A 57,671-nucleotide genomic window follows, 5' to 3' on the forward strand; every position below is an offset into this window, starting at 1 on the left:
CCCGCCCTCGACCAGTCCGTCGCGCACCGCCGCCACATGGTCATGCAGGCTTTTCTGCGCGATGAAGACGGCGGCGATCACGGCGATGCCGATCTCGCCGAAGGGCAGGACGCGCAGGATCGCCTCAAGCAGGACGCCGACCAGAACGGAGATCGCGATGAGGCAGGCAAGGAAGATGGCGCCGTAGATCCTGCGGTTCGCCTCGGAGGCTTCGGGCGCGTTGAAATCCTGGTCGGCGATCTCGACCACCTTGCCGATCAGCGTCACCGGATGCGGTATGTGCCGCCACAGCCCCGGCGGATCGCCGATCAGCGCATCGAGCGCCAGCGCCACGAGCAGCAGGAAGGCGGCATCCGAAAACAGCAGCATCGCCTCAGGTCCCGGCCATCGCGCTTTCGAGCGCCGCCTCGAGCCGGGCAAGGTTCGCCGCTCCCGGCAGGCCGATGCGGATCCAGTTCGGCGCGTAGTCGAAGACCCGCGTCCAGACCTTCTGCCGTGCCAGTGCCTCGTGCAGCCCGGCCGCGTTGCGGGCGCCGGCAAGCACGAACAGCGGCGTGCCGCCGAACACCGAAAGTCCCTGCATCTGCAGGCTGAAGGTCAGGTCCGCCGCCTCGTCGGCGAGCCGGGCGAGCATCGCCTTGCGCCAGGCCTCGTCGGAAAGCGCGCGCGCGCCGACTTCCAGCGCGGGACCCGAAACGGCCCAGCTTTCCAGTCGTGCCTCGAGCCCGGCAACGAGCGGCTTCGGCCCTGCGGCGAACCCCAGGCGCAGGCCGGCAAGCCCGTAGAACTTGCCGAAGGAACGCAGCACCAGCGCCGGCGCGCCGGCAAGATGCGGCAGCACGCTGGCGCCCGGCACGCAGTCGGCGAAGGCCTCGTCGATGACGAGGAGCCCGCCGCGCGCGGCCATGGTTCGAGCCATGTATTGCAGGCTTTTCGGGTCAACCAGCCGGCCGTCCGGATTGTTCGGGTTGACGATGACGAGCACCCGCACCGAAGGGTCCGGCTCGGCATGCGGGGAGGTCAGTTCGGTGACATTGCGCCCGGCTCTTTTCCAGGTGTCGGCATGGCTGCCATAGGTCGGCCCGACAATGGCGACGTCGCCCGGCGGGGCGATGTCCGGCAAGAGCGCGATCAGTGCCTGGGTGCCCGGTGCGGCGACCAGCGCACTTGTCTCGGGAACCTCATAGGCCTTGCGCGCGGCGGCGAGGAGCCGTTCCAGTGCGGCCCGAGAGGGAAGCTGCGTCCAGGCGCGAGCGGGAAGCGGCTCGGCAAGCGGGTAGGCGTACGGGTTGATGCCGGTGGACAGGTCGAGCCAGTCGCCCGCAATCCCGCCATGCCGGGCGATCGCCGCGCCAAGATCGCCGCCATGCTTCATCCCCAAACCTCCGTTCGTTGCGTCCGGAACGGACCCTAGAACAAGAGGCGTGGGGCTGGAAACGCTTTTCGGTCCCCTGTCGCGGGCCCGGCGTTTCAGGACGCCGGTTCGGCGACGGGCGCGCTTTGGGCACGGGGCGCCGGCCGTCCGAGCAGGTAGCCTTGCGCCTGGCCGCAGCCCGCCTTTCGCACCAGTGCCAGTTGCGCCTGCGTTTCCACCCCTTCCGCCGTGCAACGCATGCCGAGGCTGCTGGCAAGCCCGGCGATGGCCGAGACGATCGCCGCCGAGGTTGCGTCCTCCTCCATGCGCAGGATGAAGGTCCGGTCGATCTTCAGCCCGTGGAAACGGTAGCGGTGCAGGCGACTCAGCGACGAATAGCCCATGCCGAAATCGTCGAGCACGAGGCCGACGCCGAGCCGGGTGAGGGCGTCCAGTTCCTCGATGACCTCCGGCCCGCCTTCGATGAGCAGGTTTTCTGTGATTTCCAGGTCGACCCTGGCCGGTTCGACACCGTGTCGTTGAAGCGCGGCGGCGACGGTCGGCACCAGGACACCCTTGCCGAACTGGCGCGGCGAGGTGTTCAGCGACAGGTGTGTCCCCGGTGGCCACGTGCGCATGGCTTCGAGGCCGCGTTCAAGCGCCAGGAGGCCGATTCGGTCGACAAGCCCGGTTTCCTCGGCAACCGGTATGAATTCGTCGGGCGGTATGAAGCCGCCCTCCGGCTGCGGCCAGCGGGCGAGCGCCTCGTAGGCGCACACACGGTTGTCGGTCAGGTCGGTGACCGGCTGGAACCAGATTTCCAGCGCGTTCCCGGTGATCGCCTCGGCAAGCCCGGTCTCGATCCGCCGCCGGGTCAGCAGCGCCTGGCGAACCTCCGCATCGAAGACACGGTAGCCGGTGTTGCGCTCGGACTTCGCCCTGTAGAGCGCGGCATCTGCGTAGTTGAGGAGCGTTTCGGGATCGGCCGCCGTCTTGTCGATGGAGACGATGCCGATGCTGACGCCCGGCTGCACGGCCGTGCCTTCCAGTGTGTGCGGGCGTGCTATCTGCTCCACCAGCCGTTCCGCCAGCGCCTTTGCCTGCGCGATGGTTCCCTGCTTCACGATGATGGCGAACTCGTCGCCGCCTAGCCGCGCCACGATATCGTCCGTGCCGGCCGCCCGGCTCAGGATCCGCGCCACCGCGACCAGCAGCCGGTCGCCCGTGATATGCCCGAACCGGTCGTTGATCGTCTTGAACCGGTCGAGATCGACGAACAGCAGGACGGCGTTGCCCCCGTCCTTGCGGGCGGCGGCGAGGCACTCCTCCAGCGCGCGCGAGAACACCGCCCGGTTGGAAAGGCCGGTGAGCACATCCGTCTCGGCGGCGGCGCGCACGCGCTCGCTCGCCTCCTCCAGGTCGGTGATGTCCTCATGCGTCTCGATCCATCCGTCGCCGGGAATGGGCGACAGCGTGGTGGCGATGATCGTGCCGTTCTCCTTGCGCGACTTGAGCCGGCAGATCCCGCCGTCGCCCAGCGTGGCGCGCAGCGTGCGCGGGCTGGGCAGGGTCGAGGCGAGCCGCCCGTCGGCGGCGATCTGTGCCTCGACGACGGCCTCGTGCGGCATGCCGGCGCGCAGGATGTTGTCCTTCAGGCCGAACAGCTGCAGGGCCTGCGCGTTCCAGATCTGCAGCCGGTCGTCGGCATCGAACAGCATCACCCCCTGCCGCATCGAGGCGAGCAGGCTCTCCAGTTCGCCCGTGCGTTCCCGTGCCTCGGCCTCCTTGGCGCGGAGGTTGTATTCCAGCAGCTTGTGCTCGCTGACGTCCCAGTTGAGGCCGATCGCCTCGAAGGGCTTTCCGGTGGCATCGAAGCTGCACTGGGCATAGGCCTGGATCCAGCGAATGCTGCCGTCCCGGCAGCGGATGCGGAAACGCGAGCTGAAGCGGCCGCCCGCATCGCGCGCGCCTTCGAACTCGGCGATCGCGCGGGCAAGGTCGTCGGGGTGGACGCAGGCCGTCCAGTCGGCGAAATGGCCACCGTAATGTGCCGCATCGACATCGTAGAGGTCGAACATGGCCGCGTCCCACACAAGGCGGTCCTGGGCGAAATCGTAGTGCCACACGGCGATCTTTGCCGAGTGGCGGGCGAGATCGAGCATCGTCAGGCTGCGCTCCGTCTCGTCATGCGACAGAAGCGAGCGGCGCACGCTTTCCGACAGAATTCCGAGGATCGTGACGCCCGCGACATTGCCGATGAGCAGAAGGTACCAGGCGTTGGACAGGATCGTCAGGCCGGTGGCGAAGCCGCGATCGACGAAGAAGCACGGCAGGACGAAGAGCGTGCCGGCAAGCGCGATCAGCACGAAATCCGGCAGGTTCGGCCTGCGTCGCATGTGCCTGAACACGACCAGGCCCGCCGCGACGCCGACGGCCGCGTAGACGAGCGGGCTCAGCGTTCCCCCGATCACCGCCGGGCCGCCGACCCAGAAGCGGGCGGCGGCGGCGATCAGGCCGCAGGTCACTCCGGCGACGGGGCCGCCGAAGAAGCCGGCAAGCATGGCCGGTCCCGCGCGCGTGTCGAAGGTGGCTCCGAGCGGGATCGTCACCGGGAAATTGACCACCAGGACTGCAATGAGGCCGAAGGAGATGCCGATCAGCAGCTCCTGTGCCCTTGTTGGCAGCCGAAGCCCGAACCGCTCCCGCAGGAAGAAAATGGCAAGCGCGCCAAGGCTCAGCAGGCCGATATTGGCGATGCCACTCAGCAGCATGGGGACCTCGTGTGACCACAGTATCATTGTCATGGATGGCTTTTGCGCATCCTTGAGGTCATGTATAGCCAGTTGTCGTGGGATTTTCATCAATTTAAGTTTGAGGGACGCGTGAATTGAACCAATTGATAATGAAAAAATATCATATGAACGCGTTATATATGTGTATTTACTGATAAACGCATAGGTTTAATATTTCGAAGTCTCATCTATGGGGTGTTTCACGCCTGATATGCGCCGACGTCGCTGATTGCGGGCGGTCTCGCCGTGCTCCTGATCCTGCTACCTTTGCGTCAGGTGCGCGGTTGCCGAAGGAGAGGGCTGCACGAGGGCCGCGACGCCGCGCCGCGAGCGCGGAGGAGCCGGTGCCCGAGAGGCGGGATAAACTGGTTTGAAGAGGGGGCTGGAGGCCTCGCCCGGAATCGAACCGGGGTGCACGGATTTGCAATCCGCTGCGTCACCACTCCGCCACGAGGCCTTGCCGCGTCTTTTCAGCGAGTTGCGCCACGCTGTCAAGCGGCGTGTGTGAATCGCCGCGATGCCATGTGCAAATCTCGGCGTGTTCGGGAAGAAGCGGTGGTGGCCAAGCCGGCAGGTGCCGTCAAGGGTCGGATGCAACACGTTGCAGGCCGGGCCGGGCGATCTTCATGGGGCGTATCTGCACGCCGCTCTCGCGAACCGGGATCGCGGCAAGCGCCCGGGCCGGCACGCTCAGGCCTCCCGTTCGCATCAGCTCTCCGATCAGTTGCAGGACCTGCTCCAGGTCGCCCTCGAACAGGCAGCGGTTGATCTGCGTCGACAGGGTGATCGTCCTGTTGGCGTTCTGCATCATGGATGTCCTCTGCAGTCCTGGCCTGCGGGCAATGACAGGCCGCGTGCCCCTGGTTATCGATAAAGGAGCGCAACGAAAGCGTGTAGGTGTCGATTTGACAATCTGCTTGCGGATTGCAAACTCGATACCGTCTCTGACCAAGCGACGGAGGATGCTGTGACCGACAGGCCTTGTGACAAATTGCCGGATGCGGTCGTGTCGCCGCTGGACCGGGAGTTGATTCGGTTGCTGTCCGAGGACGCACGCCGCTCCAACACCGAGCTTGCCGGGCTTCTCAAGGTGTCGCGCACCACGGTCAAGAATCGCATTGTCCGGCTGGTCGAGCTCGGCATCATCGAGCGTTTTACCGTCAAGCTCGCCGGCAAGGACCGCGGCAGGGACGCCGGAGAAGCCGCCTTTTTCCACATGAAGCTGAAGCGGCCGTTCTGCAGAACGGTCTATGAATCCGTTCGCAGTTGGCCCGAACTGACCGGGGCATGGTCCATCGCCGGTGGTACTGACATGACCTTGCTCGTGCAGTGCACGGGACTGGACCGTCTTGAGGATCTGCGCGAGCGCCTGGTCCGTCATCCGGAAGTCGAGGTCGTGTGGACCGCGATGGTGCTGCGGCAATGGTCGCTGAAGTCGTCGCTGAACCCGGATCACGAACCCGGCGACGGACCCGACCGCCTCGACTTGCGCCTTGAGGAAATCGCGGCCGGGAATCGCCGGCAAGACATCAGCGACGGACTTGTGCAGGCGCGCTGAGACCGGCCGGATCGCTCCGCCCGGTCCTTTGTTGTCCCGCTCCGCTCAGCCCTTGTGATGCACCTGTTGCAGCCCGTAGACGGGCGTCGGGATGCCTTCCATCCGCGCCTTCAGCTGCAGCGACAGGAACTGCGAGTAGTGGCGCGACTGGTGCAGGTTGCCGCCATGGAACCACAGCGCCTCCTGCTGTGTCGGTTTCCACATGTTGCGCTGCTCGCCTTCCCAGGGACCGGGGTCCTTGGGTGTGTCGGAGCCGAGGCCCCAGACCTTGCCGACCTTGTCGGCGGTCTCCTGGTCGATCAGGTCGGCGACCCAGCCGTTCATCGAGCCGTAGCCGGTGGCGTAGACGATCACGTCGGCCGGCACCTCGACGCCCGTGTCGAGCTTGACCGAGTTTTCGGTGATCTCCTCCACCTGGCCGCCGACCAGCTTGATCTTGCCGTCGATGATCAGTTGCGAGGCGCCGATGTCGATATAGTAGCCCGAGCCGCGCCGCAGGTACTTCATGAAAAGGCCCGACCCGTCCGCGCCGAAGTCGAGCTGGAAGCCGGCCTTCTCGAGCGCCGCGTAGAAGTCGGCGTCGATCTCGCGGATCTTGTCGTAAACCGGCTTCTGGAACTCGTGCAGGATGCGGTAGGGCAGGGAGGCGAAGATCAGGTCCGCCTTCGCCGTGGTCACGCCGTTTTCCACCGCCTGCTCGGAATAGAGCGCCCCCAGCCCGTGTTCCATCAGGGGCTCGGAGCGCACGATATGCGTTGTCGAGCGCTGCACCATGGTGACGTCGACGCCCGCCTCGTAAAGCGCCGCGCAGATGTCGTGGGCGGAGTTGTTGGAGCCGATGACGACGACCTTCTTTCCCTTGTAGCCGTCGGGGCCGGGATGCTTCGACGAGTGGTGCTGTTCGCCCTTGAAGCGCTCAGTGCCCTTGAAGGCGGGGATGTTGGCCTTGCCCGACATGCCGGTGGCGAACACCAGCTGTTTGGGCCGCAGCACCACCGTCTCGCCGTCCCGTTCGACCGTGACGACCCATTCCTTCGCCGCCTCGTCCCATTTCGCCGAACTGACGGTGGAGCGGGTCCAGTAGTTGAGCTCCATCACCTTGGTGTACATTTCCAGCCAGTCGCCGATCTTGTCCTTCGGCGCGAAGACGGGCCAGTTCTTCGGGAAATCGATATAGGGCAGGTGGTCGTACCAGACCGGATCGTGCAGGCAGAGCGACTTGTAGCGCTTGCGCCAGCTGTCGCCCGGGCGCTCGTTCCTCTCCACGATGATCGTCGGCACGCCGAGCTGGCGCAATCTGGCGCCGAGTGCGATGCCGCCCTGGCCGCCGCCGATGATCACGGTATACGGCTGGACCGTGTAGCCGAGCGTCGCGGCCTCCTCCTCGCGCTCTTCCTTCCATGTCCTGGCGCCGGGATTGGAGCCGTGCCTGGCGCCCAGAGGGCGGGTGAAGCCGGCCTTTTCCTCGTGCCCCTTCAGCTCGGCCATGGTGGTCAGCAGCGTCCAAATCTGCCCGTGCCGCAGCCGGATCAGTCCGTAGCCGCGCGCCGCGCCGGTCTCGAAGGTGATCCACGCCTCGGTGATGCCGTCCGCCTCGCTCGCCTCCTCGCCGGGCGCCACCTTCCAGTTCGCCGGACGGGTCTGCGACAGTTGCGATTGCAGCATGTCGCGCACCTCTTCGCGGCCCTCCACGGTCTTGATGTTCCAGGTGAAGGTGACCAGATCGCGCCAGTAGCAATCCTCGGCGAACATGCCGGTCGCCTCGTCGATCCGGCCCGCTTCAAGGGCGGCGCCAAACGTATCGAGAAAGGCCTGCATGCGGGCCGTGGGTGTCTTGTCGAGCATTGATGGTCCTCCCGTTGCTCAGTCGACGAAAAGGGCGCTTCTCCCTCGCCCGTGCCGTTTACCCGGCAAGCGGCGTGCCAATTTGCATGCAATGGTCAAACTCATGAAAATCAATGGCTTGCATGATCATTCCGGGGGAGCCGGTGCAGGCGATGCGCCACACCTGTTGCAGGGATTGCAACACCTCGCGCCCCGCCCGGCACCCGGTTTGCCACGACAGCCGGCCCGTCGCCCGCCACGGTGTCCCGGCTCGCGGCCCGGTCCTTCGTGCCCGGTCGCTCGTGCCCGTCTTTTTGTCGCCGTAGTCTTCTATATGATATTTGTCGTATGATTGATCGGAACGGCAGTCCTCCCCGCCGTCCGCCTCGCCATCCTTGACCGCGTTCCGCGGATCGCCGGGATGCCTTCCGACACGCCTTCTCGCGAGACTTCAGGACATGACCGACAAGACCGGATACCGGCCGCTCTACCAGCAGGTGCGCGATCTCTTCCAGACGCGGATCGCCGACGGCACCTGGCAGGCCGGCGGCAAGCTGCCGAGCGAACAGGCGCTGGCGCGGGAGCTGGATGTCAGCCACGGGACGGTGCGCAAGGCGCTGGACGAACTGGCCGCGCAGAAGCTAGTCGAGCGCCGCCAGGGCACGGGCACCTTCGTCCGGGCGGTGACGCCGGAGCGGTCGGTCTTCCAGTTCCTCTACTATACCCGCCCGGGCGGCGATCGGCTGATGCCGGAAGTCGTCGACGTGCGCACCTGCGAGGACACGGCCAACCCGCTGGATCGTCGCCAGCTTCGCCTTGCCGAGGGCGCCCGGGTCGTGCGCATCGACCGGCTGCGCGGCTTTGGCGGCGCGACGACGCTGATCGAGCGCATGGCGCTGCCGCTCGAGCGCTTTGCCGGCCTGGCCGGGCGCCCCCTGCCGAATGCGCTCTATGCCATGTATCACAGCGATTACAGGGTGTTGGTCTCGGTGGTGACGGAGGAATTGCGGGCCGTTGCGGCCGAAACCGGCGACGCCGCGCTTCTGGGGGTATCGCCCGCCACGCCATTGCTGGCCATCGACCGCATCGCCTATGATCTCGACGGGATCGCCGTCGAATGGCGGCAGACACTCTGTCTGACGCGAGACGTGGTCTACTCGGTTACCCAGCGCTAGGTGACTGGTGACGGGACGGACCCGGACAAGAAACCAAGCGGGAGGACGTGGATGATCAACCAGCACACTCTATTCAAGCAGTCCTGCCACATCGGCGGGTTGTGGACCCATGCCGACAGCGGCGCGGTGATCGAGGTCAACAACCCGGCCACCGGCGAAATCATCGGCACCGTGCCGCGCTGCGGCAGGGCCGAGACGGCGCGCGCCATCGAGGCCGCCTATCTCGCCTTCCAGGACTGGAAGATGACGACGGCGGAGGAGCGCGCCACGTTGATGCAGTCGCTGTGCGATGCGATTCTCGACAATCACGACGCGCTGGCCGAGATCCTGACCACCGAGATGGGCAAGCCTTTGGCCGAGGCGAAGGGCGAGATCACGCTTGGCGTCAAGTATGTGCGCTTCTTTGCCGAGCAGGCCAAGCGCATCGACGGCGACATCATTCCCTCGCCCTGGCGCGGCAAGCGGATCATGGTGACCAAGGAGCCGGTCGGCGTCACCGGCGCGATCACGCCCTGGAACTTTCCCCATTCGATGATCTCCCGCAAGCTCGGCGCGGCCCTTGCCGCCGGCTGCACCATGGTGATCAAGCCCGCCAGCCAGACGCCCTATTCGGCGCTTGCCTTCGGCGCCCTTGCCGAGGAGGTCGGCTTCCCGCGCGGCGTCGTCAACGTGCTGACCGGATCGGCGGCGGAAATCGCCGCGGAGATGTGCGAGAACCCGCATCTGCGCAAGATCACCTTCACCGGCTCGACCGAGGTGGGCAAGAAGCTCGCCTCGCAGGCCTCCGCCCACATGAAGAAGATCTCGATGGAGCTCGGCGGCAACGCGCCCTTCATCGTCTTCGACGACGCCGACCTGGACGCTGCCGTGGAAGGGGCGATGGCCTCCAAGTTCCGCAATTCGGGCCAGACCTGCGTCTGCGCCAACCGCATCTATGTGCAGGACGGGGTCCATGACGCCTTCGCCGAAAAGCTCGCCGCCGCGATCGGCCGGCTGAAGGTCGGCAACGGGCTGGAAGAGGGCACGACGCAAGGGCCGCTGATCGACGGCAAGGCGGTGGAGAAGGTCGAGGAGCACATCCAGGACGCGGTTGCCAAGGGCGGGCGTGTCGTTGCCGGCGGCAAGCGCCACGCCAATGGCGGCAGCTTCTTCGAGCCGACGCTTGTCACCGGCGTCACGGCGGACATGAAGGTGGCGCGTGAGGAGACCTTCGGGCCGCTGGCGCCGCTCTTCCGCTTCGACACCGAGGACGAGGCGGTGGCGCGGGCCAACGACACGGAATTCGGGCTTGCCTGCTATTTCTACACGAAGGATCTCGGCCGCGCCTTCCGCGTCACCGAGGCGCTGGAATACGGGCTCGTCGGCGTCAACGAGGGGCTGATCACCACCGAGGTCGCGCCTTTCGGCGGGGTCAAGGATTCCGGTGTCGGCAACGAGGGCTCCAAATACGGCGTCGAGGACTACCTCAACATCAAATATGCCTGCATCGGCGGGCTGGGGATGTAGCGGCATTCACCGCCGCAACGCACCGCGTCGTAGCAGGATTGAAGGGCCGCCCCAAGGGGCGGCCCTGTTGCGTTATGGATCTCGTCAGATCGCCCCTATCGGAATGGCGGCAAGCCACAGCAGCAGGTGGAAATACTGTTCCAGCCCGGCAAGGATAATGCCCTTGCCGTAATGCCAGGCGATCCAGCCAACTCCGACAAGGCACATCACCGGCCCGGTCCACAACAGACCGAGGCCGAGGCTTGCCGCGATGGCATGCAGCGGGCTTTCCGGCGCAGCCTCCACGGATCGCGCCAGCCAGCGCCGGAGCAGGCGCGGGCACAGCCCTTGCAGGCCGATCAGGCTGACCATCCCGTGCAGCGCCGTCGGCAGCACGGTCGAGAACAGCATCAGATAGAGCCAGACATAGGCGCCGGGGTCGACATGGATGCCCGCAAAAAGCGCGGAAAGGTCGATGAAGGGCACGCCGGCGAGCAGGTTGAGCCCGTGCACCGCGACGACGAGAACGGTTCCGAGCCCGAGAAAGAGCAGGCAGGCGAGCGCCAGATCCGCCAGCCCCCAGACAACAGGCAATTGCGCCCGCAAGCCGCGCCGGATGAGCGACAGGGTCAACGCATAGGAAACAAGGTCGAAGACCCCGTTCAGCATCGGCAGCGCGGCGAGAAACAGGAACAGGCTCCGGCGATCATCCGGCACGGCAGACCAATCCAGAGCCAGCGCCGCGACCATGAGCGCGACCAACACGATGCAGGTCAGGAACACGCGGGCATGGGCCGGCCCGCCGCGCCTGTCCAGAAACTCGATTGCGACTGCGCCTGCGACTGCACCTGCGCCGGCGCTTGCGACTGCGATTGCGACTGCACCCGCAAATGTGCCCGAGACTGCGAATGCGCCAGCGCCTGTGCCTGCGCCTACGAGTGCGGTTCCAGTTGCGCTTGCGCCTACGTCTACGTCCACGACTGCGCCAGCGAGTGCGAATGCGCCTACGCCTGCGATTACAACTGCGAGTGCGAATGGGCCTGCGCCTGTGGCTATGACTGCGGCTACGATTGCGAATGCGAAAGCGAAAAAAAACAGCCAGCCCGAGGCCTTGGACCAACCCGGCCTCGGACTGGCTGACGTCAGGTTTTGGCCGATTTTACCAGCCACCAGGATCAACAGGACAGCCATAAGCGCGGCGCGCGCGGACCAGAACTCTGCCTCTGGCAGGACCGGCAAACTGCCGATCCGTCCTTCCGCGCCGGTGACGACCCATTGCCCGACCAGCAGCAGGATCGGATAGGCGACGGCCAGCAGCAGCGCCTTGTCATAAAGCCGCGTCGTCAATGCCGCGCGAAACAGGGACGGCCAGGAGGCCCTGTCGTCAGCCGGATCGCAGAGCCGGCTCCAGACCCACAGCACCCCGCCGCGCGTCAGGCGGGTGTAGATCTGGGTGTATTTCGAATGCCGCAGGGTGCCCGCCAGAAAGCCGCGCGTTCCCGTATCGGACATGAGCAAGGCGGCCAGGAACCAGAGCAGCAGCCAGCTCACGAGAAGAATGGCCACAAACCAGTGAGGCTTGCCGATTGCGGCCAGGGCAAGCCCGACAATCGCGACGACGGCGGCAATCGCACCCAGACTGAACCCGAGATGGCTGTCTTCCGCCTGCAATGCCGCCCCTCAAATGCCTGTCCCGGCCTTCGCTCCCGGGGCGGCGGCCGTTCCGGGGCGGAACGCATGCCGGCCTGCCGGGAGACACGGCGGGCGAAATCGCTGAAACACAAAAGGTGGATGACAAAGGGCGTCGCGCCCGAGCAGGCACGAGACGTCCGCAATCCCCCAACGGCGGCAAGACTAGCATGGCGGCCGGTTCGCGCAATCCGCGCAAGTCACCGGACTCGCATCAGCCCCGGGCGGCGGCGCGGACGATTCCCCCGGCGGCGCGGCCCGCCTCCTCCGCATAGGCGGCATCGCGATGCACCAGCATCGTGGAGAAGGCCCCGTCCATCAAAAGCACGACCTGGCGGGCGATGGCGGCCGGGTTCTCCATCCCGCTGCCGGCAAACTGCCCGGCAATCCAGTCCTCGAATTTCTTCTTGTGGCCGGCGCCGATCCTCATCGCCGGATGGCCGGGCATGTTGGCGAGTTCCGCCGCCGTGCGCAGGAAGCCGCAGCCCTTCCATTTCGGATGGCGGGCGGAGCGGGCAAGCTCGGTGAAGATCGCCTCGACCTTGTCGGCGAGATCACCTTCGGTCCGGTCGAACCACGAGGCGAAGAGGGCAAGGTTCGGCTGGTCGCGGGAGGCGAGATATTCGGCGACGAGATCGTCCTTGCTGCGGAAGTGGTAGTAGAGCGTCTTCTTGGTGACGCCGGCCTCGTCCGCGACCGCGTCGACGCTGACCGCGCGGATGCCCTCGCGATAGAAGAGCCGGTTCGCCGCGTCGACAATCCGCTCGCGCGCCGGCCTGTCGCCGCGCGTCTTCGCACCCGTCACCTTCGTGCCGGTCACCTTCGCGCCCGTACCGCCCGGCCCGGACCCGCCCGCTCCGGCACTGCCCGCTGCCGCGTTCGGGCGACCGGTTTCCCGTTTCGCCTCTCTCCGCTCCCCTTCACCCGGCTTTCCGGCGTTCATCCCGCATCCCGTATGTATACTGACCAGTGAGTATGCATGCAGCATGCCCGGGGCTAGCCTTGCCGTCAACATCGACACCAACGCCAGCGGAAAGGCACCCCCATGCAAGACAGCGTTCTCTACGAGAAGACCGGCCGCATTGCGCTTTTGACCCTCAACCGGCCGGAGAAGCTGAACGCCCTCGACTACGCCACCAACGACCTTCTGATGGCGCTGCTCGACCGGATCGAGGAGGACGAGGGGATCGGCGCGGTGATCCTCACCGGCGCCGGCGACAGGGCCTTTTCCGCCGGCGGCGACATTCACGAGTTCACCGAAAGCATCAGGCGCGGCACCGAGGAGGCGGTGCGCGAGTTCTGCCGGCGCGGCCAGCGGATGACCGCCCGCATCGAGGCCTTTCCCAAGCCGGTCATCGCGGCGGTCAACGGCATCGCCTTCGGCGGCGGCTGCGAGATCACCGAGGCCGCGCATCTGGCCATCGCCTCCCAGGACGCCGTCTTCGCCAAGCCCGAAATCAATATCGGCATTCCCCCGACCTTCGGCGGCACGCAGCGCCTGCCGCGCCTGGCCGGGCGCAAGCACGCGCTGGAACTGCTGCTGACGGGCGATACGTTCGGGCCCGGCCGCGCCTACGAGATGGGCCTCGTCAACGAGGTGGTGCCGGGGGACAGGCTGATCGAGGCGGCTTTCGCGATGGCGGAACGGATCCTGCGGCACTCGCCGCTGGCGGCGGCGCGGATCATCGCGGCGGTGACGCGCGGCCTCAACACGACGATAGATGAAGGGCTGCTGATCGAGCGCGAGCAGTTCGCCCGCATGTGCGCGAGCCAGGACGTGCACGAGGGGCTGGATGCCTGGATCGCCCGGCGCACGCCCGTCTACGCCGGGCGCTAGCGAAGACGGCAAAGGCCGCCCGGCGGGGCGGCCCTTGCCATGCGCGGGGCCGGAGCCGGTCGGCAACGCCTCAGCGGCAGGGATTGCCGCAGATCGACATCCAGCCGTTGTTGCGCAGGATGTGCCGCGTGGCGGTGCCGGCGCGCTTGCCGCCATTGACCCAGAACGTGTCGAACCAGACGGTCGCGTTTCCGCTGGAAGCGCAGCGGAATCCGCCCTCGACATAGCGCAGGTTGGGGTCCTGGCGCTGCAACTGGTCTTTCGTGAGGTTGAGCAGGCACATCTTCGCCGACTGCTGCGCGACCGCCGGCCCGGAGGCGAGGAAGCCGACAGACAGGGCGGCGATGGCGAGGGTCCGGAAATTCTTCATGCAATATCTCCCGATATCTTCGGAACAAAAGGATGCGACATGCGGACCTCGCCGAAACCGACGGACGGTGACGGGGCCACGGCTGCATTGCATGATTTTCCAAGGGGCCGGACAATTCGTGCAAATGTACTAGCGTCCTGCCCCCAAGGTCAGGGCTCTCCTCCTTTGGCACGGGGTCGCCGATCCCGCCTTGTCGCCGCGCGCCCTCCCGTGCGAGCATGGCGGCGGGAGGAAAAGCCATGGTGTCGACGCTGTCGCACATCAGGGAGATCGAGCGTGTCGCCATGGGTGGCGCCAGCGGCCGTGACACGCCCGTCGTTCAGTCCTGGCTGCGCTGCCTCAACGACTACCGGCTCGACCCGGCCGCCGCCCAGGAAGCCTATATCGTGCCCGACGGCACCCTGCGCGAGCACCGCGAGCAGGCCGGCGAGCTGATCCGCATCGGCCGCACCGGGCTGGAGACGCTGTTCAACCAGGTGGCGGAACAGAAATACGTGCTGCTCCTGTCGGATGCGCGCGGCGTCACCGTCGAGTTCATGGGCGATCCGACCTTCGACAACCAGCTCCGCAAGGCCGGGCTCTATCTCGGCTCGGAATGGTCGGAGGACCGCGCCGGCACCTGTGCTGTCGGGGCCTGCATGGTCTCTGGCGAGCCGGTCATCATCCACCAGGACGATCATTTCGACACCAGCCATATCGGGCTGACCTGCACCGCCGCCCCCATCTACGACACGCTCGGCGACCTCAGCGCCGTGCTCGACATTTCGCAGCTGCGCTCGCCCACCGCCAAGGCCAGCCAGCAGCTTGCCCTGCACCTGGTCTGCGCCACCGCCCGGCGCATCGAGCTGGCCAACCTGATGCTGCGCACCCGCAACGACTGGGTGCTGCGGCTGTCGCGCCTGCCGGATTTCCTCGATGTCGACCCCGATGCGGCGATCTCGCTCGACGGCTCGGGCCGCGTCACCGGCATGACCCATGGCGGCTTCAACGCGCTCGCGAGGGCGATGAACCTGACCTCCTTCGCCTCGCGCGACCTCATCGGCCGCAGGATCGATGCCTTCTTCGAGATCGACATCGACGACCTGCCGCGCTTCACCCGCGGCCGCCCCGACCGGGAGCGGGTGCTCCGGGCGCGCGACGGCTCGGCCTTCTTCGCCAGCTCCATCGCTCCGGTGGCGAGCGTGCGCGGACCGCTTGCCGCCCGCCCGCGCCTGCCGCGCGCGCTTGACGAGCTCAGCCTCGGCGATCCGCGCATGGAGAGCCTTCTGGCGCGGGTCGCCCGGTTCGCCGACAGCGACATTCCGATCCTCGTTCACGGCGAGACCGGGACGGGCAAGGAGTATCTGGCGCGCGCCATCCATGGCAGCCGCGCGGCGGGCGGGCCTTTCGTCGCGGTCAACTGTGCGGCCATTCCCGAGCACCTGATCGAGTCGGAACTGTTCGGCTATGCGCCGGGCGCCTTCACCGGCGCCTCGACGCGGGGCAAGCCGGGCCTGATCGAGGAAGCGTCCGGCGGCACGCTCTTCCTCGACGAGATCGGCGACATGCCGCTTTCGCTGCAAAGCCGGCTGCTTCGGGTGCTGTCGGAGCAGGAGGTGCAGCCGGTCGGCGCCTTGAAGCCGCGGGCGGTGAACACCCGGGTCATCTCCGCCTCCCACCAGCAGCTGGAGCAACTGGTCGCCGACGGCCGGTTCCGCGAGGATCTCTACTACCGGCTCAATGCCGCCACCTTCACCCTGCCGCCCCTGCGCGAGCGGCTCGATTTCGACGCGCTCGTCGAGCGCATCCTCAAGCGCGTGGGCGAGGAGGCCGGCATCGCCTGCCGCCTGGACAACGCGGCGCGTCTTGCCCTGCGCGCCCATCACTGGCCTGGCAACCTGCGCGAATTGTCGAATGTGCTGAAGGTCGCCTGCGTGCTTGCCGAAGGCGGGTTGATCGACCTGGAAAGCCTGCCGGATGCGTTCCACCGGCCACCGGGGCACGTGGTGCGACGCCCGTCACCGCGCGCCGTCGCCGCGCCGGCGCGCGATATCCGGCGTGAGCTGGACGCTTGCGGCGGCAATGTCTCGGCGCTGGCGCGCAAGCTTGGCGTCGACCGCTCGACCGTGCATCGCTGGCTGAAGCGGAGCTAGGACGTGGACTCATAATTGTGCCGGAAACGGCGCCCGGTCCGGCAATGATCCGCCAGAAAGGCCGCGATGGCCGGGGCGGGACCCCGGTCAAGCGGTCTGACGCCGCGGATCGAAGCCGGACGAGCGCCCTCCGGGTATGAGGGAACGGGCTGGCAACGGCGTCGCACCTCCTTGAAAACCGGACGGTTTCCTGCGGGTTTGCTCCTGGTATCCAGTCCCGTTCCCTCATACCGTTTCTCGCCAGAATTATGAGTTCACGTCCTAGGGCCGGGATCCCGCGATCAGGGCTCGCGGTTGCCGGCGCACCAGGGCGGTGCTATGAGCCCGGTTGTCATTGCTTGATTTGCAAGCCCACCGCGAGGCGCACCATGGGACCGAAAACCTCAGACCGCTAGGCCGCACCAGCGAACCTTCTCGTTGTTGCGGCCGTCTGCCCGTCACCAGTCCTGTCTTCCCGTGCGCGCGGATTGCCGCCGAATGCTAACGCTTCGAGCGGATTTATCGACATGTCAGACAAGAATAACCGGCTGTGGACCTACAGCCTGCCGGCCGCGCTTGCGCTGCTGGCACCCTTGAACATTCTCGCGTCTCTGGGGATGGACATCTACCTGCCCGTTGTTCCGGCAATGCCGGAGGTCCTGGCAACCACCCCCGGAACCGTGCAGCTCACGCTGTCCGTCTACATGGTCATGTTGGGTGCCGGGCAGATCCTTTTCGGCCCGCTGTCGGACCGTTTTGGCCGGCGCCCGGTGCTGGTTTGCGGCTGCATCGTCTTCGCGGCAGCGTCCCTTGCCCTTGCGGCGACATCCTCGGCGGGCCTGTTCGTCCTGCTCCGCCTTGTGCAGGCGGCGGGGGCCTCCGCCATGCTGGTGGCCGTCTTCGCCACCATCCGCGATGTCTACGCGCAGCGGCCGGAAAGCGCGGCGATCTACAGCATGATGAACGGGGCGCTGGCCTTCGTACCGGCGATCGGTCCGGTTGCCGGAGCGCTGGTCCTGATGCTGGGCGGTTGGCGCGCCATCTTCGTCGTTCTTGCCATTCCCGCACTCGTCATGCTCGCCGTCATCCTGCCGCTCTGGCCGGAAACGCGGCGCGTCGGCCGTGAGGGCGCGCGCGCGGGCTTCGCGGCGGTGCTGAAGAGCCTTGCCTTCTGGACCTACACGCTGGGTTTCGGCGCGGCGATGGGTAGTTTCTTCGTCTTCTTCTCCATCGCCACGCGTGTGTTGATCGAACGGGCCGGGTTCTCGGAACTGGGCTTCAGCCTCGCCTTCGCCTCGGTCGCGGTGGTGATGGTGGCGGCGACCCGCCTTGCCACCGGTCTTGTGGGGAGGTGGGGCATTCCCGGCAGCTTGGCACGCGGCATGGCGATGCTGATTGCGGGCGCTTGCCTGCTTTCCGTCGGTCAGCTGTTCTTCGCACCCTCCTTCTGGTCCTTTGTCCTGCCAATGTGGCTGGTCGCGATCGGCATCGTCGTCACGGTCTCCGTCACGGCCAATGGCGCCTTGCAGGAATTCACGGAGGTGGCGGGGACGGCGGTCGCCCTGCATTTCTGCGTGCAAAGCCTCATTGTCGGGCTTGTGGGGACCGGCTTCGTGATCGGCCTCGACGGCGACACGGCATGGCCGGTCATTGCCTATGCGGCAACCATGGCGGTGCTCACCATGCTGGCGCTGGCGTGGCTGCACAGGCGCGGCCTGCATCTGCAGGCGGGCTGAAGATCAGGCGCGCGGGCGGTCTTCCGCCCGCGCGTTGCCGCTTGTTGTCGAAGGGGCGCGCCGAACGGTCCGGCGGCCGTGCTGAAGATCCGCGTGACCCCGGTGGACAGCGGTCCTATTTCCCGAATTCACGCTCGAAGAAGATGCCGGCCTTGGATTCGCCGTCCGCGCCGACCTCGCCGCGCAGCTTCAGCGACTTGGTCACGTCGATATCGACCGTGACCCGGCTGGAATCGCCGCTCGCACCCTGTTTCACGCCCAGATAGATGTTGTCGCTGAGATACTTGCCGACGGCGAGCGAGGGGCCGCCCGTGCCGTCCGTCTCCACGTCGATGGCATCGACGCCGAGCGACTGGCGCAGCGCGCCGAGCGGGCCTTCGCCGCTGCCGCCGGTCAGGGCCAGCACGGAGGCGCCGAGCTGCGCGATCTGCGTCGGCGAGAGCTGGCTCATCGAGCGGTCGAACAGGAACTGCGCCAGCACCTCGTCCTGCGGCAGTTGCGGCGAGGAGGTGAAGCCGATTTCCGGCTTTTGCGCCTCGCCGGTGACGGTGATCGTGATCGCGGCATTGCTTGCCTGCGAGGTGGCGGCGAAGTCGAGCCGAGGCATCAGCGATCCGGTGAAGCCGACATCGCCCTTGGAGAAGGTGACGCGCCGCGTCAGCACCTGCATGAAACCGCGCCGCATCGAGAACGAGCCGATGGCCTGCGGGTTGGCGGTTGTGCCGACCAGCCGCAAGGTGCCGCCCATTTCCGCATCGAGGCCGCGCCCGCGCACGAAGATGCGCCCTGGGGCGGAGACCGTCACGTCGAGGCGGATCGGGCTCGACCCGCCGCCGCCGTCGCCGCCGCTGTCGCGGGCAAGGGCGGCGTCCTGGCGGCGCACCGCCTCGGGGGCGTTCACATGGGTGACCGAGACCGGGTCGATGGCACCGGGCAGGCTGCTGGGAATGGTGATGTCGGCCCGGCCGATATTGACGGTTCCCGACAGCTGCGCTCCGCGCGCGGGATCGGCGAGCGGGCCCGTCAGCTTGAGGTCCGCGCTCACATTGGCCTGGACGATGCGCCCGTCCGAATAGCGTCCCTCGCTGACCTTCACGCTCAGGTCGGCCGGCATGCCGCCGTCGAGGCCGATGCGTCCCTGTGCCGAAAGCGAGCCGCCGGCGGCGATTGCGGCACGGACGGTGTCGATGGCGATGCCGCCATTGTCGATGCCGATGCTGCCGGAGAACTCGCGCAGCGTCAGGCCGGAGGAAAGCTGCGTCACGCTCATGTCCTGCGGGCGCAGCGTGATCGTGTAGCGCGGCGCGGAGAAGGCGCCGCTGACCTTGCCGGCAACGGCAAGCGAGCCGGATCCGGAAAAGCCCGAAAGGATCAACTTCTGCCGGGCCGCGCTAAGAGGGATCCTGCCTGAAACCGAGACGTCGATGGCGCCGGGCGCGGCAAGACCGACGGGACCTTGCGCCTTGATCGCCAGCCCGTCGGCACCGGTGATGTCCGTCGTCTGGGTGATGCGGTTCGCCCGTAGCTGGCCGGTCGATTTCAGCGCCACCGGCGCGATGCCGTTGTTGCGCAGTTGCGCGGCGGAAAGATCCGCCAGCGAGACGTTCCAGTCGACTTCCGGCGCGGCCGGCGTGCCCCGTACGGTGACGGTACCGCTGCCTGCGCCCGAAAGGCCGACGCCGGGGGCAAACGCGTTGGCCAGCGACAGCGGCACGGAGGCGATCCTGGCGTCGAGCGACAGCCGTTCGCCGCTGGCCGAACCGGAAACGTCCAGGCGGCCTTCGCCAAGCCTCAGCGCCAGCGTGTCGATCAGCGCCCCGCCATCGGCGACGATGATGCGCGCGGGCTCGGCAAGCCGTGTGGCCAGGCCGCCGTAACGCCCGTCGAGCGTGGCGAGCTTGACGACAAGGCCCGCATCCTGCGGTTCCAGTGTCGCGGTGAGCGCGATGCCGTCGGCATTGGTGCCGTCGGAAAGCCGTGCGTCGACGGTGACGTCGGTCGCGGTTCCGGCCGTCACGGCCGTTGCCTTCAGGTTCTGGATCGCGGTCCCGCCGGCAACCACGCCGCTCAGTTCGGCCTCGCCGGAAAGGGCGGGGGCGCTCAGCGGCCCGGTCGACCGGCCACGCGCGTCGAGCCGCGCAATGCGCGTGCCCGCCACCGCCAGTTCCTTGCCGGAAAGGTTCAGCTGCGCGGACGGGGTGCCCCCATCGCCGCGCGCCAGCGTCAGCTTGCCCGAAAGCGCGCCTTCAAGCTCGGTCAGCGCCAGGGCGGAGAATTCCGAGAGGTCCGGCGCGTCGATGGTCAGCTCGCCGGTCAGTGTGCCGATCGCGTCCGCAAGATCGGCGACCGCGAAGCTGCCCGAGATGCGGTTCTCGCCGGCGCTGATCGCCAGGTCGGGAATGGCAAGCCCGTTGCCCTCCGGCCGGATGTCGAGCGCGCCTTCGAGCGGGTTCCCGTCGACACTGCCTTTGGCGCGCAGGCTCGCCGAGAGCGCGTCGCGCGCGGTGCTGGCGGAGACCGAGACCGTGAGATCTGTTACCGGTTTGCCGGCGAGCGTCAGGCGCGGCGCGCTGGCATTCGCCTCGATGTCCGGCGCGGCGCTTGTGCCTTGCGCGGTTCCCTCAAGCGTCACGGCGCCTGCGATGCGCGGATCGAAGCGGGCAAGGTCGGCGACCGCCAGCTTGAACGCGGTGTCGATTTCGTCCGCCGAGACTGAGCCGGTGACGCCCGCCTCGATGCCCTGCAGCGTCAGGCGCGAACCGTCGAGATCGAGGCGGTCGCCGGCGGCATGGGCCGTGCCGTTCGCGGTGAGCGACAGCGGTCCGGCCAGCATCTCCATTCCGTCCGCCAGCGGCTCCAACCGGTCGGCCTCGAGCGTCAGGGCAAAGGGCAGGACGAGGTCGCTTGCCCCTGTGTCGAGATCCTCGCCCGTGAGCCGCAGGCTCAGTCCCTGCAGCCGGGCTTCGGTGGTGCCGAGGCTGGCGGTGGCAAGCCTTGCCGTGACATCGAGCGCGTCCGGCGTGCCATCGGCGCGGAGCTCCAGTGTTGTCGCGCCGACGCTGACCAGACGGTCCGGGAGTTCCAGGCCGATCATCGCCCCTTCGCCGGCGGACAGGTGCAGCGTCGCGCCTGCCTCGATGCGGGACAGGTCCGGGCCCAGTTTCGCGGCGAAGTCGGAGCGGACCGTTGCGGTCGAGAGCTTTCCCTCCACCTCGCGCGGGCCGAAATTCTCGTCGAAGCGCGCCGTTGCCGTCAGCTCCGTGCGGCCCATCACGAGGGCCGCGGCGATCGGCGGGGCAAGCGCGCCGAGTTCGCCGCCAAGCTGGGCGCGCAGCACTGGCGCCCCGCCGTCCTCGCGAGTCAGCCGGGCGGAACCGGAAATCTCGGTGCGGCCGTCGAGCGACAGCGCCAGATCGGCGGTCCAGTCGTCGAGCGGGCCGTCGCCCTTCAACGTGAAGTCGAGCGCCGGCAGGCCCTCGATCTGCAGGAGACGGGCTGCCAGCCCGCCGCGCGGTTCGCTCACAGTGACGTCGAAGGCAAGCTGGTTGGCGTCGGGCGCGAAGCGGACCCGGGCCTCGACCGCACCATCCGTGCCGTCGATGCGCTGCACCGACAGATTGGCGATGGCCGTGCGGGGCGCGGCATCGAGCCGCGCGTCGGCCCTTGCCGAAAGCCGCATCGCCTCGCCGGCGACCGCTTCGCCGATGGAGATCGTTTCGACCCGTGCCTCGCCCAGCCGGAAGGGCAGGGCGGGAATGCTGCCGCCGCCGTCATCGCTGGTTTCGCCCGGCTCAGGCAGGCGGGCGAGATCGAGCGCGCCGACCGTCAGGCGCTCGACATCGGCCTGGCCTTTCAGCAGGGCGAGCGGGTGCCAGTCAAGGGCGACGTCGCGCACGAGGAGATACGGGCCGGCCGCGTCGCTGACCTCTATCCCCGCAAGCCGCGCGTCCAGTCCCCAGGAGAGCGCCAGCCCGCTGATCCGCACTCCGCCCTGCGGACCGGAGGCAAGGCTGTTGACGAGCCCTTCCGCCATCTGCCGGCCCGCCGACGTCTGCATTGCCGCCAGCGCGGCGACGGCAAGCAGCAGCACGACGGCAACCAGGCCGACGAGGGTCCGCATGACAATGCTGAGGAAGGCGCGAAAGGGGCGCCGGGCCGGCTTCACGTCGGGAAGACCTCCGGGAACGGGAAAATTGATTCTTGCATCAAGACGTTATGACGCGGCGTTGAAGCGAAATCATGGCGAAAGGGGAGGCGGCTTGAATCAGAGTGTGAAGGCGTTGAATCGGAATCGAAGCGCGAAGGGATCGCGCCAGCGCGCTGAAACGACTCACGAAGTCCTTCGTGAATCAAAAATGCTGCAATTTCGATATAAAATGCTGCAAGTTTTCGAAAATTCTTGTCCGGAATTGTAGATTCCGTGTCTCAAAAAGCCTGGCTAAGGCCGACATAGATGGCGAAATCCGGGTCGTCCTGCTCCGGGTTGAGCGGCACGGCGACGTCGAAGCGCAGTGGCCCGACGGGGGTAAAGTAGCGCAGGCCCGCGCCGACACCGACCTTCACCCCTTCCGAGAAATCCGGATAGATCGCGTCGAAACTGTTGCCGGCATCGATGAAGCCGACCAGCCCGATCGTGTCGGTCACCTTCATGCGGACCTCAGCCGAGGCCTCCACGAAGCTGCGTCCGCCGGTGACCTCGCCAGCAAGGCGCGGGCCGACATTGCGGTAGGCATAACCGCGGATCGAGCCGCCGCCGCCGGAGAAGAAGCGCCGCGCCGCCGGCACAGCGCTCACCGACGGGGCGATGATGCTGCCCGCCCCGAGCCGCCCGGCCAGAACGAAGCGCTTGGCATCGTCGAGCGCCTGATAGGCGGAGACCTGCCCCTTGGTGAACAGCATGAAATTGCCGCCCTTGGCGTCATAGGCCGGCTCGGCGAAGACGACGGCGTTGATGCCGCTGGTGGGGTTCAGCTTGTCGTCGCGGGTGTCGTAGGTCAGCTCGCCGATCACGCCGCCGAGCAGATAGGTGCGGTTGCCGAAGACATCCTGCTCGTCGGCATATTGCAATTCGGCGCCGACCCGCACCGACAGCCGGTCGTCGAACTCGCGGCGGACGAAGGCGTCGGCCGTGATGTTGCGGCTGCGATAGGCGTCGGGGATCTCCTGGCGGGCGCTGAGGCTGGTGGTGAAACTCGTCAGCGGCCCGAAGGCGCCCGGCTTCTCGAACGCGATGCGGCCGGAATATTCGAGGTCCGAAAGGCTGTTGTCGCCGATGCGCCCGACCGAGCCCTCGACGCTGAGCAACTCGCCGCGCCCGAACAGGTTGCGCCGCCGCCAATAGGCCTCGACCCCGAACCCTTCCGAACTCGACCAGTTGGCGCCGACGCCGATCACGTTGCGGCCACGCTCCGACACTTCGATGGTCATCGGCAGCAGCCCGTCCGGGCCGACGTCCTCGCCCGGCACGATGCGGATGGAGGAGAAGATGCCCAGTTCGCCGAGGCGTTTGGTCGCCCGCTCGATCGCTGCCGGATCGTAAGGCGCGCCTTGCGGGAGCATCGCGTGGGTGACGACGAAGTCCGGATCGGTCGCCTCGGTGCCGGTGACCGAGACCTCGCCGAAACGCGCCGCCCGGCCGGTCGCGGCCATGAGGCGGACATCGAGCCGGTTGCTGTCATGGTCGGCGACGATTTCGCGCCGGGCGATGCGGGCAAACGGATAGCCGGCTGCCTTCAGGTCATTGACGATCCGGTTTTCGGCGCGCAGCACCTTTCCCGAATTCGCGGTCTCGCCCGGCACCAGCCCGTATTCGGCCGGGGTTTCGAGCAGGGCGAGGGCCTCGCCGCCGTCTTCCGCGTCAAGCTCGATGCGGCCGAAGCTGAAAAGTGGTCCCGGCGTCACGCGGATCGTCACCGGCACCGGGCGCGGACCGGGCAGGGACGGCATCTGCAGCGCCTTTTCCAGCGACAGTCCGGCGACGCGAATGTCGACCGTGCCGGCGTAGTAGCCCTCGACATAGAGACGACCGACGAGCCGTTCGAAGTCGGAGGTGGCGCGGGCGATCAATCCTGCCTCGCCCGAGGGCGGACGCTCGACCTCACTGACCAGTTCGGAACTTTCGGAGAGCTTGTCGCGCAGATCGTCCCCGTTGCCCGCGACCGTCAGCGTCGCAGTATACGGGAACGGATCGGTGACGGGGATATCTGTCTCGGATGAGGAGGAGCCGAACGGCAGCCAGCCGAACAGGTCGAGCGCACTCGCGGGTGCCGGCGCCAGGACCAGGGCAGCGCTCGTCAGCAACGCGGCCGAAAGGCTGCGAAGCCCACGCTTGCGGCGCGTCGCACGTCCGGAGCCAGCCAGAAGACGCGGCAGGCTGTCATTTCGGATCCCGCATATACGCACGAGAATTTCCGATCCTGGCGTGGTCGAACGCCCTTTCGTCACCAACGGTTTAGCGCCTCGAAGCTAAGCCTGAATGGTTGACCGGTGATAAACCGGCTGTCCCATTCCAACACAACGGGTTTTGTTGATATGCCATGTTTCGCATGTCGTGACGAATCTCTGCAGGATTGGGTCTCAATTCAGCCCCCTCCCGCCGGCATGCTTTGCTGGAAGCGGTAGCCGAAAGGTCGAGTTTGTTGAAATCACTTTCTGTTTGGTTAACCAATCGGGGGGAAAATGTTGCCGTTCGACAACAGGAAGCGAACTTGGCCGCTGTCTATCGCATCCGCCTTGGACAGTCGGCGGAGCGGATGCTAACAGAAGCTGGCCTGTCGTGATCGGACAGTGAGAACCGAGGCCTTGATGCGTTTCTTAATCCCTGTTTTCCTTGCGTTTTCGCTCGCAGGCTGCGGCAGCCTGCCGGGGCAGGGGCCAACTGCGATCACCATCACGTCCGATGATATCGAGGGCGATGCGCTGCGCTCCGATTACGTTCTGCTGGCGCTCGACCGGGCCACGGTCAACACAGTGCACAAGTATCGACCCAAGCCGTTCTCCCGTCATTTCGCCTCCGTGCCCGATCGCGGACGCTCGACGCGCCTGGGGATCGGCGACCGCCTGGTCGTCACCATCTGGGAGGCGGCATCCGAGGGCCTGTTCTCCACCGCTGACGGCAAGCAGGTGTCGGTTCCCGTCGTCGTCGACGAAAGCGGTTATATCTTCATTCCCTATGCGGGGCGCATCCAGGCGAACGGCCTGTCGGTCGAAGGCCTGCGCGTCTCCATCCAGGAGCGTCTCAAGGGCAAGGCGATCGAACCTCAGGTTCTCGTCATGGTCGAGGGCAACGAAAGCAGCGGCGTGGTCGTCGTCGGAGACGTGACCAAGCCGGGCCAGTACACCATGTCGGTCCGCGGCATGCGGCTGCTCGAGGCAGTGGCGCGTGCCGGCGGCTCGCGTCAGGCGACCTACGAGACCGTCGTCACCGTCAAGCGCGGCAACAAGTCGGGCGAGGCGCGCCTCGTCGACCTGATCGAATACCCGGAAAACAACATCTGGCTGACGCCGGGCGACAATGTGCTCGTCACCCACAAGCCGCGTACATTCTCCGCCTTCGGCGCGGTGCAGTCGACGCAGCTCGTCCCCTTCAAGACCGAATCCGTCACGCTGGCGGAAGGCCTTGCCCAGGTTGGCGGTCTCAAGGATTTCTTCGCCGATGCGGCCGGTATCTTCCTGTTCCGCTTCGAGGATCGCGAGCTTCTGCGCCGGCTGAAGGGCGATGAGGTCGCCAACAAGTTCGACCGTTCCCGCGTGCCTGTCGTCTACAAGCTCAACCTGCGCGAGGCCGAGGCGTTCTTCCTCGCGCGCACCTTCGAGATGCGCGACAAGGACATCATCTATGTCGCCAACCATCCGACGGCGGAGTTCGGCAAGTTCTTGCAGATCATCGGGCCGCTGCTGTCCAGCGCCAATACGGTCAACGCACTGACGACCAACTGACCGGGGCGTATCCCGATTGATACGCGGGTCTTGCCAGGATCACGGTCAGTCGTGATCGCCGGCACCGCGTTTGAACGGGCGCCACAGATGCCGAACGAGACGCACAAGCGCACGGTTCTTTTCCTGCAGGGGCCACCCTCGGACTTTCCGCGCGTTGTCGCCGACGAGCTGGAGCGGCTGGGTCACCGCACCTTGCGCATCAATCTGAGCCTTGCCGACTGGCTGCTCTGGCGCGACCGGCGCTGCACGGCCTATCGCGGACGGCTGGAGGACTGGCCGTCCTTCCTGGAAGGCTATGTTGACGCCCATGCGGTGACCGACATCGTCTTCTACCAGGACCGGTTCCCCTACCACTCCGCGGCGCTCGGCATCGCCCAGAGGCGCGGCCTGCGCGCGATCGCCTACGAAAACGGCTATCTGCGTCCCGACTGGATCACGGCGGAACTCGACGGCATGTCGGCACGCTCGCTGTTTCCCGAGGACGTGGAGGCGATCCGCGCCACGGCCGCCCGGCTGGAGCCGGTCGATACCGGCGTGCGCTATCGGCATCCGTTCTGGCTTGAGGCGGCGCATGAGGTGGTCTTCCATCTCCTCAACGTCGTTGGGTTCCTCTTCCATCCGCATTTCACCCAGGACAAGTTCTACCATCCGTTCTTCGAGTATCTCGCCACGGTGCCCAGGCTGCTCTTCGCGCGGCGGCGCGACCGGCTCGCCAGCACACTGATCGCCGACCTGATCGAATCCAGATGCCCCTATTTCGTGTTCCCGCTGCAGCTTCAAAGCGACTATCAGCTTCGCTACAATTCGCAGTTCGGCCATCTTGCCGAGGCGCTGGACAAGGTGCTGGCGTCCTTTTCGGCGAATGCGCACATGGCCGCGCATCTGGTCGTCAAGATCCACCCGATGGATCAGGGCATTGAACCCTGGGGGAAGATCGTGCGGCGACTGGCACGCAAACACCGGGTCAAGCACCGTGTGCATGTGGTCGATGGCGGACAACTCGTCACCTTGCTCAGGCACGCATCTGGTGCGTTGATGGTGAACAGTACGACTGGTCTGCATGCGGTGCGCATCGGATGCCCGGTAAAGATCCTGGGCCTTGCTGTCTACGACATGCCTGGACTCACCTGTCAATTGTCCCTTGATCGGTTCTGGCGTACGCCGCAAGCGCCGGACGTCGAGGTCTACAATGCTGTTGAACGCCTGATGGGCCACGCGATCCAGATCCAGGGAAATTTCTACACGCGCGAGGGCAAGCTGGCGGCGGCACGCGAACTCGCCAGGCGCGTGTCGCTCGATCTCGTCAACCAGCCGGACGGGGCGGTGCGGCCGCCGCCAAGGGCCGACCGGGCCCTCGCGCTCGGCATTCCGATGAGTTTCGACGAGGAGATGGCCGCGCGCGGCCGGATTGGGCGGTGGTGGCGTGCCTGGCGCGGATGACGGAGACAAGCGGCGGCTGGGGAACGGCGAGGGGGACGCCGTCGGCCGGCGGCACTTCCTGTTCCTGCAAGGGCCGCTGTCGCCGCTGTACCGGCGCATCGGCGCGCGCCTTCGCAAGGCCGGTCACCGGGTCTCGCGGGTCAATTTCTGCGCCGGTGACTGGCTTCACTGGCATGGACAGGGGACGGAGTGCTGGCGCGGGTCGCTTGCCGAATGGCCGGACGCGGTCGCCGGCCGGATCGCCGGCGAGGCCGTGAGCGACCTTGTCCTGCACGGCGACACGCGGCCCTATCACCGGCCGGCGGTGCTGGCCGCCGAAGCGATGGGGATTGCCGTTCATGTGACGGAGCTGGGCCTGCTGCGTCCCGGGTTCATGACGCTCGAGCGCGGCGGACTGGCGACGCTGAGCCGTTTTCCCGACGATCCCGCCACCATTCGCGACATCGCCCGCACGGCGGGCGAACCGGATCTGTCGCCCCGCTTTCCCGGATCCTTCGCACTGGAGGCCTGGCAGGACCTTTCCTATCATCTGCCCAATGTTGCGGCGGCTCCGTTCTTCCCGCATTACCGCCGCCACACGCCTCTGCATCCCTTGCACGACTACGCGCTCTGGCTGAGGCGTCTCGCCACGGCCCCGGGACGGCGCCGGATCGCGGCGCGTCGGCAGGCGGGCCTGTTGGCCGACCCGCGACCCTTCTTCGTGCTGCCGCTGCAGATCGAGGGGGACTACCAGCTTGTCGCGCATTCACCCTTCGCCTCGATGCGCGAGGCGCTGGAGCTTGTCGTGCGCGACTTCCTCGACAACGCACCGGAGGAGGCGCGCCTCGTCGTCAAGACGCATCCGCTCGACAACGGGCTTGTTGACTGGGCGCGCGAATGCGGCGGGCGCGGCGGCGGGCGGGTCGTCTTTCTCGACGGCGGGTCGCTCGATGCGCTCTGGCCCCGGGCCTGCGGCCTCGTCACAGTCAACTCGACGGCAGGTCTCGACGCCCTGCGCAAGGGCGTACCGGTCAAGACGCTTGTTCCGGCGCTCTACGACATCGACGGGATGACGCACCAAGGAGACCTTGCGAGCTTCTGGCGGACGCCGACATCTCCCGACAGGGGGCTCGTCGGTGACTTCGTCACGGCCCTCGCGGCAACCACGCAGCTGCGCGGCTCGATCCACAACAGGGAAGGGCTTAAAACCGCCGTCGAGACGATATCGGCGCGCCTTCTGGGGGAAGGCCCGGCCGCCTTGAACAGCTCCGCCGAGCCGCCGCGTCTTGCCCGGGCCCGCGCGCTGGGGGTGGGATTGTGACCCGGGATCCCGCTTCCGGCCCTGTGTCCGGCCAGAACGTGCCCTTGCCGCCGGTTCGCCGCTGGCGGGTGGCCGACAGGGAGATGCTGCGGCATGGGAGGGCTCTTTCCGCCGTGCTCGGCGCGCCTGTCAAAGGTCTGGCGGACGTCCCCCGCACGGGCGAGGGGGTTCTGGTGGCGCCGGACCAGGCGGGGCTCTCGGGTCTTGCGGGAGCAGCGCGCGCCGCCGGCGTGCCGCTGGCGCTGGTCGTCGCGGCCCCCGTCCCGGCGCCCGCACCCTTTGACGAGGACACGCTCGCGGTCCTGGTGCTGCCGCTCGACCCGCGCATCGATGGCGGGGAAAAGGACATTGCCGGGCTGTTGCGGCCATTCACGGGTCCGCTGGCAACGGGTCCGCTTGCGGCCGCCTGCCGGGATGCCCTTTCCACGGCGCTGGGAGAGGTCGCTGGCACGGAAGCGGACGAGCTTGCGGCCGGCCTCGTGCCGCGCGCGATGCTGTATCCCTCGCCCTACGACCGGGACCGGCCCCTCGGATTTGCCGAAGCAAACGCGGCCGTTGCGGCCTTCGCCCGCCGCGCCGAGCTCTCCGACCGGCCGCTTTTCTGTTTCGGCGCCAAATCCTGGAACCACGCCTCGATTCGCGCGGCATATGCCGCCGATCGCGAGCGCTTCACATTCTGCGCCGATGCCGACGAGGCCATCGACAGGGCTCGGGCGGCAAACGGACGGGTGCTGGGATGGGCCGCCGGCGTCACGCGGGAGATTGATGCACGGGCACGCGAGGCGGGGGTGGACCTGTGGCGCATCGAGGACGGGTTCCTGCGCTCCGTTGGCCTGGGGGCCGGCCTTGCGCGCGGAGCGTCCGTCGCCTTCGACGACGAGGGGATCTATTTCGACGCGACGCGGCCGAGCCGCATGGAACGTCTGCTCGCCACCCGGCACCTGGACGCGGCCGAGCGGGCAAGGGCGGCCGGCCTGCTGGAGCTCCTGCGCGCGGCGCGCATGACGAAATACAATGTTTCGGGGAAGGGGGCGCTCCCGCAGGTGCCGGGGGACCGCGAGGTGCTGCTCGTGCCCGGGCAGGTGGCGGACGATGCCGGCGTGTGCCGCTCGCTCTCGAGCGTGATCGACTGCGCGACCTGCGACAATGTCAATCTGGAGCTGCTGCGGGCGGTGCGGGCGCGCAACCCTGAGGCCCATGTCCTCTACAAGCCGCATCCCGATGTCGAGGCGGGGCTGCGCAAGGGCCGGCTCGATGCGGCTGCGCTGGCCGGCCTTGCCGACCAGGTGGTTGCGGGATGCGACATTCTCGAGCTTGTCGGGCTTGCCGACCGGGTCGAAACCTTCTCCTCGCTGAGCGGCTTCGAGGCCCTGCTGCGCGGCCGCCCGGTCACTGTCTACGGCATGCCGTTCTATGCCGGCTGGGGGCTGACGCAGGACCTGACGGACAACGCCCGGCGCACCCGCCAGCTCGACGTGGAGACGCTCGCCCATGTCGCCTTCATCGACTACCCGCTGACGGTCGACCCGCTGACGCTCCTGCCGTGCACGCCGGAATTCCTGGTGTCGCGGCTGGCCGTACAGCGCGGCAGCAGGCGGCATGCGATCGCGCAGCGCCTGCGCCAGGACCTTTCCTGGCTGGGCCGGAAACTGGGCATCTAGGAGCCAGCGACCACGCGCCCGGACGAGGACAGGTCCTTGGCGAGCGGGTTCGCCGGTCAGCTGTCCTGACGCACGCTCTTCACCAGCGAGGAAAAGCCCACATTCTCGCGCGCCATTGCCGCAAGTTCCTCGGCGGTGGCATCCACCGCCCGGTCGATTTGCTCGCCGCTGTGCTCGCTGGTGATGAAGAACCGGATGCGCGCCGATTTCTCCGCGACGGCGGGGAAGACGATCGGCAGCGCGTTGATCCGCCGGGCAAGCAGCCGGTTGGAGAGGGTCGCCGCGCCGATGGAATCGCCGACGATCACCGGAATGACGCTGAGGCCCGCACTCGGGCCGGTGTTGAGACCCGCATTGCGGGCCCGTTCGATGAAGCGGCGGCCGTTTTCGGCAAGCCGCCGCACCCGTTCGGGCTCGCGCGCCATCACGTCGGCGGAGGCGATGGCCGCGCCGGCCAGCGCCGGCGACAGGCCGACCGAGAAGACGAAGCCGGGGGCCGTCGCCCGCAGGTAGTCGCAAAGCGCCCTGGAGCCGGCGATGTAACCACCGCAGGCCGAAAAGGTCTTGGACAGCGTCCCCATCCACATCTCGACGCTTGTCGGATCGACATTGAAATGCTCGGCCAGCCCGCGCCCGGTCTCGCCCAGCACCCCGACGGAATGCGCCTCGTCGACAAGCAGCCAGCAATCGAAGTTCTGCTTCAGGCGGATCAGGTGCGGCAGGTCGGGAAAATCCCCGTCCATGCTGTAGATGCCTTCGACGACGATGAGGACGTGATCGTATTTGTGCCGGTTCTGCGCCAGCAGTTCTTCAAGCGCGTGAAGGTCCCCATGCGGGAAGTTCATGCGCGTCGCGGCTGACAGGCGTGCGCCTTCGGTGACCGAGTTGTGGACGAGGGAATCGGTGAGGATGAGATCGCCCGACTTCATCAGGTGTCCGATGACGGTCACGTTGGTGGCATGCCCGCTGACCATCACCACCGCGTCCTCGACGCCGTGGATGCGTGCCAGGCACTGCTCGAGCTCCCGGTGGATGGGACGTTCCCCGGCAACCACCCGGCTGGCCGAGGCGCTGGTGCCGTAGGTTTCGATCGCCCGGGCCGCCGCCGCGTTGACCTGCGGGTGGCCGTTCAGGCCGAGATAGTTGTAGGAGGCGAAATTGTCGTAGGTCTCGCCGTCGATGACGGTGGTGGCGCCGGCAACGCCCGCATGGGCGCGGAAAAACGGGTTGTCGAGGCCGATCATCTCGGCGGCCGCGCGGTGCATCCGCAACTGGCGAAACTGCGGCAGGCTGGAGAAGTCGAAGGCGGCGGGCCCCGGCGGCGGCGCCTGCCGCGCGGCGCGCGCGGGTTGCCGGTCGCGGGCGGCCTTGTGGCCGGCGCGCAGGTTGGCGACCAGCTGCTTGCGCGCGTCGCTCGAACCGCTCGTCCCGTCCTTGCTCAACTTACTGCCTTTCGCTGTCTTTCCTGGCCTGCCGGGCCGGGCAGGATGAGTTTCTCACAGCAGCGAGCGCATGTCGCGCGTGCGCTGCTCGACCTCGGCGGCCACGTCGGCAAGCGCTTCGGCGTCCTCGAAGGCCTCTTCGCCCAGATGCTGTATCGCATTGGCGCGGGCCTCGCCCGACAGGACGTCGCTGCCGCCGCCGCCTGTCACCTGGTCGGTGATGCGGGCCGCCATGTCGCTCAATGTCGCGCCATTGGCCAGCGACATCAGCGGGATATCGATGCCGAACTGCCGTTCGGCCGCCATCCTGAGCTCCAGCGCCATCAGCGAGTCCATGCCCACCTCGGTCAGCGGCCTGGCCGGATCGATGTCGTCCTCGCCGATCCTCAGGATGCGGCCGATCTCGATCGCCAGCAGCTTGCAGATCCGGGCGATTGCCGAGGCACGGTCGAGCCCCTTGAGCAGGGCGGCAAGGTCGACGGTGCCGCCTTCGCCGTCCGTCTCGTCGCCGGCGCGGATGCCGAGCCGTTCCGCATAGGGCGTCGCCAGCAGTGCCAGGTCGCGCCGGGCCGCCGCCCAGTCGATGCGCGCGTAGCCGACGGCGGCGCTCGCGACATCGTCCTGCGGCAGCGCCATCAGCGCGGCAAGACCATCCAGGGCCTCACCGGCGCTCAGCGCATGACGCCCGAGCTTGCGCGCGAGCTTGTCGCCGACATCGGCGTTGCGCGCCAGGTAACCGGCATCCGAGATCGCCCCCCAGGCAACCGCGAGGGCCGGGAGCCCGTGCGCCCTGCGCCGCGCGGCAAGACCTTCCAGATAGCCGTTGGCGGCAACGTAGTTCGCCTGGCCGGGGTTGCCGACCAGCGTCGTGGCGGAGGAGAACATCACGAAGTGGCGCAGCGGATCGTCCCGCGTCAGCCGGTCGAGCAGTTCCGCACCGCGCACTTTCGGGGCGAGCACCGCATCGAGCTGGTCGCGCGTGAGATTGGCCATCAGGGTGTCGTGCAGCACCATCGCGGTATGGAAGACGCCGGCGATGGAACCCGCTTCCGCACGCACCGCGTCAAGCGTCGCCGACAGAGCCTCTTCGTCGGTCGCATCGCACGCATGCCCGGCGATCGTGACGCCCTGCGTCGCCATTTCCTCGATGAGGGCGGCGGCCTCGGGCGTCGTCGCGCCGCGCCGCGACAGGACGTCGACCCGGCGCGCGCCCATCCCGGCGAGCCGGCGGATCAGGGCTGCTCCAAAGCCGCCGAAGCCGCCAACCACGACCTGGCTGGCGCTGGCCTGGAGAGCAACGGGGGCGACCGTCTCTGCGGTTTCTTCGGCAAGCGGCACCGCCGGCGGGCGGATGACGATCTTGCCGATATGCCCGGCCTGCTGCATCAGGCGGAAGGCGGCGACCGCGTTGTCCGCCTCGAAGGCGCGGTGAGGCAGCGGGCTCAGCGCGCCGTCGGTGAACAGCTGCATCAATTCGCCGAGCAACCGCTCGGCAAGCGCCGGCTGGTGGATCAGCAACTGGTCCGCGTCGATACCGAAATAGCTGAGATTGCGCCGGAACGGACGCAGGCCCAGATGGGTGTTCTCGTAATAGTCGCGCTTGCCCAGTTCCAGGAACCGGCCGAAGGGCGCCAGTACCTCGATGCTGCGCTCCATCGCCTCTCCGGACAGCGAGTTCAGCACCACCTCGACGCCCTTGCCGCCGGTCAGGCGCAGGACCTCGCCGGCAAAGGCGAGGGAGCGGGAGTCGAGCACGTGATCGACGCCGAGCTGTTTCAGCAGGCTGCGCTTTTCCGGGCTGCCGGCGGTCGCGATGACGCGCGCGCCGATGTGCCGGGCAATCTGGATCGCGGCGAGGCCGACGCCGCCGGCGCCGCCATGGATGAGCACGGTCTCGTGCGGCTCCAGCCGGGCAAGGCGATGCAGCGCGTAATAGCTGGTCAGGAAGGCGACGGGGATTGTCGCCGCCGCCTCCGGGGAAAGGCCGTCCGGCGTCGTGGCGCAGCCCTTTTCCGAGACGGTGACATGGCTGGCGAAACAGGCCGGCGCGAAGGCGATCACCTTGTCGCCGACCCGAAGCCGCCGGGCCTGCGGTCCGGTGGCGACGACGGTGCCCGCGCATTCCATTCCAAGCGTCGGGCCGGCAAATCCGTCCTCCAGCGCTTCCTCGGGCAGCAGGCCGAGGGCCCACATCACATCGCGGAAATTGAGGCCGCTGGCCTCCACGGCGATCTCCACCTCGTCGCCGACCAGGGACGGGCGCGGGCAGGGGCTCCAGCACAGCCGGTCGAGCGATCCTTGTTGCGCGATGTCGAGCCGCAGGACCTCGCCCCGTTCATCCGGGATCCTGCCTGGCACGGCAAGCGGCGCGCCGCGCTCGACCCGCAAGCCGATACGGCGGTCGCCGTCGATGACGATCTCCCGCTCCTCGTCATGGGCGGCAAGCACGACCTCGCCGGCGATGCGCAGGGCGGCCGCGCTCGGGTCGAGATCCCTGCGAATGTCGAGCAGGTGTATCCTGGCCGAGGAGAACTCGTTGATGGCGACACGGCCGAAGGCCCACACCGCCGACTGCGCCGGGGCGGGCGCCGTGCCGGTGGCGGCGGCGCGCGCGCCGTCCGGCGCGACGATCATCACGGGCGCGGACCGTGTGCCGCGCGCCTTGAGGAGGCGCGTCAGCGACCAGACGCGCCGCGAGGTCGTGGCCATTGCTTCGGTGCTGTCGTCATAGGCCCCGGCGAGATGGATCACGCCGTCGGCGGAGGCCATGGCCAGGGGCGTGCCGTCCGCCCATGCGTCGGCATTGTCCAGATCGACGGCGAGGACGCCCTTGATCGGTGCCGACATGCCCGCCTCGATGCCGAGAGTGGCATCGATCCCGTGCGCCGACAGGGTTTCGCGCAACGCTCCGGCAACGGCGCGGCAGGGTTCCTGCGGGTCGCACAGCACCAGGACGGACTGGCGAGGTTCGGACGCCTCGCCGTTTCCGGCCGGGGCGGCGTCGCCGTTCGCGCTGCGCCGGCGGGCCGGCGGGGGAGCGGCCGCAATGACGAGGCTCGCATCGACCTCGGTGCTTGCCAGCGGCAGGTCGAGCGGATCGGCAAAGCCCAGGGCGGCAAGGCGCGCGGTCCAGTCGACGCCCGCCATCAGCGGGGTTGTGGCGAATTCCGTTCCCGGAACCGCCGACCACCAGTCGGCACCGATGCCGAGGATCAGGTCGGTGTCGGTCGAGGGCGAGCGCTCCACCGCGATCAGCCGTCCTTCCGTGCCCAGCATCGCGGCCAGATCCTGGAGCCGGTCCCCGCCAGGTACGCCCAGGCTGTCGCAGGTCACCAGGAGATCGTAGGGACCGTTCCGGTCAAGCGCATCCTCGCCAAGGGCGGCGAAACTGGTCTGTGCCGTGCCATGCCAGTTGCGGCGCAGTCGTTCGACATCGCCGGACGAGGCGTCGGTGACGGTCAGTCGGCCGTTTCGGCGCTCGAGCGCGGCATCCAGCGCCGCCGCGACGCCCGTGGCGCGGGCACCAAGCAGAAGGACCGAGAGAGGGCGCTCCGCGGGCCAGGCGGCGATGAACGCACCGGCAATCTCCGCGCAGGCCTTGCCCAAAGCGCGGGCGGACGGGTCCGCGCTGCGCCAGGCGGCAAGAAGGCCGCCGGCGAAATAGCCGGCCGCGCTCGGCGGCAATCCGTTCCGCAGCAAGCCGGGCAACTCCTCGGCAAGGCGCGAGAGCAGCGTGGCGAGCGCGCCATGCGCCCCGGCAACGGAGATCAGCGTTTGCACCAGTGCGGCCGGGTCGAGCGCCGGATCCGGTTCGTCGACGCTCCAGCCCGTGTCGCTTTCATGGGCAAGCTCGTGCCGGGCAAGAACATGCAGGAAATGCAGGGCGAACGGTGCGGCGCTCTCGTGCAGCCTGCCCGAGGTCACGAGCGCGGGGATTTCGGCCGGTCCATCGCCGAGAACATCGAAGAGCGCATGCTGCGCGATCGTTCTGGCCAGCGCATCGGCAAGCAGAGCTGCATCGCTCGGCTCGAATTCGGAGCCGGTTTCGCAGCCGATGCCGAGTGCCACCGCCTGCGCGCCGATTTCCGTGGTCGCGAAGGTCGTGGCCGGCAGGGCGGTGCCGGAGGCAAGCAGGCGCGGCGCCACGCGATAGTGGAACCCGTCCTCGCCGGTCGAAAGCTGGAACTGCACGGATTTGAAACGGACCCCGCCGAAGCGGGCGATGACCTCGCCCTCCGCATCGCGATAGGTGAAGCTCGCCAGGATCGAGCGCTTGCTTGCCTTTTCCACGCGGACGTCCACGCAAACCGGCAGGCGGGAGGAGGCGAACAGCTCGATGGAGCCGAAGCGCACGGGCAGGAAGCCGCTCTTGTCGGCAGTGCTCCGCTCGCCAAGCAGGGCGAACAGCCCGTGGAACCCGGCATCCGCGAGCGCGGGATGCAAGGCGAAGACGTCAGGGTCGGGCGAAGCCGCGGGTGCGCGCAGGTCCAGCCGCACGTCCTGCCGGCCGGTCAGCCGCGCCGCGCTGGCAAGGCGGAACGCCGGGCCGTAGTCGAGCCCGTGCTCCATTGTCAGTCGGTAGATGGACTCCTCGTCGACAAGGACAGCGGCGTCATCGGCCGTCCGCTCCTCGACAACGTCCTCGGGGACGGAAAGCGTACGGAACCCGGCCTTGGCATGCAGCGACCAATCGGCACCCGCCAGTCGCGGCCGGCTGTGAATCTCGATCACGCGGTCGTCCGGCGACAGGCGGATGCGTGTCTCGTGGGACTTTCCCTCCTCAAGAAGCAGCGGCCGGAGGATCTCGAAATCCCGGATCTCGGCCTGTTCCGCGCCCGACCAGTCCAGCGTTGCCCGCAGCACCATCTCGACGAAGCCGGCCGCGGGGAACACGGTGGCGCTCTCCACCTTGTGGTCGGCCAGGAACGGCAGCAGGTCCGTGTCGACCAGGTTGAACCACTCGGCTGTGTCCGGCCGCAGGCGCGTGCCGGCCAGCGGCCAGCCGCCGCCATTCGTGCCCGAAACGCGCTCCTCGGTCACCGGCGTGACGAATGCCGTGAGTTGCCAGGGATAAAGCGGGAGTTGGGGCAGACATGCGCCCTCGGCCCCGACATAGCGGTCGAGATCGGGCATGCCGCCATGGGCGACGATGCGGGCGGCGAGCGTGTCGATGCTCTCCGGCTCGGCATCGGCCTTGGGAACGTCGAACGTTGCCAGCACCGCGGTCTGGTTGCCCGCCGCGCGCAGCACGTCGCGGATATAGGTGGTGAGCAGCGGCTTCGGGCCGATCTCGACGATCAGATCGACGGGCTGCTCTGCCAGCCGTTCGACGGCTTCGGCAAAGCGGACCGGCCTGCGCACATTCTCCCACCAGTAGCTCGCGTCCGGACGGATCGCATCCGTCTCCGGCGTCACCGCCGACAGGAAGGGGATCGCTGCCGGCTTGCAGGCGATCTCGCCGAGCGCGGTGCGCAAGGGCTCCTCGATCGGATCGACCAGCGCGCTGTGGAACGGGTAGGCGATGTTGAGCTTGCGCAGCGCCCAGCGTTTCTTGCGGGCGATCCGGGCGAAGCCGTCGATGCTGTCGACCGGGCCGGAAATCGTCACGCTGCGCGGCGAGTTGATCGCCGACACCTCAATGCCGGCAAGGCCGGCCTCGTCGATGGCGGCGCGCGCCTCGGCCTCGGGCAGCAGCAGGGCCGCCATGCCGCCGAGATGCCGCACCACTTCCTGTTGTGTCGATCTGGCGTGGATGATGCGAGTGGCACTGGCCAGATCGAGCATGCCCGCGCACCATGCGGCCGCGACCTCTCCCACGCTGTGGCCGACGACGGCCTGCGGTTCAAGGCCGCGCTCCTTCAGCGCGCTGACAAGTGCAACCTGGACCGCGAAGAGCAGCGGCTGGGCGATTTCGGTGCGCTCGATCTCCCCCTGCAGGTCCTTCGAGAACAGCATCGTCACCAGCGACCAGCCGGAAACGGCCATGAAATGCCTGTCGACGCCCTCCAGCGCCTTGCGGAAACCGGGATCCCGGGAATAGGCGTCCTGGCCCATGCCCGCCCATTGCGAGCCGTTGCCGGAAAAGGCGAAGGCGATCCCGCGCGTGCGCGGCGCGGTCTTGCCTTCGATCGCCGCCGGTGCGCCCTGTCCGTCAGCAAAGGCGGCGAGCGCCGCCTGCTTGGTGGCCGGGTCGCCGAGAACGACGAGCCGGTGGTCGTGCAGGTCCCGTCGGCGAACGGCCGCGTCCGCGATCGCCCCCGCAGTCGGGGCATCATCCTGGCCCAGCAACCCGACATAGCCTCTGGCAAGGTCCTTCAGCGCGGCCTGCGAGCGGGCCGAGATGATCAGGGGCGCCGTGTCGGGGACAGTGGTCTGCGGAGTGCCGAGGGTTTCGACGTCGCCGATCACGGTGTGCGCATTGGTGCCGCCGAAACCGAAGGAATTGATGCCGGCAAGGCGCCGGCCCGGGCCGCGTGCAAGTTCGATCGCCTGCGCGGCGACCGTCAGGTTGAGGGCGTTGAAGTCGATATTCGGGTTTGGCGTGTCGAAATGCAGGGACCTGGGCAGGAGGTCGTTCTGCAGGGCCAGGACCGACTTGAGGATGCCGACCAGCCCTGAGACCGGCTCCAGGTGGCCGACATTGGTCTTCACCGACCCGATCGGCAGCGGCGCGCTCCGGTTCTGGCCGATTTCCGTGCCGAGCGCCATCGCCTCGGCCGGGTCTCCAACCTGTGTTCCCGTGCCGTGCGCCTCGACGAAGGCAAGGTCGTCCGGCGCGATGCCGAGGTCGCGATAGATCGTGCGCAGCAACGTGGCCTGGGCCGGAGAGGAGGGCAGCGACAGCCCCGCCGTGCGGCCGTCGGCATTGATGCCGCTGGCCATGATGCGGGCGCGCGGCTCGCGCGCGGTGGTGTCTCGCTGCAAGACGATGGCGACAGCGCCCTCGGAGCGCACATAGCCGTCGCCGGATGCGTCGAATGCCCGGCACAGGCCCTGCGGCGACAGCATCGAGGCGCGCGAGAAGCCGATGAAGGAGAACGGGCTGAGCAGGAGATTGACGCCGGCGACGATGGCGGTGTCGATCTGTCCGTTCTCGATGGCGCTGACAGCCTGGTGCAGGGCCACCAGCGAGGAGGAGCAGGCGGTGTCGAGCGTGAAGCTGGGGCCGCGCAGGTCGAAGATGTAGGAAACGCGGTTGGAGATGATCGACAGGGTGTTGCCGGTCATCGTCTGCATGTCGACGGCGGGCAGGTCGAACAGCAGCCTCTGGTGATAATCGAGGCCCGACGCGCCGACATAGACGCCCGTCTGGCTGCCGGCCATGTCCGACGGCCTCAGGCCGGAATTCTCGATTGCCTCCCACACCACCTGCAAGAGCAGGCGTTGCTGCGGATCGATCTGCGCGGCCTCGCGCGGCGAAATGCCGAAAAAGGCGGCGTCGAAGCCCCACACATCGTCGATCTGGCCTGCGGCGAAGGTGTGGCTGCGGCCCGACGTGTTCGGCCGCGGATGGTAGAAGTTGCGCGGATCGAAACGGTCGCGGCCGACCTGCGTGACGGCGCAGGTGCCGGTCTCCAGCAAGTGCCAGAAGTCGTCCACGGAAGCCGCGCCGGGCAGGCGTGCGGCATATCCCGTGATGACTGTGTTCCGTGCAAGCAGCGACATTCAGCGTTTCTTCCGTAGCGCGGTGCTCGTGGCCCGGATCATACAGGTAAAGCGGCAGCGTCAGCATGGTGACGTCGCCAACACGGAGGTCCTAAAGTCGCTGGGCCCCGCACCAACCGCAGGCGCCATTTCACAATGGCAAGTTGCGGCATACGCGCCAGTATTGACGTGACGACTTTGGCCTCGGTTCTAACGCAAACGAGACACCGGGCAAAGCGTCCACAATATGGCAGTTGTGCGTTGCGATGGGTATTTCAACAAGGGGTTGCCGCCGCGTTTTCAGTATATTGGTGAAACCGACAGGGGGTTACGCCGTCACACGTCTTCGGCCGCGTTGCGCCGCGCGAGGTGCTGTTCCCATTCGATCGCGTGGCGCGCGATCACGTCGATATCATTCAGCGCCGGCCGCCAGCCGAGCAGGTCGCGAATGGAGGTGCTGTCGGCAATGACACTGCCCAGATCGCCCGGTCGGCGGGGGCCGTAATCCACCGGAAACTCGGAGCCGGTGGCGCGCCTGACCGCCTCGATGGTCTCCAGCACCGTGTAGCCCCTGCCGTAGCCGCAATTGAGTGTGAAGCTCTCAGGATTGGCCCGCAGCCGCTTGAGTGCCAGATAGTGCGCCTCGACAAGGTCGCCGACATGGATGAAGTCGCGTTCGGCCGTGCCGTCGCGGGTCGCGTAATCGGTGCCGAAGACGGTCATGCCCTTTCGCGTGCCAAGAGCCGCTTCGCACGCGACTTTCAGCAGATGGGTGGCGCCGCGCGTGGAATGGCCGGTACGCCCCTGCGGATCCGCACCCGCGACGTTGAAATAGCGCAGCGCCGCATGGCGCAGCGGGCCGGCGGCGGAGATGTCGCGCAGCATGGTCTCGACCATCAGTTTGGACGCGCCATAGGGCGTTGTCGGCAGCGCGGGGGTGGTTTCCGAGACGGGACCTGCGCCAACCTCGCCATAGACGGCCGCGGTGGAGGAGAAGAGCACCGTCTCGATCCCTGCGGCGAGACAGTTCTCCACGAGGGCCAGTGTCGCGCAGGTGTTGTTGCGATAGTATTTTGCAGGATTTTCCAGCGATTCCGGAACCGATACGGAACCTGCGAAATGGATCACCGCATCCACGGGCGCTATGGAAAGAACCTGGCGAAGCGCGTCCGGATCGCTGACCTCACCCTGGACGAAGCTGGCTGAACCGGGGACGGACCATTGGTGTCCGGTAGCGAGACTGTCGAGAACGACCACGTCCTCGCCGGCGTCGAGCAGGTGCCAGGCCATGTGGCTGCCAATATAGCCGGCGCCGCCGGTCACCAGAACTGCCATGCGCTCACTCCCTCGCCGTTCATCCCTGTCGCCGGTCGTCGGACCGTGTCCGATGGCCGGGCCCCGTCGTGTTAGCGGGTTGACAAACCGGTGGCAAGCGCACAGGAACGCTGCCGGAAGAATGCGATCCCGGTCCGCGCCTCGCCTCCGTGGAAGGGTGTGCCGGCGCCGTGTCCATCCCGAGATGGCGGCAGGCCACTCCGCCTCAAGCAGAAAGACGGGTTTCCAGATTTGGCCGCGTCCCGCGCGCTCGTCGGGTCCCGGCAGTCCTGCACGTTCCAGCCCCCGGGGCAGATTCCAGGAGCACACATGCGCATTGCAATGATTGGCACCGGCTATGTCGGCCTGGTTTCCGGCGTCTGCTTTTCCGAGTTCGGCTTCGACGTCACCTGTGTCGATATCGACGCGGCTAAGATCGAGCGGCTCAATGCCGGCGAGGTCCCGATCTATGAACCCGGCCTCGATGCGCTGATCGAGCGGAACCTGGAGGAAAAGCGTCTTTCCTTCACAACCGACCTCGACGCGGCCGTTGCCGCCGCCGACGTGGTGTTCATCGCCGTGGGAACGCCGTCCCGGCGCGGCGACGGCGAGGCCGACCTGACCTATGTGTTCGCCGCCGCGCGGCAGGTCGCCAGGGCGATGCGGCCGGGCACAGTCGTGGTGATCAAGTCGACGGTCGTCGTGGGGACTTGCCGCAAGGTCGCCGAGATCATTCGCGAGGAACGGCCTGGCGTCGACTTCTCGATCGCCTCCAACCCGGAATTCCTGCGCGAGGGATCCGCGATCGAGGATTTCATGCGCCCCGACCGGGTGGTGACGGGAGCCGAGGACGAGCGCGCGGAGAACGCGCTGCGCCGTCTCTACCGGCCGCTCTACCTGCGCGAGACGCCGATTCTGGTCACGTCGCTGGAGAACGCCGAACTGACGAAGTATGCCGCCAACGCCTTCCTGGCGCTGAAGATCACCTTCATCAACGAGATCGCCAATCTTTGCGAGAAGGTCGGGGCGGACGTGCAGAAGGTCGCAAGTGGTATTGGCCTCGACAACCGCATTGGTGGAAAATTTCTCCATGCGGGACCAGGCTTCGGCGGCTCCTGCTTTCCCAAGGACACGACAGCGCTGGCGGCGACGGGCCAGCGGCACGGAGCTCCCTTGCGTCTGGTGGAGACCACCATCGAGGTCAACGAGGCCCGCAAGCGCGACATGGCGGATCGGGTGCTGGCGGCTCTCGGGCCGCAGGTCGCGGGCAAGCGCGTCGGCATTTTGGGAATCGCCTTCAAGCCGAACACAGACGATGTCCGCGACGCGCCCTCGCTGGTGATCGTGCCGGCGCTCCAGGCGGCCGGCGTGGAGGTCGTTGCCCATGACCCGGAGGCCCGTGGCCAGGCCGAACCGCTGCTTCCCGGGCTAGGATGGCGCGACAATCCCTATGACGTCGCGGACGGCGTGGACGTGCTCGCCGTCGTCACCGAGTGGAATGCCTATCGCGGCCTCGACCTTGGCGAAATCGCGCGGCGCATGCGCGGCCGCAGCGTCATCGACATGCGCAATATCTGGCAGGCGGGTGATGTTGTCGCGGCCGGTCTCGATTATCAGGGGATCGGCAAGCCGGCGCGCAAGGCGAACTGAGCGATCCGCGCATGGCCTTGCAACGACAGGAGAAAGGCTGATGCCGATGACGGACGACATGCTGGCGCTGCGCGATCTGTGCCTTGAGGCGGGGCAGGTGCTGCTCGAGTGTTTCCATGCCGGCGTCACGGTCGAGAGCAAGGCCGATGAGAGCCCCGTGACCGAGGCCGACAGGCGGGCGGAGGCGGTGATCCTTGCAGGGCTTGCGCGCCTTTATCCCGGGATTCCGGTGATCGCCGAGGAAGCGATGGCGGGGGGGCGGCAGCCGGAAATAGGCGACCGCTTCTTCCTCGTCGATCCGCTTGACGGGACACGCGAGTTCATCTCCGGAAACGGTGATTTCACGGTCAATATCGCGCTGGTCGAGAAGGGGGTTCCGGTCCTGGGAGCCGTCTTCGCGCCCTTGCGCGGATCGTTCTTCGCCGGTGCGCTGGGCGTGGGGGCGTTCGAGCAGGCGTTCGACCAGGCCGGCAACGCGACCGGTGCGGTTCGTCCGCTCAAGGTGCGCGACCGCCGGGACGCCCTTCCTGTCGCCGTCGCCAGCCGCTCGCACCGGGACGCCAAGACCGACGACCTGCTGAAGGTCCTTGGTGTTGCCGACACGGTGAGCGTCGGCTCCTCGCTGAAATTCTGCCTTGTGGCCCGGGGCGAGGCGGACTTCTATCCGCGTTTCGGCCGGACCATGGAATGGGACACCGCAGCAGGACACGCCGTTCTCGTTGCCGCCGGCGGTCATGTGCGGGGGCTCGATGGCGGCCCCTTCGCCTATGGCAAGCGCGACCTTCCGGACGATGCGGACTTCGCCAATCCCGGCTTTCTTGCCGCCGGGGGGGAGGCCCTGATCGCATCCGCTGCTGCCGCGGTCTCCGGCGCATTGGCAAATACTGCCGAATGACAGAGATTTTTTAAGGACTGCCCTTTGTCGGCAATCCTGTTTCTCGCGCATCGCCATGATGCTGCTTAAGTCGTGATCCATGAGCTGCCGAGGGATTGGCGGACGGTGTCCCGACACAGGTGTTCAACTCTGCGTCGTCATCGCTATATTCTTCCCGCGGCCGAGATCACGAGGAGAGGCCCGTGTCCAATCGGGGAAGCCATCTGCGTCACCTTGAGGCGCAATCCATAGAGATCATCCGCGAAGTCGTGGCCGAGATGTCGCGCCCGGTGATGATGTACTCCATCGGCAAGGATTCCAGCGTCATGCTGCACCTTGCGCGAAAGGCTTTCTATCCGGCGCCGCCGCCCTTTCCGCTGCTGCACATCGACACGACCTGGAAGTTCCGGGAAATGATCGCCTTCCGGGACCGCATGGCTGCGGAAGCGGGCATGGAACTGATCACCTACACCAACCCGCAAGGGCTGGCCGACAACGTCAATCCCTTCGATCACGGCTCTTCCTACTACACCCAGGTGATGAAGACCGACGCGTTGAAGCAGGCCCTGTCCGCCCATGGCTTCGATGCGGCATTCGGCGGCGCGCGGCGCGACGAGGAGAAGTCGCGTTCCAAGGAGCGGGTCTTTTCCTTCCGCTCGGCCGCCCATGGCTGGGATCCCAAGAACCAGCGCCCCGAGCTCTGGTCGATCTTCAACACGCGGGTGCGGCCGGGCGAATCCTTGCGCGTCTTTCCGCTGTCAAACTGGACCGAACTCGATATCTGGCAGTACATCCGCGCCGAAAACATTCCCATCGTGCCGCTTTACTACGCGGCCGAGCGGCCCGTGGTGGAACGCGACGGCGCGCTGGTGATGGTCGACGACGACCGCCTGCCGCTGAGGCCCGGCGAGACCCCGCAGATGCGCCGCATCCGCTTCCGCACGCTTGGCTGCTATCCGCTCACCTCGGCTGTGGAATCGAACGCCGACACGCTCGACCAGATCGTCACGGAGATGCTGATCGCCCGTACCTCCGAGCGCTCGGGCCGGCTGATCGACCATGACGAGGCGGCCTCCATGGAAAAGAAGAAACGCGAAGGCTATTTCTGAGGACCCCGTCATGAACCAGGCTCTGCCTTCCATTGCCCCGCCCGTGGTCGACTTTCTCGGCGAGCACGACCAGAAGGGGCTCCTTCGCTTTCTGACCTGCGGCAGCGTCGACGACGGCAAGTCGACGCTGATCGGCCGTCTCCTGCACGACACCAAGCGGGTGTTCGAGGATCAGGCGGCGGCATTGCGCAAGGATTCGCGCAAATACGGCACCCAGGGCGAGGCGCTCGACTTCGCCCTGCTTGTCGACGGTCTGGAGGCCGAACGCGAACAGGGCATCACCATCGATGTCGCCTATCGTTTCTTCGCCACCGAAGGGCGCAAGTTCATCGTGGCCGATACGCCGGGCCACGAGCAGTACACCCGCAACATGGCGACGGGCGCCTCCAATTCCGATCTGGCGGTGATCCTCATCGATGCGCGCAAGGGCGTCTTGCAGCAGACGCGGCGGCATTCGTTCATCGTCTCGCTGCTCGGCATCCGGCACGTCGTCGTGGCGGTCAACAAGATGGATCTCGTCGGCCATGACCGTGCCGTTCTCGATGCCATCGAGAGCGACTATCGCGCCTTCGCGGAAGGGTTCGGTTTCGAGACCCTCCAGGTGATCCCCATGTCGGCGCTGACCGGCGAGAACGTCACCGTGCAAAGCGAGGCGATGCCCTGGTATGAGGGGCCGACGCTGCTTGAGCATATCGAGAGCATCGACGTTGCAAGCGACGATCGCCTCGGCCCGTTCCGCATGCCGGTGCAGTGGGTCAATCGGCCCAATCTCGACTTCCGAGGCTATGCCGGCACGGTCGTCAGCGGCAGCATCCGCCCCGGGGACAAGGTGGCGGTTGCCGCGTCGGGACGCGTCGCGACGGTGTCGCGCATCGCCACGATGAGCGGCGACCTTGAAGAGGCGGTGGCTGGCGATGCGGTCACCATCACCCTCGAGGAAGAAGTCGACATTTCCCGCGGCGACGTTCTCAGCCTGCCGGACCAGCGGCCGGAAGTGTCCGACCGCCTCAACGCCCATGTCATCTGGATGGGTGACCAGGCGCTGCGCACCAGCCGCAACTACATCATCAAGGCCGGCAAGCGCACCACCACGGGCGTGGTCAGGCATATCGAGCACGGCATCGACGTCAATTCGCTCAAGCACCTGCCGACGGAGACGCTGGCGCTGAACGAGATCGGTTTCTGCGAGATCCAGCTGGGCGCCCCCGTCGCCTTCGACCCTTATGAGGTCAACCGCGACATGGGGTCCTTCGTGCTGATCGACCCGCTGACCAACCAGACGGTTGGCGCCGGGCTGATCTGGTCGAGCCTGCGCAAGGCGGACAACATCCACCGCCAGGCCTTCGACATCGACAGGACGGCGCGTGCCGCGCTCACCGGCCAGACCCCGCGCGTGCTCTGGTTCACCGGACTTTCGGGGGCAGGCAAGTCGACCATCGCCAATCTGGTCGAGCAGCGCCTGCACGCCCAGGGGCGCCTGACCTTCCTGCTCGACGGCGACAATGTCCGCCACGGGCTGAACAAGGATCTGGGCTTTGCGGAAGCCGACCGGGTGGAGAACATCCGCCGGGTGGGCGAGGTTGCCAAGCTCTTCACCGAAGCCGGGCTCATCACCCTTGTCTCGTTCATCTCCCCGTTCCGGTCGGACCGGCAGATGGCCCGCGATCTGTTCGGCCCGGGCGAGTTCGTGGAGATCCATGTCCATGCGCCGCTGGAGATAGCCGAAACACGCGATCCCAAGGGGCTCTATCGCAAGGCCAGGGCAGGCGAGATCCGCAACTTCACGGGCATCGACAGCCCTTACGAGGCGCCGGAGCAAGCGGAACTCGTGCTCGACACGGTTGCCCGCTCCGCCGAGGACCTGGCCGACGAGGTCATCCGCCACCTCGGCCTGTAATGCAGGGCGGGCCGGCCCGGACGATGGTTTCGGGCCGGCCCTGCTCAAGGCGCAGGCAGCCTTGATCCTAATTTAGGCAGGCGTCAAATCTGCTTGATCCTTGGGCAATTGCGAGGCAGTCTCGCTGGCGATACCGACAATATCGCCAGTGGGGGTCCTCATGCGCAAGTTTTTCGGAATTGCATTTGCCTTGTCCCTGGCCGCGCCGGCGGCCATGGCCGACACCGATATCAAGTTCACCCTCGACTGGAAGTTCGAAGCCCCCGCGGCTCCCTTCTTCATTGCCCAGGACAAGGGTTACTTCGCGGAAGAGGGGCTCAACGTCACCATCGACACCGGTGCCGGCTCCCGCGAATCGATCCCGCGCGTGGCGACCGGCGCCTATGACATGGGCTTCGGCGACATCAACGCCCTCATCAAGCTGATGGACGACCAGCCGGAACTGAAGGTCAAGGCCGTGATGATGGCCTATGAGCGCCCGCCCTTCGCCATCATCGGCCGCAAGAGCAAGGGCGTGACGGAGGACCCCAAGTCGCTTGAAGGCAAGACGCTCGGCGCGCCGCCGCCCGATGCCGCCTTCGGCCAGTGGCCGGCCTTTGTCGACGTTGCCGGCATCGACACCTCCGCCATCAAGATCGAGAATGTGGGGTTTCCGGTGCGCGAGCCGATGCTGGCCCAGGGGCAGGTGGACGCGATCTTCGGTTTCTCCTTCTCCTCCGTCATCAACCTGAAGGCCCAGGGCGTTGCCGAGGATGATATCGCCACCATCCTGATGGGCGAGAACGGTCTCGATCTCTACGGCAACGTGGTGATGGTCAACACCGACTTCGCCGAGGCGAACCCGGACGCGGTGAAGGGCTTCGTCAGGGCGCTGGTGCGCGGGTTCCTCGACACGATCGCGGATCCGGAGGCATCCGTACCCTATGTGCTCAAGCGCAACGGCGTGCTTGATGAGGCGACCGAGATCGACCGCATCAAGATGGCGGTTGCCGGTTCGATCGCCACGCCGGCGGTCAAGGCCAACGGTTTCGGCGGCGTCGACATGGCAAAGCTTGCCAAGTCGATGGAGTATCTGAAGGCATCGATGGGCGTCAGCGACACGCCGCCGGCGCCCGAGCGGGTTTTCGATCCGTCCTACCTGCCGCCCGCCGCGGAGCGCATGGTCAAGTAATCCGGATCGGGGACCGCCGGCTCCGGTTGCTCCCGGCAATCGCGGTCGGCGGTCCTTGCGTCCCGGCATCCGGACCGTTCCTGTCGCCCCTTCTCGGAGCATCGTTCATCCCGTGACCGGTTTTGTTGATCTCAATGACATTCGCCTGGCCTATGGGCCGGGGGGCGATGGCACGCTCGCGCTCGACGGCCTGACCATGGCTGTGAGACGCGGCGAGTTCGCCGCCGTCGTCGGCCCGTCGGGCTGCGGCAAGTCGACCCTGATGAAGCTTGCCACCGGCCTGATCCGGCCGCAGGCGGGAACCGTGGAGGTTGCCGGCAAGGAAGTGGACGGACCGGTCTCGGTTGCCGGCATGGCCTTCCAGAACCCGTCCATGCTGCCCTGGCGGACGACGTTGAAGAACGTGATGCTGCCTCTGGAGATCGTTCAGCCGCACCGCCGCCAGTTGAAGCGCGACTATGAAAGCTACGTCGCGCGGGCTGAGGAGCTGCTTGAGATCGTCGGACTGAAAGGGTTCGGCGACAAGTTTCCCTGGGAGCTTTCCGGTGGCATGCAGCAGCGCGCCAATCTCTGCCGGGCGCTGATCCACGATCCGGCGCTCCTCATGCTCGACGAACCTTTCGGCGCGCTCGACGCGTTCACCCGCGAGGAACTGTGGCAGGTGATGCGCGACCTTCACGCCGAGAAGGGGTTCACCGTCATTCTCGTCACCCATGACCTGCGCGAGGCGGTGTTCCTGGCCGACCGGGTGTTCGTCATGAGCGCCCGGCCGGGGCGGATCATCGTCGACCAGGAAATCGCTTTCGCGAGGCCACGACCGATCGACCTCACCTATGAGGCGCAGTTCAACGACATCGTCCACGAGTTGCGCGGACACATCGCGGAAGCGAGGGCGGCGGCATGACCAACGAAGGCTGGATCAAGGCAGCTCCCTGGCTGTGGACGATCGGACTGTTCGTGGTGTGGGAAGCGGCGGTGGAGATGTTCGACATCGCCGTGTTCATTCTCCCTGCGCCGACCGACATCTGGGCCGCCATCGTCAAATACTGGCCGGTGATCTGGAAGGATTCCCTGCAGACGCTTTTCACCACGACGCTGGGCTTTCTCCTGGCCGTGGTCGGCGGACTGGCGCTGGGGCTCGCCATTGGCTGGAGCCGGGCCGTCTATGCCGGTCTCTATCCGTTGATGGTCGGCTTCAACTCGATCCCCAAGGTCGCGGTCGTTCCGATCCTGGTGATCTGGTTCGGCATCGGTACGGTTCCCGCCGTGCTGACCGCGTTCCTGATCGCTTTCTTCCCCATCGTCGTCAATGTCGCCACCGGCCTTGCCACGATCGAGCCGGAGATGGAGGACGTGCTACGAGCGCTGGGTGCGAAGAAGATGGACATCATGCTGAAGGTCGGCATTCCGCGCTCGATGCCGTATTTCTTCGGTTCGCTCAAGGTTGCCATCACGCTTGCGTTCGTCGGCTCGGTCATCTCCGAGACGGTGGCGGCCAATGCCGGCATCGGCCACATGATGCTGGCGGCGCAGTCGCAGTTCAACGTGCCGCTCGTCTGGGCGGGGCTGGTCGCGCTCGCGGTGCTTGGCATCGTCATGTACGCGATGATGGCCTGGCTCGAGATGCGCATGACCGGCTGGGCCCATCGCTCCGGCCGCCAGTAGCGCGCAGGCAGGCAGGGTCTCGCCGCGCCGCGTCAGCCGAGGAATGTGCAGCGCAGCCTCGCCGTCGCTCCGAGCCGGTTCTCGATGCGCAGCGAACCGGCAACAGCCACGGAAGGTGGGATGGTTGTGCGCGTTGGCGCCTGATCCTGCAGATTTCTTTGGTTTTGACGGTCAATAGGTCCTCAGCTTGCCGACTTGGCAAAACCCACCGTCCTCAGGATCGGTCTCATTGATTGACGCAAGGACCTGATGTCGGGGATATTCTTTCGTGCTGGGTGCGCCTGCGGGTGTAGGCAAGCAGGACAGGAGGCTTTATCAGGAGGGCATGATCCTTCCCGCCGGAGCCGTTCATGTCCCGTCTTTATCTTCTCAAACGCCGCTTCCAGCGCAAACTCCCGGAATCGTTGCAGCGCAAGTTCCAGGAGGCGATCTATTTCGCGCTCTACCGTCTGTCTCCGGCACGACATCAGAATTTCTTCAACAGCGGTTTTTCGCCTGCTGACGAGACGCTGAGCAATCTCTCTCCCTTCGATCAGGAGCCCTTGCAGGCAACCCTGTATGATCAGGTTCTGTGGTCGCTGACCCGTGATGCGGAAAAGCGCGAGTGGAACGATATCTTGGACATTGGCTGTGGGCTGGGGGGCGGCATGCAGGTCGCGGCGCGTCGTTTTCCCGATGCGCGCATCACCGGCGTTGATGTCAATGGAAGTGCGGTGAGCGTTTGCCGGAAGCGCCTGCAGGTGTTTCCCAATCTGACCGTAAAGCAAGCCAGTGCGCGGGAGCTGCCTTTCGCGGACGCGAGCTTCGACATGATCTTCAGCGTCGGTACGGCAAGCTATGTCGGCATGCCGGCCTTCGTCGCAGAGGCGGCGCGGGTGTTGCGGCCCGGAGGGACGCTCAGTTTCTCCCTTGGTTATACCGACAAGGCATTTGCAAACCAGATTCGTGTGGCCAACGCTCTGGCGCGTGAGAACGGCTTACGAGTGCAGCAGATCGTCGATATTACCAAGAATGTGTTTGCCGCCATCGCCGAGGACGTGCCACGGCGCCTGGCCCTGATCGACCGTGTTCCCGGTCCCTTTCGGGGCTATGCGCTCGATTGGGCCGATATGCCGGGGACAATGCGATATCAGGAATATGTCGAGGGCAGGCGCCTCGATTACGCAGTTGTATGTGAACGCATCTGAGCCCCACAGCGCAAGAGCTCCTCTGTCGCTTGTGTGATGATCAGACAAGAGCCATGTGCGACCAAAGCCGCGCCGCGCTCACGGGACGACAGGTCCATGGCAATTGCTCTGAACCGAGGTGCGAAATCGTCATTGCGTGTTCTCTTGAACAGACCCGCAAGGAAAGCCGGTACGGGGCGGGCGGCCACATGTCCGTTGCTAGCCTGCGCAGGCAATGAACCTCCTATAATGGCGATCCTTGGTTTTGCATCCTGCGCAAGGTGAGCGTGTCTGGTCGAAGCGGCCAATCGATCACTTTCGAAAAGCCGATCACATCACTATCGCCAGATCTGGTGAATGACAGGGGCTGGCACCCTCGCACATGATTGCCCTCCATTCAGGAGATATGTGCGATGGCCTCCAGCCGCCGTGACAGACAGAACCCTCGGTTTGATCAGGCCGCCGAGCAGGGCAACGAGCGATCGGGCCCACATTTGAAGCTCGGGACTGGTCGAGCAATCGCCCATCACGGAGAAATTTTGCAAGGGGTCTTCGAAAACGAAGACGGGCATCTGCTGCGTGGGTTGATTACCTTGCCTCTTGCCGCGCAGCAATCGACAGCGACCTATTGGCCAAACGGGCCGGGCCGCATTCGCACACGGCCTCCTGGTCGGGGGAAAGCGGCGAAAGCGGCAGCGCTAACACTCAAGCATCTTGGATTTGCCAATATCGGCGGTGACTTGACCATCGAAAGTGACATCCCGATCGGCCACGGCTACGGCTCCTCCACCGCCGACGTTGTTGCCGCAATACGGGCCGTGGCTGCTGGCGCGGGCGTGAACCTGCGCTGCTCGACGCTCAGCAAGTTGGCGGTGCAAGCGGAGGGCGCAAGCGATGCCATTGCCTATGGCGAACAAATGGTGCTTTTCGCACATCGCCAAGGTGACATTATCGAGCATCTTGGAGGTGACTATCCACCGTTGCAGGTGGTCGGTTTCCGCAGCGGCGGTGCCCGTCCGATCGATACGCTCAATCTGCCAAGGGCCCGCTATGACCAACAGCAGATTGCGCAGTTCAAAGCCTTGCGTGGCCTCGCGTTTCGCGCGGTCAAGCAGCAGGATCCGCGGCTCATTGGATATGTCGCCACCGCGAGCGCACGTATTGGTCAGCATCACTTGGCCAAACCGGATCTGGAGACCATCCTCAACCTTGCAAAGGCGTTCGATGCTTGCGGCGTCCAGGTCTCACACAGCGGCACGCTGATGGGGGTGATTTTTGATCCAACAGAGCCTGGGGTGGTGCAACGATCGCGCCTGTTGCGCGATCAGCTCGAACGATCTGGGTATGAGGGCGTCATCACCTTTTTCGTCAATGTCGACGGAGTGTTCCGGCAATGACTGGCAAGGGTGACGTCCCGCGTTCCTTTGAAGCGCCACGGATCGTTCGCCTGGAGCGCAACCTCTACGCGGCATGTTTCTCGCTGATGAAACTTCTTCCCGCCCGGTATATTTTGGACAGAGCGCAAGCTGCCGGTCGCTTGCTGCCCGGCGGGTCCGTCGTGGAGACGACCTCGGGGACCTTTGGTCTGGCGCTTGCCATGACGACAGCTGTGCGTGGGTTTGAGCTGACACTGGTCACGGCGAATAGCCTCATCGACCCTCCGCTCAGGCGCCGCTTGGAACAGTTGGGGGCGTCCCTGCATGTGGTCGAAGACGCAAGCGGATCCGGTGCCCAGGCTGAGCGGCTGATGCTGCTTAAAAAGGTGCTGGAGCGCAGACCGGAAACCTACTGGCCTCAGCAATACGACAATCCTGACAATCGATGGGCCTATGGCTCCTTCGCCGAATCCGTTTGTCGTGAGATCGGCCGGGTCGACTGCCTCGTCGGGTGTGTTGGATCCGGGGGATCACTTTGTGGAACGGGAGGCCTTCTGCGTGAGATGTTCGCCGAACTCGTCATCCTTGCCGTCGATACCCAGAACAGCGTGTTGTTCGGTCACCCGCCGGGCCCGCGATTGCTGCGTGGCCTCGGCAATTCAGTCCTTCCCTCCAACCTGCAACATGAACTGATCGACGACGTTCATTGGGTCGGCGTGTTGCCAGCCTTTGCCGCCGCGCGTCAACTGTATCGCCAGCACGCTGTCTTCATGGGGCCAACAAGTGGTGCCGCAGCGCTTGTTGCGGCCTGGTATGCGCGCCGCCAACCCGACGCGACGACCCTCGTTATTCTTCCAGATGAAGGACATCGCTATCAACACACGCTCTACAATGATGACTGGTTGGTCGGCATCAAAGGCTGGCCCGTTGACGTGCCCAGGGAGCCGGTGACGCTTAGCCGGATTGAGGCGGCCGGTGAAGGGGACTGGACACGTCTTGCATGGGCACGTCGGGCGCTTGCAACCGTCACAGCCGGGAGCTGCAGGTCTTAGACTGCCCTCCGGCCGGGTGTCATCCAGCCACCCGCAGCATTGCAGGGCGCCACAATCTGGCTTGAGGCATGGACGGCTGATCACACGCCACAAGGTCCGTCTGACCCAAGGCCTTCAGGCTCCGGCATCGCTGCAAACCTGTTGCTTGATATAACGCATGAGGGGCAGAAGCAGGGTTGCCCCGGCGATGCTGAGGAAGGTGAGACTGATCGGGCTGGAGACGAATACGGACAAGGAGCCATAGCCCATGATCAGACCCTGCCTCAGATTCTGCTCAAGCAAGGAGCCGAGAAGGAATGCAAGCAGCAACGGAGCCAGGTCAAACCCGCTCCTGCGCAACCCATAGGCAATGATGCCGCAGGATACGACCACGCCCACATCGAAGACACTGTTGTGAATGCTAAAGGCGCCGATAATGCAGAAGACGAGAATGGACGGTGCCATGATCCTGGGAGGAACCCGCAACAGCAGCACAAAGATGCGGATCAACGGAACATTCAGGACAATCAGCATGGCGTTGCCGATCAACATGCTGGCCACCACGCCCCAGAAGAGATGGGGGTGGTCGGCAATCAGTCGGGGGCCAGGCACCACCCCGTGCATCAAGAGACCTCCCATGATCACACCAATGACGACATTCGGGGGGATGCCAAGGCAAAGAAGCGGGATGAAACTTGCCTGAGCAGCAGCATTGTTGGCGCTCTCAGGCCCGGCAAGCCCTTCGATCGCGCCCTTGCCGAAGCGTTCTGGATGCCTGGATATGCGCTTTTCCATGACATAGCTGGCAAAGCTTGCAATCAGAGCTCCGCCTCCAGGCAGAAGTCCGAGAAAAAAGCCCAGAACCGTGCCGCGCGTCATCGGCATGGCGGAGGATTTCCAGTCTTGCCGATCTGGCAACAGATCGCGCAGACGGTAAGACGTGGAGACCATCTTTTCGATTTTCTGGCTGCGTTGCGAAAGCATCAAGACTTCGCTCACGCCAAACATGCCCATGGCCAGAACCGCCACATGGAACCCATCACGAAGGTTGGGAATGCCGAATGTGTAGCGTTCCTCGCCGGAGACGAGATCGACCCCAAGGGTGGATAGCAACAAGCCCAGGGCGACCATGACCCAGGCCTGCATCCGAGGGCCCTCGCCAATATTGGCCGCCAAGGTCAGACCGAAAACCACAAGGGCGGTTTTTTCAACCGGGCCGAAGGCAAGCGCGCTTGAGGCAAAGGCCGGGCCGAGAAACGTGATGGCGAACGTCGCAGCCACGCCGGCCAGGAAGCTTGCAAATGCAGTGATGCCGAGCGCGACGCCAGCTCGGCCGGACTGCGCCATCGGGTATCCGTCAAAGCAGCTGACCACGCTGGCCGCCTCTCCAGGGACGCGCATCAGGATCGATGCGGTTGAGCCGCCATAGAGCGATCCATAATAGATTCCGGCCAGCAGGATGATTGCGTTGAGTGGGTCCAGCATGATGGACACCGGGAGCAACAAACTCACCGCAGCTGTGGGACCCAGACCCGGTATGATGCCGACCGCCGTGCCCAGAACCGCACCCATGAAGGCAAATACAAGCTTCGAAGGTCCCAGAGCGATCGCCAGACCTTCCCCGAGATTTGCAAGAGCGTCCATTATCCTCCCCCCAACAAGCCCGCCGGCAAAGGAACGCCAAGCAGTTGATCGAACACAATCCAGCACAATCCTGCGAGAGTGCTGGCGACGATCATGGATCGCGGCCAACTCAGTCGCTCGATACAGCGCAACACGCCCGTGACGAACGCCAATATGGCCAGCACGGCACCGAGCAGGTTGAAGGCGATCGCAAACAGCGAGATGGCAAGCAGATAAAGGAGCAGACGCCGCCGATCGGCTGGTTCCCTGTCCATCCCCTCAGGCGTGTCGCGTATGAGGGTGCCAATGCTCGTGCCCAGAAGCATGAGTGCAGCCAGAAGGGGGAACAGTCCTGCCCCAGGTGCACCAGCCCGCCACAGACCAAGCTTCCATGCTGCGACCGCGGCGGCGGCCGCGATCGCAGCAAGACATACGGCGCTTATACGCATCGCTGTCACGGGCGCAGTCCCAGCATCTCGATCTGACGACCAATCTCGCGATAGCCGGCTTGCACATTCTTCGTGAACGTGGCGCTGTCCTGGAAAAGTCGATGCCCGCGCAACGTCTTCAGAAAGCCGTCATACGCAGCGCTCCCGGTCATCTCGGTGAGGAGCTTTTCCCACCAGGTGATGACATTGGAGGGAAGTCCTGCCGGCCCGAAAAGCCCATATGCGGCGGATATGGCAAGGGGATACCCGCGCTCCCGATAGGTCGGGAGTTCGGGCTGATCGGCGATCGGTTCCGGACCCGTCTCGATCAGCAGGCGTATGGAACCGGCTTCCAGATGAGGTGCATAGCCAGAGGCGGCGACGGCTTCGATATGGCCGCCAAGCAGGGCTGTGATCGCATCCGCTTCACCGCCGAACGGGACAAATGTCGCGCTGACTCCCTCCTGGCGGAATGCCGCCTCAGTGGCAATATGCGGCAAGCCGCGCGGTGCGGCCGTTGCCCAACGCAGGCCGCCCGGATTTGCGCGGGCATGATGGAGAAGATCATCCCAGGTCTTGAACGGGCTGTCGGAGCGTACGAAGAACGGGATCGAGATTCCGGCATAGCTCGCCACATAGGTGAGGTCCGTGAGCGGATCATATGGAACTTTCTGCAGATGTGGGGCGACCATGAGTGGGCTCACGGAAAACAGCGAAAGAACCGAACCGTCAGCCGTTGCACGGGCCACTTGATCCGTGGCGATCGTGCCCCCGGCGCCGGGCCTGAAATCGAGTGTGACTGGAACATCCCTTGCCGATATCGCGTATCGGGATACGGTTCGGGCGGCCAGATCACCAGCGCCACCTGGAGCAAATCCGACAATGATTGTCGCTTCAGCAGCCGGATAGGCCGAGGGGGCCGCACGCGTGGGCACGGGAATGGTGGCTGCGGTGAGTGTTGAGCCAATCAGGAAGCTTCGACGATCCATGGTTCCTCTCCGTTTTATTGAGATCAATGTCTTGTTGTGAAAACCGGCTCCTGCGCGGACCGCAAATGCAGACGCGTCTCGGCCGAAATGTGTGACCACGCCTCGGCAACCGAACTGAATGTCGGTTGTTCAGGGGCGCGGCACATGGAGCGATCGATGTCCTTCAAGCCGCTGGCGGTGACAATCGCCACCACGCGATCCCGCTGTGTGATGACATTCCGTGTCCGCAGAAATTCGATGGCGGCAAACGGGGCAACGGAGGCCAGTTCGGCAAACAGGCCTTCATCGAGTGACAGCTGTTCCTGACAGGCAATCAGGTCGCAATCGCCGATCGGAACAGCCACGCCGTCCGATTGCCGCAAGGCATTGAGTGCCTGATAGGCGCTACGGGTCGCGCCGATCGAAACCGCGACCGTGTCCGAGCATGTCTTGACGTCAGGCAGACAATCTTGATCACCCGCCAGAGCCGCGCTGAGCGAGCCATGCACTTCGGCAGCAACGAGTCGTGGAAGACGGTCGATGGAACGCTCTTCTTGCAGCTCCAGGAAGCCCCGCCAAAGGCCTGCAAGCGCATCGCCGTAACACACGGGCAGCACGCACCAGTCTGGTACCTGGCCATGCATCTGCTCGACCAGCTCGAAAGCCAGTGTCTTGTATCCTTCAATTCCAGCAGGATGGCTGCCAACGACCGGCGCCCGATACGGAGATGTTGCGAACCATCCAAGCCGCTCGACCCCTTCGGCAAGGAATTTCCAGCGATCGGTCTTTGATGCGAAGGGCACGACAATGGCGCCAGTCTTGTGGATCTGGGCAAGCATTGGTCCGGCCGCGCCGGCGAATGTGGCCGTCACACAGGTCAGTCCGGCGCGGGCCGCATAGGCCGCCAGGGACGCTCCGGCATTGCCTGACGAGGCTGTCGCGACCACACGCGCCCCTTGCACACGTGCCACAGATACCGCCACCGACGAAAAGCGATCCTTGTGCGACCAGGTCGGATTGCGACCCTCGTCCTTGATCAAGAGCTGAGGAACACCGATCCGGGTGCCCAGTCTGGGAGCTGGCAAGAGAGGTGTCAGGCCCTCCCCGAACGAAACGGCCAGTCGTGCCGGGCAGGGCAGTCGATGTGCATATCGCCACAGGGACGAGATCGCCTTGCCACCTTCCTGCGAGGGCGCCTCTGCCACAAGGATATCGGGGGAGCCAACAAGGCGCAGATTGGACGGCGCCTCGCCATGACAGGCGGGACAGCCACGGGAGTCGATGACAAAATCCCGCGGATAGTGTTTGCCGCAGCGAAGGCAACAATACCCATGAACCCTCGTCATGGCGTCACCAACATGAGATCGCCGCTGGTCGCCGTCAGCCTTTCGGCTCCGTCGGCGCGCACCACGATCATGTCCTCGACCTGCAAGCCCCAGCGACCGGCTTCGTAATAGGGCGTCTCGACGCAAAGGACCATTCCGGCCTCAAGACGCTCCTCGCTGGTTTGTGTCAGAGCGGGCGCGTCATAGCCGTCAAGCCCGATGCCGTGACCAACATGATTGCGTCTGTAATGGGGAATGCCCTCGCGGCGGACCGTCTCGACGGCAGCCGCATAGATGTCTGCCACACGTTTGCCAGGCCGGATCAACTCGCAAGCACGCTCCACACCCGCAAGAAGGGCGCGATGCTTTTGACGGATTTCTCGTGTGGGCTCTCCGAAAATGGCGATGCGGGCAATATCTGCGCGGTAATGGCGATAGCGCCCACCCACATCGAAACGGATGACATCGCCCTGTTCGAGCGTGCGTCTGGAGGGCTGGACATTCATCAAGGCGCTTCTTTCGCCAAAACCGATGCACCCCAGAACCGGCAAGGCATCCTCCTGCACGGTCTGAGTGTGGAAGGCGCGCGCAAGATCGAGCTCGCTTGCGCCCACCCGGGCAACGGCCAGCGCGGCGTCGATAGAACGTTCTGTGATTTCCGCGACCCTGGCGAGACGGGCGATCTCTTCTTCCGTCTTCACAGCCCGCACATCGCGGA

General features: G+C 66.1%; 38 protein-coding genes and 1 tRNA gene (1 of these 39 running past the window's edge). 20 read left to right on the plus strand and 19 right to left on the minus strand.

Annotation, left to right across the window (positions count from 1 at the left end; translation table 11 throughout):
- The 5 genes from RBB46_RS19380 to RBB46_RS19400 form a co-directional block, all read right to left on the minus strand.
- A partial coding sequence (locus tag RBB46_RS19380; protein WP_306030677.1) for a cobalamin biosynthesis protein occupies positions 1-369 on the minus strand: 369 nt, incomplete at its 3' end.
- A 4-nt stretch (positions 370-373) separates the two neighbouring features.
- Positions 374-1,375, minus strand: coding sequence for a threonine-phosphate decarboxylase CobD (gene cobD, locus RBB46_RS19385; RefSeq protein WP_306030678.1), 1,002 nt, complete (start codon positions 1,373-1,375; stop codon positions 374-376).
- Between the two features lie 95 nt (positions 1,376-1,470).
- Entirely contained in the window at positions 1,471-4,125 is a 2,655-nt protein-coding gene (locus RBB46_RS19390) for an EAL domain-containing protein (protein ID WP_306030679.1), read from the minus strand.
- Positions 4,126-4,529: 404 nt separating this feature from the next.
- Positions 4,530-4,603: transfer RNA gene (locus RBB46_RS19395), tRNA-Cys, on the minus strand.
- A 123-nt stretch (positions 4,604-4,726) separates the two neighbouring features.
- Positions 4,727-4,954, minus strand: coding sequence for a hypothetical protein (locus RBB46_RS19400; protein ID WP_306030680.1), 228 nt, complete (start codon positions 4,952-4,954; stop codon positions 4,727-4,729).
- Positions 4,955-5,152: 198 nt separating this feature from the next.
- On the opposite strand from RBB46_RS19400, the gene RBB46_RS19405 reads away from it, so the two are divergent.
- A complete protein-coding gene (locus RBB46_RS19405) occupies positions 5,153-5,704 on the plus strand; it encodes an Lrp/AsnC family transcriptional regulator (RefSeq protein ID WP_306030681.1) in 552 nt (183 codons plus the stop codon).
- 45 nt (positions 5,705-5,749) lie between these two features.
- Here the strand turns inward: RBB46_RS19405 and RBB46_RS19410 are convergent, their stop codons facing one another.
- Positions 5,750-7,549, minus strand: a complete 1,800-nt coding sequence (locus RBB46_RS19410) for an NAD(P)/FAD-dependent oxidoreductase (protein ID WP_306030682.1) — start codon at positions 7,547-7,549, stop codon at positions 5,750-5,752.
- 437 nt (positions 7,550-7,986) lie between these two features.
- Between RBB46_RS19410 and RBB46_RS19415 the strand changes: the two genes are divergently transcribed.
- Both RBB46_RS19415 and RBB46_RS19420 read left to right on the plus strand, forming a co-directional pair.
- Positions 7,987-8,703, plus strand: a complete 717-nt coding sequence (locus RBB46_RS19415) for a GntR family transcriptional regulator (RefSeq protein WP_306030683.1) — start codon at positions 7,987-7,989, stop codon at positions 8,701-8,703.
- Between the two features lie 51 nt (positions 8,704-8,754).
- A complete protein-coding gene (locus RBB46_RS19420) occupies positions 8,755-10,209 on the plus strand; it encodes an NAD-dependent succinate-semialdehyde dehydrogenase (RefSeq protein WP_306030684.1) in 1,455 nt (484 codons plus the stop codon).
- An 84-nt stretch (positions 10,210-10,293) separates the two neighbouring features.
- Here RBB46_RS19420 and RBB46_RS19425 read toward each other — a convergent pair whose 3' ends face one another.
- Both RBB46_RS19425 and RBB46_RS19430 read right to left on the minus strand, forming a co-directional pair.
- Positions 10,294-11,859, minus strand: a complete 1,566-nt coding sequence (locus tag RBB46_RS19425; protein ID WP_306030685.1) for a hypothetical protein — start codon at positions 11,857-11,859, stop codon at positions 10,294-10,296.
- Between the two features lie 232 nt (positions 11,860-12,091).
- Positions 12,092-12,820, minus strand: a complete 729-nt coding sequence (locus RBB46_RS19430; RefSeq protein ID WP_306030686.1) for a TetR/AcrR family transcriptional regulator — start codon at positions 12,818-12,820, stop codon at positions 12,092-12,094.
- A gap of 102 nt (positions 12,821-12,922) precedes the next feature.
- Between RBB46_RS19430 and RBB46_RS19435 the strand changes: the two genes are divergently transcribed.
- On the plus strand, positions 12,923-13,714 hold the full coding sequence (locus tag RBB46_RS19435) for a crotonase/enoyl-CoA hydratase family protein (RefSeq protein WP_306030687.1): 792 nt from the start codon (positions 12,923-12,925) through the stop codon (positions 13,712-13,714).
- A gap of 70 nt (positions 13,715-13,784) precedes the next feature.
- Here RBB46_RS19435 and RBB46_RS19440 read toward each other — a convergent pair whose 3' ends face one another.
- Complete coding sequence (locus tag RBB46_RS19440; protein WP_306030688.1) at positions 13,785-14,084, minus strand: hypothetical protein; 300 nt, start codon at positions 14,082-14,084, stop codon at positions 13,785-13,787.
- A gap of 239 nt (positions 14,085-14,323) precedes the next feature.
- Here RBB46_RS19440 and RBB46_RS19445 point away from each other — a divergent pair, with 239 nt between their 5' ends.
- On the plus strand, positions 14,324-16,216 hold the full coding sequence (locus tag RBB46_RS19445) for a sigma-54-dependent Fis family transcriptional regulator (RefSeq protein ID WP_306030689.1): 1,893 nt from the start codon (positions 14,324-14,326) through the stop codon (positions 16,214-16,216).
- 506 nt (positions 16,217-16,722) lie between these two features.
- Entirely contained in the window at positions 16,723-17,931 is a 1,209-nt protein-coding gene (cml, locus tag RBB46_RS19450) for a CmlA/FloR family chloramphenicol efflux MFS transporter (protein ID WP_306030690.1), read from the plus strand.
- 115 nt (positions 17,932-18,046) lie between these two features.
- Here cml and RBB46_RS19455 read toward each other — a convergent pair whose 3' ends face one another.
- Positions 18,047-22,096 carry a translocation/assembly module TamB domain-containing protein gene (locus tag RBB46_RS19455; RefSeq protein WP_306030691.1) on the minus strand — a complete coding sequence of 1,350 codons (4,050 nt, stop codon included), beginning with the start codon at positions 22,094-22,096 and terminating at the stop codon, positions 18,047-18,049.
- A gap of 260 nt (positions 22,097-22,356) precedes the next feature.
- Positions 22,357-24,333 carry an autotransporter assembly complex family protein gene (locus tag RBB46_RS19460; protein ID WP_306030692.1) on the minus strand — a complete coding sequence of 659 codons (1,977 nt, stop codon included), beginning with the start codon at positions 24,331-24,333 and terminating at the stop codon, positions 22,357-22,359.
- Positions 24,334-24,735: 402 nt separating this feature from the next.
- Here RBB46_RS19460 and RBB46_RS19465 point away from each other — a divergent pair, with 402 nt between their 5' ends.
- From RBB46_RS19465 to RBB46_RS19480, 4 genes are all read left to right on the plus strand, one after another.
- Entirely contained in the window at positions 24,736-25,869 is a 1,134-nt protein-coding gene (locus tag RBB46_RS19465; protein WP_306030693.1) for a polysaccharide biosynthesis/export family protein, read from the plus strand.
- 87 nt (positions 25,870-25,956) lie between these two features.
- Positions 25,957-27,309, plus strand: a complete 1,353-nt coding sequence (locus tag RBB46_RS19470; protein WP_306030694.1) for a capsule biosynthesis protein — start codon at positions 25,957-25,959, stop codon at positions 27,307-27,309.
- Positions 27,293-28,609, plus strand: a complete 1,317-nt coding sequence (locus tag RBB46_RS19475) for a capsule biosynthesis protein (protein ID WP_306030695.1) — start codon at positions 27,293-27,295, stop codon at positions 28,607-28,609. Before RBB46_RS19470 ends, RBB46_RS19475 begins: the two co-directional genes overlap by 17 nt.
- Complete coding sequence (locus RBB46_RS19480; protein WP_306030696.1) at positions 28,606-30,270, plus strand: hypothetical protein; 1,665 nt, start codon at positions 28,606-28,608, stop codon at positions 30,268-30,270. Before RBB46_RS19475 ends, RBB46_RS19480 begins: the two co-directional genes overlap by 4 nt.
- A 56-nt stretch (positions 30,271-30,326) precedes the next feature.
- Here the strand turns inward: RBB46_RS19480 and RBB46_RS19485 are convergent, their stop codons facing one another.
- From RBB46_RS19485 to galE, 3 genes are all read right to left on the minus strand, one after another.
- Positions 30,327-31,712, minus strand: a complete 1,386-nt coding sequence (locus RBB46_RS19485; protein WP_306030697.1) for an aminotransferase class I/II-fold pyridoxal phosphate-dependent enzyme — start codon at positions 31,710-31,712, stop codon at positions 30,327-30,329.
- A 54-nt stretch (positions 31,713-31,766) separates the two neighbouring features.
- Positions 31,767-39,377 carry a type I polyketide synthase gene (locus RBB46_RS19490; RefSeq protein WP_306030698.1) on the minus strand — a complete coding sequence of 2,537 codons (7,611 nt, stop codon included), beginning with the start codon at positions 39,375-39,377 and terminating at the stop codon, positions 31,767-31,769.
- A 315-nt stretch (positions 39,378-39,692) separates the two neighbouring features.
- Positions 39,693-40,691: a UDP-glucose 4-epimerase GalE gene (galE, locus tag RBB46_RS19495; protein ID WP_306030699.1), complete on the minus strand. Its 999-nt coding sequence runs from the start codon at positions 40,689-40,691 to the stop codon at positions 39,693-39,695.
- A 309-nt stretch (positions 40,692-41,000) separates the two neighbouring features.
- Here galE and RBB46_RS19500 point away from each other — a divergent pair, with 309 nt between their 5' ends.
- The 10 genes from RBB46_RS19500 to RBB46_RS19545 all read left to right on the plus strand — a co-directional run bounded on the left by RBB46_RS19500 (position 41,001) and on the right by RBB46_RS19545 (position 52,630).
- Positions 41,001-42,320: a UDP-glucose/GDP-mannose dehydrogenase family protein gene (locus RBB46_RS19500; protein WP_306030700.1), complete on the plus strand. Its 1,320-nt coding sequence runs from the start codon at positions 41,001-41,003 to the stop codon at positions 42,318-42,320.
- Between the two features lie 40 nt (positions 42,321-42,360).
- Positions 42,361-43,215: a 3'(2'),5'-bisphosphate nucleotidase CysQ gene (gene cysQ / locus RBB46_RS19505; RefSeq protein ID WP_306030701.1), complete on the plus strand. Its 855-nt coding sequence runs from the start codon at positions 42,361-42,363 to the stop codon at positions 43,213-43,215.
- 119 nt (positions 43,216-43,334) lie between these two features.
- Positions 43,335-44,303, plus strand: coding sequence for a sulfate adenylyltransferase subunit CysD (gene cysD / locus RBB46_RS19510; RefSeq protein WP_306030728.1), 969 nt, complete (start codon positions 43,335-43,337; stop codon positions 44,301-44,303).
- Between the two features lie 10 nt (positions 44,304-44,313).
- Complete coding sequence (cysN, locus tag RBB46_RS19515) at positions 44,314-46,200, plus strand: sulfate adenylyltransferase subunit CysN (protein ID WP_306030702.1); 1,887 nt, start codon at positions 44,314-44,316, stop codon at positions 46,198-46,200.
- Between the two features lie 160 nt (positions 46,201-46,360).
- Complete coding sequence (locus RBB46_RS19520; protein WP_306030703.1) at positions 46,361-47,371, plus strand: ABC transporter substrate-binding protein; 1,011 nt, start codon at positions 46,361-46,363, stop codon at positions 47,369-47,371.
- A 112-nt stretch (positions 47,372-47,483) separates the two neighbouring features.
- On the plus strand, positions 47,484-48,275 hold the full coding sequence (locus RBB46_RS19525) for an ABC transporter ATP-binding protein (protein ID WP_306030704.1): 792 nt from the start codon (positions 47,484-47,486) through the stop codon (positions 48,273-48,275).
- Positions 48,272-49,036 carry an ABC transporter permease gene (locus RBB46_RS19530; protein ID WP_306030705.1) on the plus strand — a complete coding sequence of 255 codons (765 nt, stop codon included), beginning with the start codon at positions 48,272-48,274 and terminating at the stop codon, positions 49,034-49,036. The genes RBB46_RS19525 and RBB46_RS19530 overlap by 4 nt, the downstream gene beginning before the upstream one ends.
- Positions 49,037-49,386: 350 nt before the next feature.
- Positions 49,387-50,223 (plus strand): class I SAM-dependent methyltransferase, encoded by an 837-nt coding sequence (locus RBB46_RS19535; RefSeq protein ID WP_306030706.1) that lies wholly within the window; start codon positions 49,387-49,389, stop codon positions 50,221-50,223.
- Positions 50,224-50,615: 392 nt separating this feature from the next.
- The gene (locus tag RBB46_RS19540; protein WP_306030707.1) at positions 50,616-51,599 is read left to right on the plus strand and encodes a kinase; all 984 of its coding nucleotides are present in this window, start codon (positions 50,616-50,618) and stop codon (positions 51,597-51,599) included.
- Entirely contained in the window at positions 51,596-52,630 is a 1,035-nt protein-coding gene (locus tag RBB46_RS19545) for a PLP-dependent cysteine synthase family protein (RefSeq protein WP_306030708.1), read from the plus strand. The genes RBB46_RS19540 and RBB46_RS19545 overlap by 4 nt, the downstream gene beginning before the upstream one ends.
- 114 nt (positions 52,631-52,744) lie before the next feature.
- On the opposite strand, the gene RBB46_RS19550 is transcribed toward RBB46_RS19545, so the two are convergent.
- From RBB46_RS19550 to RBB46_RS19570, 5 genes are all read right to left on the minus strand, one after another.
- Entirely contained in the window at positions 52,745-54,253 is a 1,509-nt protein-coding gene (locus tag RBB46_RS19550) for a tripartite tricarboxylate transporter permease (RefSeq protein ID WP_306030709.1), read from the minus strand.
- Positions 54,253-54,681 (minus strand): tripartite tricarboxylate transporter TctB family protein, encoded by a 429-nt coding sequence (locus tag RBB46_RS19555; protein WP_306030729.1) that lies wholly within the window; start codon positions 54,679-54,681, stop codon positions 54,253-54,255. Before RBB46_RS19555 ends, RBB46_RS19550 begins: the two co-directional genes overlap by 1 nt.
- Before the next feature lie 5 nt (positions 54,682-54,686).
- Positions 54,687-55,649, minus strand: a complete 963-nt coding sequence (locus tag RBB46_RS19560; protein WP_306030710.1) for a tripartite tricarboxylate transporter substrate binding protein — start codon at positions 55,647-55,649, stop codon at positions 54,687-54,689.
- A gap of 23 nt (positions 55,650-55,672) precedes the next feature.
- The gene (locus tag RBB46_RS19565; protein ID WP_336623183.1) at positions 55,673-56,833 is read right to left on the minus strand and encodes a pyridoxal-phosphate dependent enzyme; all 1,161 of its coding nucleotides are present in this window, start codon (positions 56,831-56,833) and stop codon (positions 55,673-55,675) included.
- 137 nt (positions 56,834-56,970) lie between these two features.
- Positions 56,971-57,671: the 3' portion of a Xaa-Pro peptidase family protein gene (locus RBB46_RS19570; protein ID WP_306030730.1), read on the minus strand. 493 nt of this gene lie beyond the right edge of the window; the window shows 701 of its 1,194 coding nt (coding positions 494-1,194); its start codon lies off the right edge, out of view; its stop codon occupies positions 56,971-56,973.

The organism is Stappia sp. MMSF_3263, from assembly GCF_030733745.1.
Taxonomy (GTDB): Bacteria; Pseudomonadota; Alphaproteobacteria; order Rhizobiales; family Stappiaceae; genus Stappia.

What these genes read in the sequence shown, in the direction of transcription:
- RBB46_RS19490 (WP_306030698.1), bottom strand. Translation starts at nt 39,377, where the DNA reads ATGTCGCTGCTTGCACGGAACACAGTCATCACGGGATATGCCGCACGC.
- RBB46_RS19390 (WP_306030679.1), bottom strand. Translation starts at nt 4,125, where the DNA reads ATGCTGCTGAGTGGCATCGCCAATATCGGCCTGCTGAGCCTTGGCGCG.
- cobD (WP_306030678.1), bottom strand. Translation starts at nt 1,375, where the DNA reads ATGAAGCATGGCGGCGATCTTGGCGCGGCGATCGCCCGGCATGGCGGG.
- RBB46_RS19430 (WP_306030686.1), bottom strand. Translation starts at nt 12,820, where the DNA reads ATGAACGCCGGAAAGCCGGGTGAAGGGGAGCGGAGAGAGGCGAAACGG.
- RBB46_RS19445 (WP_306030689.1), top strand. Translation starts at nt 14,324, where the DNA reads ATGGTGTCGACGCTGTCGCACATCAGGGAGATCGAGCGTGTCGCCATG.
- RBB46_RS19550 (WP_306030709.1), bottom strand. Translation starts at nt 54,253, where the DNA reads ATGGACGCTCTTGCAAATCTCGGGGAAGGTCTGGCGATCGCTCTGGGA.
- RBB46_RS19440 (WP_306030688.1), bottom strand. Translation starts at nt 14,084, where the DNA reads ATGAAGAATTTCCGGACCCTCGCCATCGCCGCCCTGTCTGTCGGCTTC.
- cml (WP_306030690.1), top strand. Translation starts at nt 16,723, where the DNA reads ATGTCAGACAAGAATAACCGGCTGTGGACCTACAGCCTGCCGGCCGCG.
- RBB46_RS19470 (WP_306030694.1), top strand. Translation starts at nt 25,957, where the DNA reads ATGCCGAACGAGACGCACAAGCGCACGGTTCTTTTCCTGCAGGGGCCA.
- RBB46_RS19545 (WP_306030708.1), top strand. Translation starts at nt 51,596, where the DNA reads ATGACTGGCAAGGGTGACGTCCCGCGTTCCTTTGAAGCGCCACGGATC.
- RBB46_RS19535 (WP_306030706.1), top strand. Translation starts at nt 49,387, where the DNA reads ATGTCCCGTCTTTATCTTCTCAAACGCCGCTTCCAGCGCAAACTCCCG.
- RBB46_RS19415 (WP_306030683.1), top strand. Translation starts at nt 7,987, where the DNA reads ATGACCGACAAGACCGGATACCGGCCGCTCTACCAGCAGGTGCGCGAT.
- RBB46_RS19530 (WP_306030705.1), top strand. Translation starts at nt 48,272, where the DNA reads ATGACCAACGAAGGCTGGATCAAGGCAGCTCCCTGGCTGTGGACGATC.
- RBB46_RS19435 (WP_306030687.1), top strand. Translation starts at nt 12,923, where the DNA reads ATGCAAGACAGCGTTCTCTACGAGAAGACCGGCCGCATTGCGCTTTTG.
- RBB46_RS19540 (WP_306030707.1), top strand. Translation starts at nt 50,616, where the DNA reads ATGGCCTCCAGCCGCCGTGACAGACAGAACCCTCGGTTTGATCAGGCC.
- RBB46_RS19520 (WP_306030703.1), top strand. Translation starts at nt 46,361, where the DNA reads ATGCGCAAGTTTTTCGGAATTGCATTTGCCTTGTCCCTGGCCGCGCCG.
- RBB46_RS19420 (WP_306030684.1), top strand. Translation starts at nt 8,755, where the DNA reads ATGATCAACCAGCACACTCTATTCAAGCAGTCCTGCCACATCGGCGGG.
- RBB46_RS19400 (WP_306030680.1), bottom strand. Translation starts at nt 4,954, where the DNA reads ATGCAGAACGCCAACAGGACGATCACCCTGTCGACGCAGATCAACCGC.
- RBB46_RS19560 (WP_306030710.1), bottom strand. Translation starts at nt 55,649, where the DNA reads ATGGATCGTCGAAGCTTCCTGATTGGCTCAACACTCACCGCAGCCACC.
- RBB46_RS19500 (WP_306030700.1), top strand. Translation starts at nt 41,001, where the DNA reads ATGCGCATTGCAATGATTGGCACCGGCTATGTCGGCCTGGTTTCCGGC.
- galE (WP_306030699.1), bottom strand. Translation starts at nt 40,691, where the DNA reads ATGGCAGTTCTGGTGACCGGCGGCGCCGGCTATATTGGCAGCCACATG.
- cysQ (WP_306030701.1), top strand. Translation starts at nt 42,361, where the DNA reads ATGCCGATGACGGACGACATGCTGGCGCTGCGCGATCTGTGCCTTGAG.
- RBB46_RS19410 (WP_306030682.1), bottom strand. Translation starts at nt 7,549, where the DNA reads ATGCTCGACAAGACACCCACGGCCCGCATGCAGGCCTTTCTCGATACG.
- RBB46_RS19465 (WP_306030693.1), top strand. Translation starts at nt 24,736, where the DNA reads ATGCGTTTCTTAATCCCTGTTTTCCTTGCGTTTTCGCTCGCAGGCTGC.
- cysN (WP_306030702.1), top strand. Translation starts at nt 44,314, where the DNA reads ATGAACCAGGCTCTGCCTTCCATTGCCCCGCCCGTGGTCGACTTTCTC.
- RBB46_RS19555 (WP_306030729.1), bottom strand. Translation starts at nt 54,681, where the DNA reads ATGCGTATAAGCGCCGTATGTCTTGCTGCGATCGCGGCCGCCGCCGCG.